Annotated in this window: 59 protein-coding genes and 1 other annotated feature (2 of these 60 running past the window's edge); of the genes, 54 read left to right on the top strand and 5 right to left on the bottom strand. The window is 37.6% G+C overall.

Annotated features, from left to right (window positions below):
* The 6 genes from coxB to JF53_RS06545 all read left to right on the top strand — a co-directional run.
* Positions 1 to 28 carry the end of a cytochrome c oxidase subunit II gene (gene coxB / locus JF53_RS06570; protein WP_047981383.1) on the top strand. It extends 1,025 nt beyond the left edge of the window, so the window shows 28 of its 1,053 coding nt (coding positions 1,026-1,053); its start codon lies off the left edge, out of view; the stop codon is at positions 26 to 28.
* A gap of 48 nt (positions 29 to 76) precedes the next feature.
* Positions 77 to 1,930, top strand: a complete 1,854-nt coding sequence (gene ctaD, locus JF53_RS06565) for a cytochrome c oxidase subunit I (protein ID WP_047981382.1) — start codon at positions 77 to 79, stop codon at positions 1,928 to 1,930.
* A gap of 1 nt (position 1,931) precedes the next feature.
* Positions 1,932 to 2,555, top strand: a complete 624-nt coding sequence (locus tag JF53_RS06560) for a cytochrome (ubi)quinol oxidase subunit III (protein ID WP_047981381.1) — start codon at positions 1,932 to 1,934, stop codon at positions 2,553 to 2,555.
* A gap of 3 nt (positions 2,556 to 2,558) precedes the next feature.
* Positions 2,559 to 2,873, top strand: a complete 315-nt coding sequence (gene ctaF / locus JF53_RS06555; RefSeq protein ID WP_047981380.1) for a cytochrome c oxidase subunit IVB — start codon at positions 2,559 to 2,561, stop codon at positions 2,871 to 2,873.
* A 185-nt stretch (positions 2,874 to 3,058) separates the two neighbouring features.
* Positions 3,059 to 3,970 carry a cytochrome c oxidase assembly factor CtaG gene (ctaG, locus tag JF53_RS06550; RefSeq protein ID WP_047981379.1) on the top strand — a complete coding sequence of 304 codons (912 nt, stop codon included), beginning with the start codon at positions 3,059 to 3,061 and terminating at the stop codon, positions 3,968 to 3,970.
* Positions 3,971 to 4,016: 46 nt separating this feature from the next.
* Positions 4,017 to 4,472: a DUF420 domain-containing protein gene (locus tag JF53_RS06545; RefSeq protein WP_047981378.1), complete on the top strand. Its 456-nt coding sequence runs from the start codon at positions 4,017 to 4,019 to the stop codon at positions 4,470 to 4,472.
* Positions 4,473 to 4,597: 125 nt separating this feature from the next.
* On the opposite strand, the gene ytvI is transcribed toward JF53_RS06545, so the two are convergent.
* Both ytvI and JF53_RS06535 read right to left on the bottom strand, forming a co-directional pair.
* Complete coding sequence (ytvI, locus tag JF53_RS06540) at positions 4,598 to 5,641, bottom strand: sporulation integral membrane protein YtvI (protein ID WP_047981377.1); 1,044 nt, start codon at positions 5,639 to 5,641, stop codon at positions 4,598 to 4,600.
* Between the two features lie 342 nt (positions 5,642 to 5,983).
* Complete coding sequence (locus tag JF53_RS06535; protein ID WP_047981376.1) at positions 5,984 to 6,349, bottom strand: YugN family protein; 366 nt, start codon at positions 6,347 to 6,349, stop codon at positions 5,984 to 5,986.
* Between the two features lie 263 nt (positions 6,350 to 6,612).
* Between JF53_RS06535 and JF53_RS06530 the strand changes: the two genes are divergently transcribed.
* The 7 genes from JF53_RS06530 to coaD all read left to right on the top strand — a co-directional run bounded on the left by JF53_RS06530 (position 6,613) and on the right by coaD (position 10,661).
* A complete protein-coding gene (locus tag JF53_RS06530) occupies positions 6,613 to 7,683 on the top strand; it encodes a CAP domain-containing protein (RefSeq protein WP_047981375.1) in 1,071 nt (356 codons plus the stop codon).
* Between the two features lie 110 nt (positions 7,684 to 7,793).
* The gene (gene ylbD / locus JF53_RS06525) at positions 7,794 to 8,174 is read left to right on the top strand and encodes a YlbD family protein (protein ID WP_047981374.1); all 381 of its coding nucleotides are present in this window, start codon (positions 7,794 to 7,796) and stop codon (positions 8,172 to 8,174) included.
* Positions 8,175 to 8,182: 8 nt separating this feature from the next.
* Positions 8,183 to 8,416 (top strand): YlbE-like family protein, encoded by a 234-nt coding sequence (locus tag JF53_RS06520; RefSeq protein ID WP_047981373.1) that lies wholly within the window; start codon positions 8,183 to 8,185, stop codon positions 8,414 to 8,416.
* 54 nt (positions 8,417 to 8,470) lie between these two features.
* Positions 8,471 to 8,911: a YlbF family regulator gene (locus tag JF53_RS06515; RefSeq protein WP_047981372.1), complete on the top strand. Its 441-nt coding sequence runs from the start codon at positions 8,471 to 8,473 to the stop codon at positions 8,909 to 8,911.
* 70 nt (positions 8,912 to 8,981) lie between these two features.
* A complete protein-coding gene (locus tag JF53_RS06510; protein WP_047981371.1) occupies positions 8,982 to 9,257 on the top strand; it encodes a YlbG family protein in 276 nt (91 codons plus the stop codon).
* A gap of 332 nt (positions 9,258 to 9,589) precedes the next feature.
* Entirely contained in the window at positions 9,590 to 10,147 is a 558-nt protein-coding gene (rsmD, locus tag JF53_RS06505) for a 16S rRNA (guanine(966)-N(2))-methyltransferase RsmD (RefSeq protein WP_047981370.1), read from the top strand.
* A 34-nt stretch (positions 10,148 to 10,181) separates the two neighbouring features.
* Positions 10,182 to 10,661 carry a pantetheine-phosphate adenylyltransferase gene (gene coaD, locus JF53_RS06500; RefSeq protein ID WP_047981369.1) on the top strand — a complete coding sequence of 160 codons (480 nt, stop codon included), beginning with the start codon at positions 10,182 to 10,184 and terminating at the stop codon, positions 10,659 to 10,661.
* A gap of 103 nt (positions 10,662 to 10,764) precedes the next feature.
* Here coaD and ylbJ read toward each other — a convergent pair whose 3' ends face one another.
* The gene (gene ylbJ, locus JF53_RS06495; RefSeq protein ID WP_047981368.1) at positions 10,765 to 11,970 is read right to left on the bottom strand and encodes a sporulation integral membrane protein YlbJ; all 1,206 of its coding nucleotides are present in this window, start codon (positions 11,968 to 11,970) and stop codon (positions 10,765 to 10,767) included.
* 270 nt (positions 11,971 to 12,240) lie between these two features.
* Between ylbJ and JF53_RS06490 the strand changes: the two genes are divergently transcribed.
* Complete coding sequence (locus JF53_RS06490) at positions 12,241 to 13,260, top strand: SepM family pheromone-processing serine protease (protein WP_047981367.1); 1,020 nt, start codon at positions 12,241 to 12,243, stop codon at positions 13,258 to 13,260.
* A gap of 128 nt (positions 13,261 to 13,388) precedes the next feature.
* On the opposite strand, the gene JF53_RS06485 is transcribed toward JF53_RS06490, so the two are convergent.
* Positions 13,389 to 14,606: a nucleotidyltransferase gene (locus JF53_RS06485; RefSeq protein WP_047981366.1), complete on the bottom strand. Its 1,218-nt coding sequence runs from the start codon at positions 14,604 to 14,606 to the stop codon at positions 13,389 to 13,391.
* A 192-nt stretch (positions 14,607 to 14,798) separates the two neighbouring features.
* Here JF53_RS06485 and JF53_RS06480 point away from each other — a divergent pair, with 192 nt between their 5' ends.
* The 4 genes from JF53_RS06480 to JF53_RS06465 all read left to right on the top strand — a co-directional run bounded on the left by JF53_RS06480 (position 14,799) and on the right by JF53_RS06465 (position 16,964).
* Positions 14,799 to 15,326 carry a YceD family protein gene (locus JF53_RS06480; protein WP_047981365.1) on the top strand — a complete coding sequence of 176 codons (528 nt, stop codon included), beginning with the start codon at positions 14,799 to 14,801 and terminating at the stop codon, positions 15,324 to 15,326.
* Positions 15,327 to 15,373: 47 nt separating this feature from the next.
* Positions 15,374 to 15,547, top strand: a complete 174-nt coding sequence (rpmF, locus tag JF53_RS06475; protein WP_047981364.1) for a 50S ribosomal protein L32 — start codon at positions 15,374 to 15,376, stop codon at positions 15,545 to 15,547.
* A gap of 78 nt (positions 15,548 to 15,625) precedes the next feature.
* Positions 15,626 to 16,390 carry an enoyl-CoA hydratase/isomerase family protein gene (locus JF53_RS06470; protein WP_047981363.1) on the top strand — a complete coding sequence of 255 codons (765 nt, stop codon included), beginning with the start codon at positions 15,626 to 15,628 and terminating at the stop codon, positions 16,388 to 16,390.
* Positions 16,391 to 16,484: 94 nt separating this feature from the next.
* On the top strand, positions 16,485 to 16,964 hold the full coding sequence (locus tag JF53_RS06465; protein ID WP_047981362.1) for an RsfA family transcription regulator: 480 nt from the start codon (positions 16,485 to 16,487) through the stop codon (positions 16,962 to 16,964).
* Between the two features lie 118 nt (positions 16,965 to 17,082).
* On the opposite strand, the gene JF53_RS06460 is transcribed toward JF53_RS06465, so the two are convergent.
* A complete protein-coding gene (locus JF53_RS06460) occupies positions 17,083 to 17,562 on the bottom strand; it encodes an N-acetyltransferase (RefSeq protein WP_047981361.1) in 480 nt (159 codons plus the stop codon).
* Positions 17,563 to 17,744: 182 nt separating this feature from the next.
* On the opposite strand from JF53_RS06460, the gene JF53_RS06455 reads away from it, so the two are divergent.
* From JF53_RS06455 to pyrF, 36 genes are all read left to right on the top strand, one after another.
* The gene (locus tag JF53_RS06455; RefSeq protein ID WP_047981360.1) at positions 17,745 to 18,128 is read left to right on the top strand and encodes a DUF3397 domain-containing protein; all 384 of its coding nucleotides are present in this window, start codon (positions 17,745 to 17,747) and stop codon (positions 18,126 to 18,128) included.
* A 205-nt stretch (positions 18,129 to 18,333) separates the two neighbouring features.
* Positions 18,334 to 19,947, top strand: coding sequence for a bacillithiol biosynthesis cysteine-adding enzyme BshC (gene bshC / locus JF53_RS06450; protein WP_047981359.1), 1,614 nt, complete (start codon positions 18,334 to 18,336; stop codon positions 19,945 to 19,947).
* A gap of 217 nt (positions 19,948 to 20,164) precedes the next feature.
* Positions 20,165 to 20,596 (top strand): division/cell wall cluster transcriptional repressor MraZ, encoded by a 432-nt coding sequence (gene mraZ, locus JF53_RS06445; protein ID WP_047981358.1) that lies wholly within the window; start codon positions 20,165 to 20,167, stop codon positions 20,594 to 20,596.
* A gap of 32 nt (positions 20,597 to 20,628) precedes the next feature.
* Positions 20,629 to 21,606, top strand: a complete 978-nt coding sequence (rsmH, locus tag JF53_RS06440) for a 16S rRNA (cytosine(1402)-N(4))-methyltransferase RsmH (protein WP_201777896.1) — start codon at positions 20,629 to 20,631, stop codon at positions 21,604 to 21,606.
* The gene (gene ftsL / locus JF53_RS06435; RefSeq protein ID WP_047981356.1) at positions 21,606 to 21,977 is read left to right on the top strand and encodes a cell division protein FtsL; all 372 of its coding nucleotides are present in this window, start codon (positions 21,606 to 21,608) and stop codon (positions 21,975 to 21,977) included. Before rsmH ends, ftsL begins: the two co-directional genes overlap by 1 nt.
* A 17-nt stretch (positions 21,978 to 21,994) precedes the next feature.
* Positions 21,995 to 24,244 carry a penicillin-binding protein gene (locus tag JF53_RS06430; protein ID WP_047981355.1) on the top strand — a complete coding sequence of 750 codons (2,250 nt, stop codon included), beginning with the start codon at positions 21,995 to 21,997 and terminating at the stop codon, positions 24,242 to 24,244.
* 83 nt (positions 24,245 to 24,327) lie between these two features.
* Positions 24,328 to 26,274, top strand: coding sequence for a stage V sporulation protein D (locus tag JF53_RS06425; protein ID WP_047981354.1), 1,947 nt, complete (start codon positions 24,328 to 24,330; stop codon positions 26,272 to 26,274).
* 180 nt (positions 26,275 to 26,454) lie between these two features.
* A complete protein-coding gene (locus JF53_RS06420; protein ID WP_047981353.1) occupies positions 26,455 to 27,936 on the top strand; it encodes a UDP-N-acetylmuramoyl-L-alanyl-D-glutamate--2,6-diaminopimelate ligase in 1,482 nt (493 codons plus the stop codon).
* 2 nt (positions 27,937 to 27,938) lie between these two features.
* Complete coding sequence (locus JF53_RS06415; protein WP_047981352.1) at positions 27,939 to 29,303, top strand: UDP-N-acetylmuramoyl-tripeptide--D-alanyl-D-alanine ligase; 1,365 nt, start codon at positions 27,939 to 27,941, stop codon at positions 29,301 to 29,303.
* 127 nt (positions 29,304 to 29,430) lie between these two features.
* Positions 29,431 to 30,396, top strand: coding sequence for a phospho-N-acetylmuramoyl-pentapeptide-transferase (gene mraY, locus JF53_RS06410; RefSeq protein ID WP_047981404.1), 966 nt, complete (start codon positions 29,431 to 29,433; stop codon positions 30,394 to 30,396).
* Positions 30,393 to 31,742 carry a UDP-N-acetylmuramoyl-L-alanine--D-glutamate ligase gene (gene murD, locus JF53_RS06405; protein WP_047981351.1) on the top strand — a complete coding sequence of 450 codons (1,350 nt, stop codon included), beginning with the start codon at positions 30,393 to 30,395 and terminating at the stop codon, positions 31,740 to 31,742. Before mraY ends, murD begins: the two co-directional genes overlap by 4 nt.
* A 123-nt stretch (positions 31,743 to 31,865) precedes the next feature.
* Positions 31,866 to 32,933, top strand: a complete 1,068-nt coding sequence (gene spoVE / locus JF53_RS06400) for a stage V sporulation protein E (protein ID WP_047981403.1) — start codon at positions 31,866 to 31,868, stop codon at positions 32,931 to 32,933.
* Between the two features lie 147 nt (positions 32,934 to 33,080).
* Positions 33,081 to 33,920 (top strand): cell division protein FtsQ/DivIB, encoded by an 840-nt coding sequence (locus tag JF53_RS06395; RefSeq protein WP_047981350.1) that lies wholly within the window; start codon positions 33,081 to 33,083, stop codon positions 33,918 to 33,920.
* Between the two features lie 209 nt (positions 33,921 to 34,129).
* Complete coding sequence (ftsA, locus tag JF53_RS06390; RefSeq protein ID WP_047981349.1) at positions 34,130 to 35,416, top strand: cell division protein FtsA; 1,287 nt, start codon at positions 34,130 to 34,132, stop codon at positions 35,414 to 35,416.
* A 66-nt stretch (positions 35,417 to 35,482) separates the two neighbouring features.
* Positions 35,483 to 36,610 (top strand): cell division protein FtsZ, encoded by a 1,128-nt coding sequence (ftsZ, locus tag JF53_RS06385; RefSeq protein ID WP_047981348.1) that lies wholly within the window; start codon positions 35,483 to 35,485, stop codon positions 36,608 to 36,610.
* A gap of 349 nt (positions 36,611 to 36,959) precedes the next feature.
* Positions 36,960 to 37,880, top strand: a complete 921-nt coding sequence (gene spoIIGA / locus JF53_RS06380; protein WP_047981347.1) for a sigma-E processing peptidase SpoIIGA — start codon at positions 36,960 to 36,962, stop codon at positions 37,878 to 37,880.
* Positions 37,881 to 37,899: 19 nt separating this feature from the next.
* Entirely contained in the window at positions 37,900 to 38,619 is a 720-nt protein-coding gene (gene sigE, locus JF53_RS06375; protein WP_047981346.1) for an RNA polymerase sporulation sigma factor SigE, read from the top strand.
* A gap of 120 nt (positions 38,620 to 38,739) precedes the next feature.
* Positions 38,740 to 39,519 (top strand): RNA polymerase sporulation sigma factor SigG, encoded by a 780-nt coding sequence (sigG, locus tag JF53_RS06370; protein WP_047981345.1) that lies wholly within the window; start codon positions 38,740 to 38,742, stop codon positions 39,517 to 39,519.
* A gap of 316 nt (positions 39,520 to 39,835) precedes the next feature.
* Positions 39,836 to 40,093, top strand: coding sequence for a YlmC/YmxH family sporulation protein (locus JF53_RS06365; RefSeq protein WP_047981344.1), 258 nt, complete (start codon positions 39,836 to 39,838; stop codon positions 40,091 to 40,093).
* A gap of 33 nt (positions 40,094 to 40,126) precedes the next feature.
* Positions 40,127 to 40,945: a peptidoglycan editing factor PgeF gene (gene pgeF / locus JF53_RS06360; RefSeq protein WP_236686918.1), complete on the top strand. Its 819-nt coding sequence runs from the start codon at positions 40,127 to 40,129 to the stop codon at positions 40,943 to 40,945.
* Between the two features lie 18 nt (positions 40,946 to 40,963).
* Positions 40,964 to 41,638 (top strand): YggS family pyridoxal phosphate-dependent enzyme, encoded by a 675-nt coding sequence (locus tag JF53_RS06355; RefSeq protein ID WP_047981343.1) that lies wholly within the window; start codon positions 40,964 to 40,966, stop codon positions 41,636 to 41,638.
* Between the two features lie 12 nt (positions 41,639 to 41,650).
* Positions 41,651 to 42,073 (top strand): cell division protein SepF, encoded by a 423-nt coding sequence (locus JF53_RS06350; protein WP_047981342.1) that lies wholly within the window; start codon positions 41,651 to 41,653, stop codon positions 42,071 to 42,073.
* An 8-nt stretch (positions 42,074 to 42,081) separates the two neighbouring features.
* Complete coding sequence (locus JF53_RS06345) at positions 42,082 to 42,360, top strand: YggT family protein (RefSeq protein ID WP_047981341.1); 279 nt, start codon at positions 42,082 to 42,084, stop codon at positions 42,358 to 42,360.
* A gap of 12 nt (positions 42,361 to 42,372) precedes the next feature.
* Positions 42,373 to 43,152, top strand: a complete 780-nt coding sequence (locus JF53_RS06340; RefSeq protein WP_047981340.1) for a YlmH family RNA-binding protein — start codon at positions 42,373 to 42,375, stop codon at positions 43,150 to 43,152.
* Positions 43,153 to 43,340: 188 nt separating this feature from the next.
* Complete coding sequence (locus JF53_RS06335) at positions 43,341 to 43,844, top strand: DivIVA domain-containing protein (protein ID WP_047981339.1); 504 nt, start codon at positions 43,341 to 43,343, stop codon at positions 43,842 to 43,844.
* Positions 43,845 to 43,905: 61 nt separating this feature from the next.
* Positions 43,906 to 44,134, top strand: a binding site (T-box leader).
* Positions 44,135 to 44,218: 84 nt separating this feature from the next.
* Complete coding sequence (gene ileS / locus JF53_RS06330; RefSeq protein ID WP_047981338.1) at positions 44,219 to 46,975, top strand: isoleucine--tRNA ligase; 2,757 nt, start codon at positions 44,219 to 44,221, stop codon at positions 46,973 to 46,975.
* Positions 46,976 to 47,211: 236 nt separating this feature from the next.
* Entirely contained in the window at positions 47,212 to 47,682 is a 471-nt protein-coding gene (gene lspA, locus JF53_RS06325) for a signal peptidase II (RefSeq protein ID WP_047981337.1), read from the top strand.
* Positions 47,683 to 48,591: an RluA family pseudouridine synthase gene (locus JF53_RS06320; protein WP_047981336.1), complete on the top strand. Its 909-nt coding sequence runs from the start codon at positions 47,683 to 47,685 to the stop codon at positions 48,589 to 48,591.
* Between the two features lie 156 nt (positions 48,592 to 48,747).
* Entirely contained in the window at positions 48,748 to 49,290 is a 543-nt protein-coding gene (gene pyrR, locus JF53_RS06315; protein WP_047981335.1) for a bifunctional pyr operon transcriptional regulator/uracil phosphoribosyltransferase PyrR, read from the top strand.
* Positions 49,291 to 49,449: 159 nt separating this feature from the next.
* On the top strand, positions 49,450 to 50,355 hold the full coding sequence (locus JF53_RS06310; RefSeq protein ID WP_047981334.1) for an aspartate carbamoyltransferase catalytic subunit: 906 nt from the start codon (positions 49,450 to 49,452) through the stop codon (positions 50,353 to 50,355).
* Complete coding sequence (locus tag JF53_RS06305; protein ID WP_047981333.1) at positions 50,330 to 51,613, top strand: dihydroorotase; 1,284 nt, start codon at positions 50,330 to 50,332, stop codon at positions 51,611 to 51,613. The genes JF53_RS06310 and JF53_RS06305 overlap by 26 nt, the downstream gene beginning before the upstream one ends.
* Positions 51,606 to 52,706 (top strand): glutamine-hydrolyzing carbamoyl-phosphate synthase small subunit, encoded by a 1,101-nt coding sequence (carA, locus tag JF53_RS06300; protein ID WP_047981332.1) that lies wholly within the window; start codon positions 51,606 to 51,608, stop codon positions 52,704 to 52,706. Before JF53_RS06305 ends, carA begins: the two co-directional genes overlap by 8 nt.
* Positions 52,699 to 55,899, top strand: a complete 3,201-nt coding sequence (carB, locus tag JF53_RS06295) for a carbamoyl-phosphate synthase large subunit (RefSeq protein WP_047981331.1) — start codon at positions 52,699 to 52,701, stop codon at positions 55,897 to 55,899. Before carA ends, carB begins: the two co-directional genes overlap by 8 nt.
* On the top strand, positions 55,899 to 56,648 hold the full coding sequence (locus JF53_RS06290; protein ID WP_330218280.1) for a dihydroorotate dehydrogenase electron transfer subunit: 750 nt from the start codon (positions 55,899 to 55,901) through the stop codon (positions 56,646 to 56,648). The genes carB and JF53_RS06290 overlap by 1 nt, the downstream gene beginning before the upstream one ends.
* A complete protein-coding gene (locus JF53_RS06285) occupies positions 56,645 to 57,559 on the top strand; it encodes a dihydroorotate dehydrogenase (RefSeq protein WP_047981329.1) in 915 nt (304 codons plus the stop codon). The genes JF53_RS06290 and JF53_RS06285 overlap by 4 nt, the downstream gene beginning before the upstream one ends.
* Positions 57,556 to 57,671, top strand: partial view of an orotidine-5'-phosphate decarboxylase gene (pyrF, locus tag JF53_RS06280; RefSeq protein ID WP_047981328.1) — the beginning only. The gene runs 592 nt beyond the window's last position; 116 of the gene's 708 nt are visible here — the first part of the coding sequence; it begins with the start codon at positions 57,556 to 57,558; the stop codon falls past the right edge of the window. Before JF53_RS06285 ends, pyrF begins: the two co-directional genes overlap by 4 nt.

Raw genomic sequence — 57,671 nt, 5'->3', positions numbered from 1 at the left:
AATAACACCGGACGATGCTGGTAACTAATAATGTGATATTGTTTGTGATGCAAGATGGAAAAGGGAGGTTTATTTTGTGAGTACAGCACTTACACAGAATAGAGGCTTCGCTGCCGTATTGTGGGATTATTTAACAACTGTTGATCATAAAAAAATAGGTAAGCTATATCTTTATGCAGGTGGTTTGTTTTTCCTACTAGGTGGTTTAGAAGCATTAATAATTCGTATTCAATTAATGAAACCAGCGAATGATTTTATTCAAGCTGGTCTATACAATGAAATGATTACTATGCATGGTACTACGATGATTTTCCTAGCAGCCATGCCGATATTACTTGGAATTATGAATGCGGTCATGCCATTACAAATCGGTGCGCGTGACGTAGCATTTCCGTTTTTGAATTCACTAGGTTTTTGGTTGTTCTTATTCGGTGGAATTATGCTGAATGTTAGCTGGCTAACAGGTGGAGCACCTGATGCTGGTTGGACTTCTTATACACCTTTATCAACACAATCTCCTGGTCATGGTGTTGATTATTATGTATTAGGTCTCCAAATATCTGGTGCAGGTACATTAATGGGTGGTATTAACTTTTTAGTTACCATCGTTAATATGCGTGCACCTGGAATGACGTACATGCGTATGCCATTATTTACGTGGACGACTTTTGTTATTAGTATTTTAATTTTATTTGCTTTCCCAGCATTAACGGTTGGATTATTTCTACTAATGTTCGATAGAATGTTCGGTGCAGCATTTTTCGATGTAACATTAGGTGGTAACGGTATTATTTGGCAGCATTTATTCTGGATTTTTGGACATCCAGAGGTTTACATTCTGATATTGCCGGCCTTTGGTATCTTTAGTGAGATTTTTGCAACATTCTCTAAAAAGCGTTTATTCGGTTATACAGCAATGGTATTTGCAACTATTCTAATCGCTTTTCTAGGGTTCATGGTTTGGGCGCACCATATGTTTACAGTAGGAATGGGTCCGGTAGCGAACTCCATCTTTGCTGTTGCAACAATGGCGATTGCAGTACCAACCGGTATTAAAATCTTTAACTGGCTTCTAACGCTTTGGGGTGGAAGTATTACGATTAACTCTGCAATGCTATGGGCACTTGCTTTCATACCTTCTTTTACTATTGGTGGGATGACAGGGGTTATGTTAGCGACATCTGTAGCTGATTATCAATATCATGATTCATACTTTGTAGTTGCACACTTCCATTATGTTATTGTTGGTGGAGTTGTATTCGGAATCTTAGCTGGCTTACATTATTGGTGGCCGTTAATTTTTAGAAGAGTTCTTAATGAAAAGTTAGGTAAACTGGCTTTCTGGACTTTCTTTACTGGTTTCCATTTAACATTCTTTATTCAACATTTCTTAGGTCTAATGGGGATGCCAAGACGTTACTGGGTATTCTTACCGGATCAAGGACTAGATACAGGTAATTTAATTAGTACAATCGGTGCGTTCTTTATGGCATTTGGAGCGATTGTTTTCCTAATTAATGCATTCTACAGTTGGTTTAAAGGAGAACCTTCTCCAAGAGATCCATGGGGAGCTCGTACGTTAGAGTGGGCAGTTGAGTCACCAACACCACATTATAATTTCAAACAATTACCGTTGATTCGTGGTCTTGATCCATTATGGATTGAAAAGACAGAAGGTAATGGTAAAATGACTCCAGCAGAGCCACTGGGTGACATTCATATGCCAAATGGTTCGATCATACCATTTATTATGTCATTAGGGTTCTTTATCGCTGGTTTCGGATTTATCTACCATAATGATAACAAATTAGCCTATATTGCTTTATTTGGTGGTATGGCAATAGCACTTGGTAGCATGTTAGTTCGTTCATTGAAAGATGATCACGGCTACCATATCCATAAAGAAGACCTTGAAAGGGAGGCTGACTAATATGAGTCACGATCATTCCTTAAACCCAGAAACGATGCCTCATAATCCCGAAAAAGCAACACTAGAGGGTAAGAATAAATTTCTTGGGCTATGGTTTTTCCTAGGTGGAGAAACAGTTTTATTTGCAAGTCTTTTTGGAACATACTTAGCATTGAAAAACTCAACTGCTGATGGTCCTGCTTCACAAGATTTATTCGGTTTAGGATTAGTTTTTCTTATGACAATGCTTTTACTAACTAGTTCATTAACTAGTGTGTATGCAATGTACCATATGAAAAATAATAACTTTAAGAAGATGATGCTTTGGCTAGGGATAACTGGACTACTTGGTCTTGTTTTCCTTGGTTGTGAGATTTATGAGTTCTATCATTACATTCATGGTGAACATTTCACATTCCGGTCATCTGCATTTGGGTCTGCGTTCTATACGCTAGTCGGCTTCCACGGAGGACACGTATTATTCGGTCTTCTATGGTTATCTGCACTTATGATCAGAAATGCTAAGCGAGGATTAAATCTTTATAATGCACCGAAATTTAATACATTTAGCCTTTACTGGCACTTTATCGATGTTGTATGGGTATTCATTTTTACAGTGGTATACCTAATGGGGAAGGTGGCATAAACAATGGAAAACAGCACCAAATCCAATGAATTTCATAAGCAACAGCATAAGGAAGAAATGAAAAAGCAAATCGTCACATTTGTATTAATGATTATTTTTACCCTAGTAGCATTCGCAATTGTTGGGTCTGGAATGATGGATAAGATGCTTGCAGTTCCATTATTACTTGTCTTAGCACTTGTTCAAGTAGGATTTCAGTTCTACTATTTCATGCACATGAAGGACAAAGGGCATGAAATGGCGGCAGTAATGATATATGGTGGCATATTTGCTGCGGTTCTTACGGTAGCTGCTTTAAGCTTAGTTATCTGGTGGTAAAGAAAAATAGATCAGAGTTTGTGTTAAAATCCCAATAAGTATGAAGTAGAATTGTTGGGAAGGGCACACTATCTCTGGTCTTTTTTTTATTATCTTTAAAAAGTTGTCACAATATGAAGGTGTGTTAGAGAAATAAATGGGTTATAATGTTAAGTAAACTAGGATTTCTATGGAGTGAAGAAGCAATGTGGATTAATATAGAGATTTTTGGATTTCGTGCTCTTTGGAGTCCGTATTTCCTTTTATTTGTTCTCGGTATTGGTATCGTTTACTACATGATTACTGGTCCACTTCGACATAAGTATACACGAGCGGACAAACCAACTATTAAGCAACAAAGTTTCTTTTATGGTGGCTTAGTACTTCTATACTTCGTAAAAGGATCACCAATTGATTTATTGTCTCATATTATGCTGACAGCACATATGATTCAAATGGCAATATACTTAATTGTATTTCCGATTTTTATGCTAAAAGGAATTCCAGCGTGGATTTGGGAAAAGGTACTGCTAAAACCAATCATTAAACCTATAATGAGTTTTTTAACACTACCATTAATTTCTATTCTGTTATTTAATGCGTTGTTTTCGATTTATCACTTGCCATTTGTATTTGATTTTACGAAATCATCGCAGCTATCGCATACGGCAATACATATGGTGTTACTTATTTTTGCTTTTCTTGTATGGTTTCCCATTATGTCACCTGTGAAGGAATTTGAACGGTTGAAGCCGCTAGGGAAGATCTTTTATATTTTCGGAAATAGTGTATTAATTACACCAGCCTGTGTGTTGATTATTTTCTCAGATGTTCCGCTTTATGCTGCCTATAGTGCGAATGGTGCATGGTTACAGGCGTTAGCCTTATGTGTGCCTGCTGATATCTTATCTGGTTTAACGTACAGCCTTTCTGGACCAGAGATGTTTTCTCCGTTGGCTACATTAGAGGATCAACAGCTTGGAGGAATCATTATGAAAATTATGCAGGAAATAACGTATGGTGTAATTTTAGCTAGAGTGTTTTATGCGTGGTTTAGTCCGGAAACATTAAAAATTGATCCATTACCGACTACTAATGCAAATGATATGACAAATTAAGAGCTTAAATTATATGCTCATATAAACAGGAGAGGAATACTTACATATGCAACTATTACCAACAATTAGTACGTTTTTTATTTTCCTAAGTGCATTGTTAATTGCAATAGGATGGAGATTAATTATTCTTGATAAAAAGAAGGCACATAAAAAAACGATGATAGCGGCTGCTATAAGTGCGTTATTATTCTTTATTATTTATATGTCGAGAACTATTTTCATAGGAAACACGGCTTTTGGTGGTCCAGAGAGTATCGAACTCTATTATACTTTGTTTCTAATATTCCATATTATCCTAGCTACTTCAGGAGCAGTATTTGGAATCGTAACACTCTACTTAGCCTTTAAACGTAAAATTAGTAAACATAGAAAATTAGGACCGATTACAGCAATTATTTGGTTCTTTACCGCGATTACAGGAATTATTGTTTATCTATTGCTTTATGTGATTTATCACGGCGGTGAGACAACGAGTTTAATAAAGGCAATCCTAGGTAACTAAATAGAGCCTGAGACAGAAGTACTTTTGACAAGATAAAATCCGAATTTGCACGTCATACCCGCCTTGGGAATTAGTGCACTGTTCGTAATTTATCTTGTCATTTTACTTATGTCCCTGGCTCTTTCTTATAGTTTAAAATTTAATTTGATAATATCTGCTTCTCTGGCGGAGATGTAAATAATTAGAAGTAGTGGTCCAATGATAAATCCTAGTAGACCAAATACTTTCAGACCAAGAAACATCGATATTAGTGTTGCAAGTGGAGATAACCCCATATGTTTCCCCATGACCTTAGGTTCAACCGTTCTTCTAATGGCTAATAATATTATCGCTAAGATGGATAGCTCAACACCCATTTGTGTATTTCCAGCCATAAACATAATCGCTGCCCATGGTCCTAAAATGACGATGGAACCGATAATTGGAATAAGATCAATAATCCAAATGATAAGGGACATGATCAATGCAACCTCTGGTGCAATGATAAATAAACCAATTAACGAAACGGCAAAGATTAATAAGCTAACTAGAAATTGTGCTTTGAAGAAGCCAAAAATTACATTTTTAATTCGACCGTTCATAAAGGAAACCTTTTCTGCCGTTTCCTTCTTAAATAAGTTGAATGTTTTCTCTTTTAGTAAAGGTAATTCCAGCATAAATAAGAATAAAGCAATCAAATAAACTAATAAACTAACAAGATATTGCGGAACCTCGGCAACAATGGCAGCTATTCTATTAATTGTTAATTTCTCTTTCAAAGTAGTACTTACACTATTAATATAGTTATCAAAACTATCAGTAACTGATTGGACAAATTCATCTGGAAGATTTTTACCATATTGGCTAAATCGTTCTTCCCATTCGCCATATATTATATTTACCTTTTGAACATAGGTAGGGACATCCTCAACAAAGTTAATAGCTTGGCCAACAGCCTTGGTGACAACAAATGTACCGGCCACTCCCATTATGATTAAAAATAATAAAAATACAGTGATGACCGCATTTTTACGGCTAAATTTAACCCTGATTTGTATAAAACGAACGAGTGGATTCAGTGCCAATGCTGTGACAAGCGCAATAATAAATGGGACTGAAATCGATAGAACGTAATATCCTACAAATAAAAGGGCAATGATTAGTAGAAATAGTAAAATTTTTCGAAACAAAATAGGGTGTCTCCTTTCCCAAATAACGAGGGATTTTCTCTGTTTGCTTATACAAAATATAGCATGTTATTGTGTATTTGGATAGTTTAAATTACGGGTTATAGGGTATGAACAAGAATGATTTATTTAGCTCCATAACACTCCAAAAAAATAGAGGCACAGGCAAAAGTTAATCAGCAAACTAAAATCCGATGCATCCGCATATTTCCTGTATTGGGAAGCGTCTACGGATCGTTTTTACATTTGCTTATTTTACTTTTGTTCCGGCCTCTATTATTTCATTGAACTAATAAATAGCAATGTCGACTAGCTGTTCCTGTTAGACATAGGGAAGGATTGTCCTTATCCCTTAAGTTGCTTTAGCTCTTCGCTAACTGCTGCTACTAATTTGGAAGCTCGTTCAATAAGATTTTCTGAGAAGTTTTCTTCTTCACCATACTCAACACCATGAGGATAGTAATGTTTTCCTAGTAATGGAGTAAGTAATTTAATAACAGCGTTTCCACTATCTACATCACCTTCCAGTGCATAGCCTTGGATGCGAATGTAGTATGTAATATTTGTTTCGTTTGAGCCAATTTTGTAATCATATGTTACACGCTCATAATCCCATTGACCAGCACGGATGAACGCATGTTTTCCCATAATGTGATCTAACGGTTTTAAATCCATTACTGTATCTTCAATACCTAAGTTTTCTAATTTCATTTTATACACCTCACAAATTTTTGCTCACTAAGTTAATAATAGTATTAATTGAGAGAAGTTGCAATGGAAATCGGAAAATTTCGGTTAGTTACAAGTAGGAATTACTTAGAATTTCTTTCAATATACTAGTATTTTCTAGTATATTTATTGTGAAAAAATGGGATAACTTGTTATAGTCAAGTAGATTATAGGGAATTTAAGCATGTTATTCTAGCATGAAACATATAGATTACTATAAGAATAATAGAGGGAGCTTGGTCAGGATGCGGTTTATTCGAGGAATTATCGTATTTATTGTAGTCGCTGCTTGTACATTTTATATAATAGAAAACGATCAACTAAAGCCTGATGATGCAATAGATAAAATTGGTCAATTTTTAACGGAAAAGAAAAATGAACTGATAGAAAAACCTGTACCAGAGAATATTATGGTTGCAGAGCGATTTTCGGGCGATCTATTTCAATGGATAGGTGAGGATTCAGAGGTGCTGCTTGAGGAATTAGGGGAACCGAAACGTAAGGATTTAAGCAGCTATGGGTATACCTGGTGGGTTTATACAAATGGAACGACACAGTATATTCAATTTGGCGTCTTAGATGGCTTAATTCAAACTATCTATGCGACTGGTGAGGACAGTAAGATTGAGCCGTTGCAAATTGGCGAATCATCAGACAAGGTAAGAGAAGAATTACAATTTGAAAACGAGGTAACGTATAGTGAAGGAATATCATCCTACATATTTCAATTGGAAGAAGAAGATATGGCTATGCGTCCATTAGCCAAAATTACAGATGAGATATTTATTCAAACCTATTTTGATACATTTACGGATCAATTATCCTCGGTGCGAATTATGACTGCGGATATTTTACTTAGACAACGTCCTTTTGGGTTAAGCTATCGCGGGAATTTGCCTGAAGCTCCAGATTTATCAAATGAGGAATGGGAGCAAGTTGAATCTGGGATGGAGCAGCAAATCTTTGATATTACCAATGTCATACGCTCCAGTTTTCAGAAGGATACATTGACATGGGAGGATTCGGTCAGTGAAGTGGCATTTCTGCATAGTAAGGATATGGCGGAGAATAATTACTTTTCACATTATAGTTTAAACGGATATGGGTTGAAGGAACGCTTAGAGGAAAAGAACGTTTCGTATTTTGCGGCTGGAGAAAATATTGCTGCTCAATATGTCGATGCTCCGGCAGCAGTTGAAGGCTGGTTGAATAGTGAGGGTCACCGTGAGGCATTATTACATGATGATTATACCCATTTAGGTGTTGGTGTATATCGCCTTTACTATACACAAAACTTTTTAACAAAACCTTTTTAAAAGCTGAATACAAGGTGTGCCATTGTATACTAGATTTCTAATTCACAAGTTCACCAGAAATTGCATACATTATTCTAGCGTAAAATTGGGATATAGTTGGGGTGAAACCGGTGAGTGAAAATAAATTGCATCCGTCTGTACAATCATTCAGAACGTTTATAAATAACCATCCTAAGCTACGAAGTGAAATTAGGAAAAACGGAAGGTCATGGCAGGAATATTATGAGAAGTGGGCATTACTTGGTGAGGAAGATTCGTACTGGGAAAAGTACCGTGGAGAATCTGAAACTGAGCAGAAATCAGAAAATAAGGCAGACATGCTAAAGCAACTCATGAAATATACGGAAAATGTTGACATTGATAAAGTGCAAAAGCAAGTTCATCAATTGAGTGGAGCGATAACGACGATTCAAGAATTGATTGATCAATACCAAGGTACTAGAAAAGGCACAAGCTCACGTAATCAGCCTTTTAACTGGTCAAGGGATTAGTGATAGCGATGAATCAAGAATTATATCACTATTTACAAGCTCGTCCGGAACTAATGAATTTCATTCGGCAAAATCCTTATTGGTATCGATATTTAACTCGGGATCCTTCACGCGTTGTGGAGATGGAAAAGGAAGCAAAGCGATTTTATGGCAAAACCTTTACACAAAAAATGGATAAAATGAACCAAAACATCCAAATGGTTGGAGTACTCTTGCAATTTGCAGAAATGATGAAAGATTAATTGTTTTTCATTTTCAGCACATAAATGATAAAATGGTGGTGGAGGTGAGGTTATATGATTGCTACCCTAGAATATGTAGACATATTGGACCGGTCCGAAATACTAGGAAAAATGATATTAGATTCAGAGATATATGAATTATTCCACGATGCGAAGACAGCATTGGCCAATGATCCTGTAGCACAACAGCTCATTAAGGATTTTAATGCTGTGAAGGATCAATATGAAGATATACAGCGATTTGGTAGATATCATCCAGATTACTCTGAAATAATGAAGCTAGTCCGTTCTAGAAAGCGTGAAATGGACTTAAACGATAAAGTAGCAGCATATAAAATTGCTGAAAGACAATTTCAATCGCTATTGGATGAAATCAGTCAATATATTGCTTTTAGTGTTAGTGATAAGATAAAGGTTCCTAAAGATGGTGGCGCATTAACCGATAGCGGCTGTGGCTGCGGAAGTGGTGGCGGATGCGGTTGTAAGGTTTCCTAATCTACCATTTGAACTTAATCGTCTATTCTGTTAAACTATTTGCAAAATAAGTGAATTGTGAGGAACTTTCATGAGAACGAAACGACAGGGCATCATGGTCTGGTTTCAGCATTCCAAAAACATAAAACAGCTAAAACGATTTGGACATTTATTATATACATCGAGAAAGCTAAAATATGCCGTCATGTATGTTGATCAAGATAATGTGGAAGAAATTGAAGCGAAACTTCTGAAATACCCATTTGTTTCGAAGGTGGATCGTTCTTATAAACCTTTCATACGGACAGAATATGAAAATGCTAAACCAGATAAAGCAAAACAATACGATTATAAAATGGGAATATAGACCTTTGCGGAATAAGCGCCGCAAAGGTTTTTATTTTTTACTATAAATAAAAAAACCTGCAGAAATAATTCTGCAGGTCCCTTTGTTTTCTTGCTAGAAAACAAAAAGGCAAAGGGAGAGGAGAAACCGGAGGAGAACTTATGGGGAAGTGTAAGTCTTCTCCGTGTTTTGAAACAACCAAGCTACGCATTAGCTGTTCCATTATGCTATTATGTACAAGGAAGAAATTAATATACGTCCGAATTCGTTTTTTCATAAAAGTCATTAATTGTTTTCGAACGATTTCCTTTGTGGTAGGATGGTAACGAGCAATGCACAAAAGAGGTGGTACTATGCGTGTCATAGCAGGAGAACATAAAGGAAGACAATTAAAAGCAGTTCCTGGTAATTCAACTAGGCCAACAACCGATAAAGTAAAAGAGGCTGTCTTCCAAATGATTGGACCTTTTTTTCATGGTGGATCGTGCTTAGATTTATTTGCAGGTAGCGGCTCACTAGGAATTGAAGCATTAAGTCGAGGAATGGCTAATTGTGTTTTTGTAGATAACAACCCAAAAGCTATTCAAACCATTCGAGAAAATATTAAGACCTTGAAATTAGATGACCAAGTGGAAGTGTTTCGTGCGGAGGCTTTTCGAGCATTAAATGCAGCTGGTAAACGAGACTTGAAATTTGATGTGATTTTTTTAGATCCTCCTTATGGAAAGATTGATTATGTCGATTTACTACAAGCAATAGAGGAACAAAATCTATTACAACCAAGTGGATTAGTATATTGTGAACATGATGCAAGTGAACAATTACCACAATCTGCTGCCGGATTTACCATTCGAAAGCAAGTAGACTACGGTGGAACGATTGGTGTGACCATCTACCATACAGAAGCATAAAAAATTTTGCTAAAACATAAAAAGGGGTGCTGGAATGTCCAAGCTAGCCATTTGTCCTGGGAGCTTTGATCCTATTACATATGGGCATTTAGATATCATTGAAAGAGGCGCAAGAATATTTGATGAAGTAATTGTGGCTGTTTTTAACAATCAATCTAAGTCACCATTATTCTCAGTTGAGGAACGATTGGAGCTTATTAAAGAATCAACAAAGCATATACCCAATGTGACCGTTGATTCGAGTGCTGGCTTGTTAATTGAATATGCAATTAAAAAGAATGCACAAGTAATTTTAAGGGGTCTTAGAGCTGTTAGTGATTTTGAATATGAAATGCAAATTACTGCAATGAATCGTAAATTAGATAATAAAATCGAAACACTGTTTATGATGACGAATAATCAATATTCATTTTTAAGCTCAAGCATTGTGAAAGAGGTTGCAAAATATAAAGCAGATGTGACGGATTTAGTTCCGAGTATTGTTGCAGAAGAGCTAAAGAAAAAATATAACTAAACCAAAGAGAGAAGTCGAACACATTATGTGCATCCGACTTCTTTTTTTTGCATTCCAATAGTATGCAAGGCAATCGTTAAAAGACCAGGAAATAAATCGTTTTCTAAGAAGCATTACGTTTTTTGTACAGTAAAAGAAATGCCACGCCGATACTCCCGATTGTGATAACTGGTCCTAATCTTTCCAAAAGCTGTAGGGTATATAACCAATCATTTTCAGTTAATAGGTTGAATACAGGTATGTCCTCCACCTCAAAAACCTGACGATCAAGATAAAGTGGTCGATACAAGAGGATGGTGAGAACACTAGCGATTATGCCATGTAGTAATCTTGCAAAAAAATATGGGTAGAAACGAATATCTGTTTTTGCGATTATGCTCGCTACCTGTGCTTGAATGGAAAAGCCATTGAAGCCTAAAATGAAGCTGATGATGATCATACTAGATAGAAAAGGATCGATAGACTCTTTTGAGATTAAGTTGGCACCAAGGGTAATTTCGAATAATCCTGAAATAAATGGTAACGTAAGCTCTACTGGTAAAGCTAATAATTGAAAAACACCATGAAACAAGAAAGCAACAATAGGCGTAAACCCAATTAAAAAAAGCATTTTGTTAACAACAGAAAATAAGATTATGAATCCACCAACCATTACTAATGTTTTCATAGAGTTAAGGACAGCATCTCCCATTATTTCACCAAATGGTCGTACATCAAGTAATCTAGTATCATGCATTTCTTGGAAGGCTTTTTTGATGGAAGGAATACGTTGTTCTTTTTTACTCGATTTGTCCTCTGCACGGCCATAAAAACGCATGATAATTCCAGTGAGTGCATTTCCTAAATAATGACAAACTGCAAGTAAGAGTCCTAGCTTTGCATCGTGGAAAAAGCCAACTGAAATAGCCCCAAATATAAAAAGTGGGCTAGAGGAATTCGTGAAAGCAACGAGTCGTTCTGCTTCAACTCTTGTCAGTTGATTTTCCTCTCTTAATCTCACAGAGATTTTTGCACCAGTTGGGTAACCACTGGACATCCCCATTATCCATGCAAAGCTTCCAACGCCAGGTACATTAAATAATGGTCGCATAATCGGTTCGAAAAGTACCCCTAAAAATTTTACAACGCCAAAACTAAGTAATAATTCAGCGATAATAAAAAAAGGAAGTAGGGACGGAAATACAATTTCCCACCACATATCAAGTCCGCGGATGCTTGCTTCAAGTGCATCGTTGGGGAACTTGATTAACGTAATTGCAAAGAAAACCGCTATTCCGGCTAATAGACATGTTTTAACTACTTGCTTCAATTGATTGCCTCCTAGTCTTGAGCTTTTCTAATCATTTATCCTGAGGGAATCATAACTGTACTTATTTTTTTGATAGTAGTAAAATGAACTTAGTTTATGATTGACGCCTATGTACATACCATCCTTAAAAAGTAAGACAAGTTAGTATCTATATCAATATACGCACATACAATGCTTGATTATGCCATACACTTTTTAAGTAAAATTGAATTGGTTAGAAAAATTGGTGTAAATTAGGTGAGGTTAAGTAGCTTGGAGGGGGCCAAACGAATGAAATTTTCTAAGGGACAGGTATTGTCTCTCGTAATAGCTATTGTCATTGCTTTTTTTCTTTCTACATATGAACTTCCCTTTTATATTCAAAAGCCAGGTGGGGCAGATGCGTTAAACCCTATCGTACAGGTTGATCATGGTGATAAAGGAGAAGGTGACTTCCATCTCGTCACTGTTCGAGGAGGACAGGCAACACCAATCCAATATGTACTTGCAAAAATATTGCCTCATCATGATATAGTGCCAATTAGCCAGGTTTTTCCAGAAGGGATATCTGATGATGAATATTTTCAAGCGCAGCTTCAAATGATGGAAACGTCACAAGAAGCATCAACTGTGGTAGCCTATACTGCCGCTGATAAAGATATTACGATTGATTATAACGGTGTTTATGTTGTGAGTGTTGTGGAGGGTATGCCGGCAGAGGGAATTCTTGCGATGGGGGATCGAATTATCGGTATTGATAGTACAGAGATTCATGAATCGGACGATTTAATTACCTATATTAATTCCAAAAAAGCAGGCGATACCGTTAATCTAACAATAGTACGTGATGATGAAGAGTTAGAGAAATCGATAACACTCGAAACATTTGCAGAAGCAGAGAATAATATCGGTATTGGAATTCAGCTTGTCACCGATCGAGAGGTAGAAGTAAGTCCTGAGATTACATTTACTAGTGGAAGTATTGGTGGTCCTAGTGCAGGGTTAATGTTTTCATTAGAAATCTATGATCAATTAACCGATGGGGATTTAACAAAAGGTCATCAAATCGCAGGTACTGGAGAAATCGATTATGATGGAAAGGTTCACCGCATTGGTGGTATTGATAAAAAAATCGTAGCAGCTGATCGTGAGGGAATAGAGGTATTCTTTGCGCCAAATGAAGATGGTAGGAAAAACTCTAATTATCAAGAGGCAATGAAAAAGGCAAAAGAGATAGGAACGGAGATGGTTATCGTGCCTGTTGATACATTTGATGATGCCCTACGGTATTTAGAAGAAGAACTTGATTAATTAACTAAAAGGCTGGAACATGAGTAAAACGAGAAGATACAAGCCGAATGATGTACTAATTCCTGAAGCAGTATTGTACATCAAAGGTTGACTTTTCTTGTCAACTATACTCAGTTTCAGCCTTGTTTTTAGTTGGAAATCCGAATAGGGCCTTTTATTTCCTGTCTTTGTAACGTATATCTGTTTTTAAACGGTAAAATACTATAATACGTGTCAGTGGCACGTTCTTCCAATTGGAGCATTGGGTGAACATCACGTGTAAGTTTACTATAGATTGGTACGTTCATTTGTTTTTTTTGAACGTTCAAGTATTCTTGTCCCCTCTTGCTAATTCCTAATAGCCGAACATATGGGACGGAATTTGCGGTGGAAAGGGATGTTATTTCTGCTTTTTTTGTATTTGTTAGAATGTGGACAAAAATCCGTTGTATTCTCGTCCAAGTATAACGCTTTGTTTTTATCCGCTCTACCCAATCATGGAAAGAGGTTGCCTCTTTAGCCGTTTTTTTAATCCGATGTTCAATTCCTTCTTCCACACCATGAATATGGAGTAATTCTTCTGTTGTCATGGTAGAAACTCGATAATGAAGAAGCGGAAAGTAATCTTCCCATTGGTGCCAGGTGTTTGCTGCTTCTTTATATTTTTGTAAGGCGGATACGGTTGCGCTTGGCATGGTATGGATTAATTCTGATACGTCATGGTTGTAATGAAATAACTGATTTCGTATACTGGTAGCACTAGCAATGGATCCTGTGATTTCAGTATCATGGTAATTATTATTGGTTCGTTTAATTGTTAAAGGCTGAATTGGTAGTTGATTGTCGAGAATCGTACGTACATAGCTAAAACCTAGAATATTATTAGGTTGAGATAAGTCCATATCGGTTGCTGTTAATCCAATTGCATCATAGGCAATTTTGCCGGCATCTGGATAAGAATGACCATCCATTAGTGCTTCCTTTAGCTTGGTTGTATAAGTTTTTTCGTTTGCTTGGAATTGGTGATAAGCATCAATAAATGCAGCTGTATTTCCAGATTCACTCCCAAAGCAAATGCTAGTTACACCTAGTTCATAAAGGGTCATAATAGCACCTTTTGCAAATAGGCTACTGCTTTGGACAGCATATGGGTATGGTAATTCAACTACAATGTTAATACCATGTAACAGAGCTGCCTTTGCTCGGTGATATTTATCCATAATGGCTGGTTCGCCTCGTTGTAAAAAGGAACCACTCATAACTGCTATCATACAAGTTGCGTTCGTAGCTGCTTTTGCTTTCTCAATATGATAGGCATGTCCATTATGGAAGGGATTATATTCAACGATTAGTCCACATGCATTCATAAAATCACTCCAATTCTTGCTAGTGTGAAGCTTGTATATGTACTTTCCTATTTATGGTTGATTATAGAAAATATGGTACGTAAAAGCTACTAATAAAGTAACTGGCAACTATTTTTTTATCCTGTAAAGAAAATATATTGACAAAAGTGCATTTTCCTTTTAAAATTACTCTTGTTGCCTTGAGGTGAAATAATGAAATTTACATTAGCACAATTAAAGAAAGAAGCGTTTAACAAAGCGTTCACCTTCTCAAAGGAAGTGGATGTTTCTGAATTAGAAACGATGAACAATGATATTCGAAAAATTGATCCAGTTCACGTGCAAGGTAGTTGTACGATGCAGGGGGACCAATTCTTCTTTAAGTTTACCATAACTGGTGAAATGATATTACCTTGTGCTCGTACACTTGTTGATGTTGTGTATCCATTTACGATACATGCTGAAGAGATTTTTTCTAGCTCACCATATTACGCAGTGGAAGAAGATTCAGAAATTCATCCAATTGACGGAGAAGTGCTTGACTTAATGCCGTATATAAAGGAAAATATTCTATTGGAGGCTCCATTTCGTGTTTATGCCCCAGATGTAGATCCGGATAAGGAAACGCTACAGCAGGGTAATGGATGGGAAGTACTTTCAGAGAAGCCTGAAGAAGTAAAAATTGATCCACGTTTTAAAAAGCTGGAGACATTGTTTAAAGATAACGAGAAAGAAAAATGAGAATAGATATTCATGTTTTGCTTTCGTATTTGAAGGAGGTGTAAGTCATGGCAGTACCTAAACAGAGAACTTCTAAAAAAGTAAAAAGACAACGTCGTACTCATAAAAAATTACACGTGCCTGGCATGGTAGAATGTTCAAATTGTGGAGAATTAACTAAGCCACACTATGTATGTAAATCTTGTGGGCATTATGATGGAAAAGAAGTTGTAAACAACTAATTCTATCGAAAAATCATAAAAACAGATCACAGTTGTGGTCTGTTTTTTTTACATATTTATAAATAGGGGGGGAAGAACATGGCGGATTTTGTTACCTATCAGAAGCATCCAACGAAGGGATATGGTCTCATCACACTAAATCGCTCTAACAAGCGAAATGCTATCTCCCTGCAGATGGCAGAATCTTTTCGGCTATGCCTGCAACAAGCGAAGGATGACAACTTAAAATGTTTAGTTGTAACAGGTGCTGGGGAGCGGATGTTTTGTGCGGGCGGTGATTTGAAGGAACTACATGGGGAACTCACGATACACGATGCAGAAGTAAATCTAAAAAAGATGATGCAGGTGCTATATGAGATCGCAGTGTTTCCTATGCCGACAATTGCATTACTAAATGGGGATGCTCTAGGTGGAGGATGTGAATTGGCGACAGCCTGTGATATACGAATTGCTAAGGAGAAGACGCGGTTTGGGTTTGTACAAACCAATCTGGGTATAATCCCTGGATGGGGTGGAGGTGTCTTGTTAACTAAAAAAGTGCACCCTAGCTTTTCCTATCAATGGATAATGGAAGGTAACCTATATGATGCGCAAGAATTAGAAACGAAAGGTTGGATTCATAGGGTTGTGCGTGAGCAAGAATGGGAATCGATAGACAAACTAATAGAGCCCTATTGGTCAAAATCTGTTAAGCAATTAGAACTATTAAAAGAGCAATATTTGGAAGCGATAGGTGTAATAGGTTTACATGACTTTATGATGAATGAAGTAGAACGATGTGCATCACTTTGGGATTCTGATGCACATAAAAACGCAGTGGCAGCATTTCTTAGTCGACACTAGTTTGACAGACAAAAATATAAAATTATCGTAAAGAGTTATTCTATCACTCCTATTTTCTGCATACATTGATAGCAAATAGATAAGGAGTGATGTTATGAATGCAACAAGGCAGGACGCCTGGACAGAAGACGAGGATAAGCTACTAGCTGAAACTGTGCTTCAGTATATTCAAGTGGGGAAGACACAGCTTGAGGCTTTTCGTGATGTCGCACAGCAATTATCCAGAACCTCTGCTGCGTGTGGGTTTAGATGGAACGCTACTATTCGCAAAAACTATCAAGAGGAGATACAACGGGCTAAAGAGGAGCGGAAACTTGGCGGACGCAAACCTATCTGGAATACAGAGGAAGCTGGTAATGAACAAGAGAAAGATACGATAGAGTCAGCAATCATGCTGCTGGAAAAAATGAAAACAAGTTTTACTGTGCATCAGGATTTGGCAAAAAAAGAGCAGGAAAAACTATTAAAAACATTAGAGGAAGAAAATGAAAAATTAAAATCGCAATTAAAACGCTATGAAAATGCTTGGGAAGAGATGGGGAATCTCTGGAAATGGATTAAGGATAAGAAGTAATTTCCAAAGAACATCCAGAAACCGCAATTATAGATAAGAAGTCATGATAAAAGACATGAAAGGAATCCAATCATGTCTTTTATCTATCGAATAGTATCAAGATGTAACAGCTTACATTTTAATTGCTAACGCGTTCATTTATTCCCTCTGGAAGCCAAAGTAAAGGGTTTTGCCCAAAATCTCTTTCCATTTCATATTTAGCCTTTTGAAACCCCATTTTCTCCCAAAATCCATGAGAATTAACTCTTGGATTCGTTTTGATTGGTAGTCGCTTATCTTTGGCGAAATCAACTAATTTTTTTCCGTAGCCCTTTCCTCGATAATGAGGTAGAACTTCCAGCTTCCAAAGCTCTAAATAATCATGTGTTGGTTCGAAATATTTATCGTATTTTTTATCCACTTTATAGAGGCTCATCCGAGCTATTAATGTTCCACCATAGTAAATGCCATAAAATGGTGACTCGCTATCATTTTCCACGATATTTGATTGTAAATCCTCAAGCATGGATAATTCTTGATTTCCATATTCTTTAAAGCGTTTGAATTCCTCTAGTGTTTTATAATTTAGTAAGAGTCTTTCAACCTTTTCATCATTCATCTAACCCATCCCCTTTGTTGTCAGAAAAATAATTCATTTTAGTATTTTATATTATTATAATACAAAATGTAGCATAATGAAACCAACATGACGTTCGGGTCGGCTTGCTGAATATAGGTAGTACAAAAGAATCATAGTTTGTTACAATGAAATGGAAGACATTAGTTAGGGGAAGAATACGGATGATAGATCTTTTTTTGTTTATTATGGCCTTTTTAATTACGATACCAATATTTGCAACGGTCGTCGTGTATTATGCGTGGAAATATGTGACGCGAAACCCACTTTTGGCTTTCCATAAAGCAATTAATTGGACGACGATTTTCTATGTTTTTGCGGTAACTACATTATTATCTTATTTATTTGGTGACGGGTTTTTTGGTTATATCCTTCTACTTATCCTTTTGCTATTAACCATTCTAATTTTCATGCATTGGAAGAGAAATACGGAAGTTGATTATCGCAGGGCATTCAAATTATTGTGGAGGCTATGTTTCCTGCTCTTTTTCTTAGGATATGTCGTTCTTGTTCTGTATGGAATAATCCGTCAATTGTTTCTAGTGTAGGACTAGAAACAGATAACATGAAAAAATGATTACTTTCTTGTACAATACTTGTGGAATGTTTTTTAGCCGATAGGAAAGTATAGCAATATTTCCGCCGGGAGTAGAAAAACGTAAATAATCGATAACGGACGACGGAATACGAGTTTTTCTAATAATAAGAATGGAAGAGCTTGATAATCATAAGCTCTAAAGGAGTACTTAATGCATGCGGATAGAACCATTACATATTAAGAATAAGAATACACTAATCCGTGATTATCGCGATCAACAACCGGCAATCATGCAGAATTTTGACTATGGTATAACGGATTATCAAGACAGGCTTGCTGAACTTACGGCAAGAACCTATAAACGACAACAATTAGTGGAAGTACTGATAACGTTAAATAAAGGCTGGAATGCGCCTAGTGCAACGTTTGAAAATATTGAAAGGTTGAAGTCTGAAAATAGTGTAGTTGTAATAGGTGGTCAACAGGCAGGCTTGTTAACGGGACCACTTTATTCAATCAATAAAGTAATATCCATTGTTCAATTGGCAAAACAACAGGAAGAACTACTTGGTGTGCCGGTCATTCCCGTTTTTTGGGTGGCAGGAGAAGACCATGATTTTGAAGAAATTAATCATACATACATGCTGAATCAGACAACGATGAAGAAATTCAAGGTGCAGCAACGTGTATTAGATAAACGGTCTGTTTCGAGTATTGAATTGGATAAGGCAACCGTATCTGAATGGGTGGATAGAATTATAAGTCAGCTCCCGGAGACTGCATATACGACTGATTTACATCAAATTATCCAACAGTGCTTGGAACAATCAATAACCTATGTTGATTTTTTTGCACAATTAATATATCAACTATTTCCTGATACTGGGTTAGTGTTAATGGATTCTGGCGCAGAACAGATTCGTAAATTAGAGCGTGATTATTTTATTGAAATGATACAAAAGCAGCGTGAAATCAGTACTGGAGTTGCTAATGCATATGAAACATTAGCTCAGGCTGGATACAACATTCCGTTAGATGTTACAAAGCAAGATGGAAATCTGTTTTATCATAAGGATTTCGAAAGGATTTTACTTAGTAAAAATGCACAAGGGCATTGGGTTGGCAAACAGAATGAGGTAATTTTAACGGAACAAGAATTACTTGATATAGCAATGCAAACTCCAGAAAAATTAAGTAATAATGTTGTTACACGACCATTGATGCAGGATTTGGTTTTTCCGACACTAGCATTTATCGGTGGTCCAGGGGAGATTAGTTATTGGTCGGTCCTAAAACCAGCATTTCATGCGTTAGGTATAAAAATGCCACCAGTAGTCCCTAGATTATCCTTTACGTATGTTGAACCACAGCTAGAGAAGACACTTAATTTATATGATATTTCAATACAGGAAGCTATCAATAATGGAGTTCAAGCCGTACGAGATCAATGGTTTAAAGAAAAGATTAATCCATCTGTGGAAGAAACAGCTTCGGAGATAAAACAATTAATCGAAAAAGCCCATGAACCATTAAGAATGATTGCAAAGGGAATACGTGCTGACATCGGTGATTTGGCTGATAAGAACTTGGAATATTTACTACGTGATGTAGCATTTTTAGAAAAACGGATAATGAAAGCTCTAGAAGAACGATATGAGAAAGAATTGACTGATTTTAATCTGTTAGAAGCGTCATTACATCCGGAAGGTCTGCAGGAGCGGATATGGAATCCACTGCCATTCATAAATAGACATGGTTTGGAGTGTTTTGTGAAAATGACAACCGAATATTGTTCAGTTGAACAGGACCATTACATTGTTTATTTCTAAATCCACCACTTCTTACCACTTTTTTAGAAATAGTAAATTTAAAAGGATAAAACCCTTATAAAATCAAGGGTTTTATCCTTTTTTTTGATGCATCAATTAGTGACTAATTCCCTTGAAAACAAGGATGCAATAGTTAGTAATAACTATTTTTGAAAATAATGTGGTGAAAAGTGGGGGGATGTGGTAATATTGTGATTAGAAAGTGGGGGCGAACTATATGTTCATGGGTGAATTCCAACATAACGTTGATATAAAGGGCAGAATTATCGTCCCTTCCAAGTTTCGTGATGAGCTTGGCGAGCGCTTTGTTATCACTCGTGGGCTAGATAAATGTCTATTCGCCTATCCAATGTCTGAATGGAGTCTTTTAGAAGAAAAGCTAAAAAAACTCCCACTAACTAAGAAAGATGCACGTGCTTTTACGCGATTTTTCTTCTCTGGAGCAGTGGAATGTGAAGTAGATAAGCAGGGAAGAATAAATATACCACAACCACTTAGAAGCTACGCAGCTTTAGATAAAGAGTGTGTGGTAATCGGTGTATCAAATCGCATTGAATTCTGGGCTCAAGAGAATTGGGAAGATTACTTTGATGAATCTGAGGATTCATTTGCTGAGATCGCTGAGAATTTAATGGATTTTGATATTTAACCGAAAAGGAAATCGCAAAAGTGGGTGTCGACATGTTTGAGCATTATACCGTATTAAAAGAAGAATCAATTGAGGGATTACATATAAAACCAGATGGTACCTATGTGGATTGTACATTAGGTGGTGGTGGACATTCAGAAAGAATCGTCCAACAGCTTAATGAAAATGGGTTATTGGTGGCGTTTGATCAAGATATCGATGCGCTAACTGCTGCGAAAGAAAGACTTGCAGCATATCAGGACCGTATTTTATTTATCCATGCTAACTTTCGCCATTTAGAAACAGAGCTTAAGAAGCATCAAATAAGTGAAGTTGATGGTGTGTTGTTCGATCTAGGTGTGTCCTCACCACAATTAGACCGTGGTGAGAGAGGTTTTAGTTATCAACATGATGCCCCGCTTGATATGCGGATGAATCAAGACCAAGCGTTAAGTGCATTTGAAATTGTAAACGAGTGGTCATACAATGAGCTAGTTTCGATATTTTTTAAATACGGTGAAGAAAAATTTTCCAAGCAAATTGCCAGAAAGATTGAAAGCTACCGAGAAACGAATGAAATTTCAACGACCCATCAGTTAGTTGAAATCATCAAGGAAGGTATCCCGGCTCCTGCAAGGAGAAAAGGTGGACATCCAGCTAAGCGTATCTTCCAAGCAATCCGAATTGCGGTGAATGATGAGCTACAGGCCTTTCATGATGCTTTACACCAAGCGGCAAGGGTAGTAACGATAGGTGGTAGAATCGTCGTGATTACGTTTCATTCACTAGAGGATAGAATTTGTAAACAAGCCTTTAAGAAATGGAGCACACCGAAGGAAACACCGAGAAATCTACCGGTAATTCCCAAAGAATACGAAGCTCCATTTAAAAATATAAATCGAAAACCAATTATAGCATCAACCATAGAGTTAGAAGAGAACCGAAGATCACGATCAGCTAAACTAAGAATCGTTGAAAAGACTACCAGCTGGTCAGAGGACTTTAATTTTGAGGAAGGGCGGAAAAAATAATGGCAGCAGTAAATCATGCGAAAAGTTGGGAACAAACTTATACTTCCTATCAACCACAAGTCGAGCAAAAGGTCGTAATTAGAAAGAAAAGCTGGATAACAAAAGGTGAAAAAGCGTTATATTCTTTTGTCGCACTTTGCTTATTAATTACAGGTGGATTTATTGTTTCGTATTCATCGTCATTAGATACATTGAATCGCGATATCCAAAACATTGAAAAGACTGTTGAAAATCAACAAGTTATTAATGAAGGATTAGTATTTGAGATAAAAGAATTAAGCAGACCTGAACGAATTACGCAATATGCGAAAGAAAATGGATTAACCATTCAAGCCGCTGAAGTAAAGCAAGCTAATGCTTTTAATCAATAATACACAGGTGATCATATATGAAGAAAAATAAAGCCACCCATGCCATGGCAGGAGTTTTAATGCTAGTTTTTATCGTTGCATTTCTACTTGTGACTGGTAGATTTCTATATATACAAGCCTCGGGGTCTGTGGAAGGTGTTGCCTTAGATGAATGGGCTGAGAATGTACGCACATCATCCTATACATTAGATTCTGAACGAGGAAAGATTTTTGATAAAAATGGAATGACTCTCGCTTATGACATGCCAACTTTTCGTATGTATGCCATTGTTGATAAAAGGTTTTCAGAGAACACAGAGGAGCCACAGCACGTAGCTGACCCAGACGGTACAGCAGAAAAGCTGGCTCCTTTATTGAATACGGAAAAATCCTATCTTTTGGAACGATTAAACTATGGAATAGATACCGGTAAATCACAGGTTGAATTTGGTTCCATCGGTAAGGGGATTTCCCTTCAGGTGAAAGATGACATTGAAGCGCTAGGACTTCCGGGGATAAAGTTTGTTAAAGAAAATGTACGATATTATCCAAATGGTATATTTGCATCGCATATTATTGGTTTCGCGCGTGAAACAGAGACTGAAACAGAAGAGGGAGATATAAAACAAGAGATCTCCGGTGTCACTGGGATTGAACGTGAAATGGATGACCTGCTAAGAGGAACAGATGGCTATATATCGTACCAACGCGATATTTACAATAAAAAACTATTGGATCCGAATGAAGTAATTAGCATGCCAGATAATGGTGACGACGTTTATTTAACGATTGACCAAAAAATCCAAACACTGCTTGAAGATGTTATGACACAAGTGGAAGACAAATATGAACCTGAACGGATAACTGCAATTGTAATGAATCCGAAAACGGGCGAGATAGTGGCTATGGGAAATCGTCCAAGTTATAACCCAAACAATCCGTTAGACGTAAAGAACTGGTATAATGATGCTATTTCGACTCCGTTTGAATTAGGATCAACGATGAAGATGTTTACCTGGTCAGCTGCCATTGATACAGGCGTATATGATGGTGGAGCTGGCTATAAATCAGGTACTTATCAAATAAGTGATAATATTAGGAAGGTAAGTGACTTTAATAACGGTAAAGGCTGGGGTGTTATCTCATACGATGAAGGATTTGCAAGATCCTCTAACGTTGCCGCGGGTAAATTGGTATGGGAAGTTATGGGACCAGATACATTTTTGGAATATCTAAAAGCCTTTGACTTTGATAAGTCCTCTGGAATTGATTTGCCTGGTGAAGTGACGGGCAAAATCTTATATAACTGGCCGTTAGAGAAAATAACTACATCTTTTGGACAAGGTAGTACCGCAACACCTATCCAATTAATGAAAGCTGCAACAGCTATCGCTAATGATGGAAAAATGGTTAAACCGTACGTACTTGATAAAATTGTCGATCCAGATACTGGGGACATTATAGAGAAACATGAACCGGAAGTGGTTGGTGAACCAATTTCAAAGGAAACAGCACAGCAGGTACGAGAATTGCTTGTGTCAGCTGTTCAATCAGAACATGCAACTGGCAGTAGATTTAATTTGAAGGATTATTCTGTTGGAGGGAAAACTGGTACAGCCCAGATTCCTGATCCTGACGGTGGGTATTTAGTTGGAAGTGAAAATTATGTATTTTCCTTCTTAGGTATGGCACCTGCAGATGATCCGGAGTTGATGATGTATGTATCTGTCAAACAGCCTAATTTAGAATTTGATTCAGGTATTGAGCCTGGATCTGCTCCTGTGTCGTTTATATTTAATAATGTTATGGAAAATGCATTGCATTACTTGGATATTAATCCTGACAAAGGAGAGGTTACGGACATTAATGTATTCAAGATGCCTGACTTAACCGGAAAGTCGGTTAATGCTGCAAAAGATGTGCTAACGAATGCAGGAATGAATACCGCAGTAATTGGCTCAGGAAGTAAAGTAGTGGCAATAAGTGTACAGGAAGGTCAAAAAGTATTGCCGAATGAACGAATCTTACTACTAACTGATAAGCCAACCATGCCATCTATAATCGGATGGTCTTTAAGGGATGTGTTACGATTAGGTGAAATGCTAAATCTTGACATCGAGCCTATTGGTAATGGGTATGTGGTTTCGCAGAGTATAGCGGAAGGTCAATCACTTAAAGCGAACGATTATCTTGGAATTGAATTAAAAACGCCAAAAGAGATAAGAGAGCTCGAAGCGAAGGATGCAGATGAGGCAGACGAAAATGCAGTTGCCGATACATTTGAATAGTTAGTGGAATGGAAAACAGTGTTCTAATCAGTTTTTTATAACATATAGTTGATACAAGCCTACCTATGTGAAGGAGATGGACTATGAAACGTGTATCAACTGTAACCGTTAGAAAACGATTAGTCACTGTTTTTCTTGTTGGAATAATTTTCTTCGGAATTATTGATCTTCGCCTGGGTTACGTACAATTTATTCTAGGTGATCAATTAATGGAGAAGGCAGATGAATCATGGAGTAGAAATATTTCCTTTCAACCGGAACGTGGCCGAATATTAGATGTAAATGGCGAGGTTTTAGCAGAAAATGTTACGGCACCTTCTGTAGTAGTCGTGCCAAGGCAAATAACCGATCCAAAAGATACTGCAGAGAAACTTGCGGAAATTTTAGATATGTCTGTTGAAAAAGCATATGCATATGTGACGAAATCAGCCATGTCGGTAAATATCCATCCCGAGGGAAGAAAACTATCAGAAGAACAGGAAAAGGCGCTTCGAACATTAAATCTTGAGGGAGTTTATCTTGCCAAGGATTCGATTCGTCATTATCCTTTTGGAGATGATTTAGCCCATGTGCTTGGGTTTGCGGGTATCGATAATCAAGGATTAATGGGGCTAGAGTTATACTATGATGATTTGCTCAATGGAAATGCGGGAAGTTTATCTTTTTATTCGGATGCGAAAGGTCGTAAGTTAACACAGCTGGCAGATGTATATACACCACCTAAGGATGGTTATGAGCTAGTTACAACCATTGATTCACGAATTCAGACAATCATTGAGCGGGAATTAGATCTAGCAGTTGCTAAATATAATCCTGATGGTGCACTTGCCATAGTAGTTGATCCAGATACAGGTGGTATCTTAGCCATGTCATCACGGCCGACTTTCAAACCGGAGAACTATCAAGAAGTAGACGCTTCCATCTATAATCGGAATTTACCGATTTGGAGCACTTATGAACCTGGTTCAACCTTTAAGATAATTACACTTGCTGCGGCGCTTGAGGAAAAAAAGGTTGATTTAGTAAATGATACTTTCTTTGATGATGGCGATATTGAAGTTGCTGGAGCACATTTGCATTGCTGGAAAGCTGGCGGGCATGGTAGCCAAACTTATTTAGAGGTTGTTCAAAATTCGTGTAACCCTGGATTTGTGCATCTTGGGCAACTGTTAGGGAAGGAAAAGTTATTTCATTACATCGAGGAGTTTGGCTTTGGTAGTAAAACAGGTATTGATTTACAGGGAGAAGGAACTGGGATTCTATTTAAACCAGAAAACGTTGGCCCAGTTGAGCTTGCAACAACGGCATTCGGTCAAGGTGTATCAGTAACCCCGATTCAACAGGTTATGGCTGTTTCTTCTGCTATTAATGGTGGATACCTATATGAACCCTACATTGCTAAGGAATGGATTAACCCACAGACAAATAAAGTCGTAAGTCAAACAGAACCTTCGTTAAAAAATAGAGTCATCTCGGAAGCGACCTCTGAAGAAATTCGAAATGCACTAGAAAGTGTTGTCGCACAGGGGACCGGAAGACCAGCATATGTTGATGGTTATCGGGTCGGTGGAAAGACTGGTACAGCACAAAAGGTAGGGCCTAATGGCGGGTATCTGGAAAATAACCATATCGTCTCGTTTATTGGGTTTGCCCCGGCTGATGATCCTGAATTAGTTGTTTATGTTGCAATTGATAATCCAAAAGGTGTGCGACAATTTGGTGGAACAGTAGCAGCTCCTATTGTAGGAACTGTAATTGGAGATAGTTTACGGGTAATGGGAGTTGAGCCGAGAACAGATGGATTAGAGAAAGAATACCAATGGCCAGAACAACCAAAGGTCGAAGTACCAGACCTAATTGGATTACCAAAAAGTGATTTAGTTCAAATCTATTCTGATTTAGCCATTGAATCCAGTGGAACTGGAAAATATATCGTTGATCAAGAGCCTAAGGCAGGTACAAAGGTTGAATCGGGATCGACGGTAAGGATTTATTTGTCGGATGAACAGAAGTCAGATCATGAACATTAGAGGGAATTCGTAGTTGATACCAACTCGAAATGCTGATAAATTTCAAAGAAAATGATTCAGATACAGGCTTAGATTTGATATAATAGATAGGATGAAAATGAAATTAAGAAGGTGAAGAACCGACTTAAATATAATACGATAAGAGAATATTATGTTGGAGATTTAGAAAGGATGTAATGAATGCGTCTAAAGCAAATTCTTTCTTTGCTTCCATTCTCTGAACAATTCTCTGAACTTAACGACATAGAAATCAACACAATTAAAATGGATTCTAGAGAAATTACAAAAGATGATTTATTCGTTTGCATTAATGGATTTACGGTAGATGGTCATGATTTTGTTGAAGAGGCTGTTGAAAATGGTGCCAGTGTAATAGTGGCTGAACGACAAGTAGACACAAAAGTAAAGGTACCTGTGGTTATCGTGCCAAATACAGTTCGGTTTTTGGCGATTGCGGCAGGGGTGTATTATCAATTTCCAACGCACCAAATTCCGCTAATAGGGGTGACCGGTACTAATGGAAAGACAACCGTCACATATTTATTAGAGACAATTTTCAATCATGCTGCTGAAAAAACGGGTGTCATTGGTACCATTCAAATGAAGATTGGTCAGGACACTTACCCAATTGAAAATACGACACCAAATGCATTGTTTTTACAAAAGACAATCCGAAAAATGGTGGATGAAGGTGTGCAGAAGGTGATTATGGAAGTATCCTCACATGCACTAGATTTAGGTAGGGTCTACGGTTGTAATTATGATATTGCGATTTTTACAAATTTGACGCAGGATCATCTCGATTATCACGAATCCATGGAAGATTATTTACGGGCAAAAAGCCTTTTATTTGCACAATTAGGTAATAGCTATCATACGGATAGTAGGAAGTTTGCAATTATTAATCAGGATGATCCGGCAAGCCCTAAATTTGAACGATCAACAGCACAACCAGTTGTTACATATGGAATCACTTCTAAAGCAGACATAATGGCAAAGGATATACGTTTGACACCTTCTGGAACGCGTTTTTTATTATGTACGCCATATGGAAATACTGTTATTAATAGTAAATTAATTGGTAAATTTAATGTGTCCAATATGTTAGCGGCATGTACTGCTGCATTAGTTGCTGGAATTTCATTACCGATTATTAAAAAAGCATATGAAAGCATTCAAGGTGTTAATGGCCGGTTTGAGCCTGTTACGCATGACCAGTTGTTTTCCGTTATTGTGGATTATGCCCATACACCAGATTCATTGGAGAATGTATTAGCGACCATTCAAGAATTTGCGACACATAACATTTACGTAGTTGTTGGCTGTGGTGGTGACCGTGACCGTACTAAGCGACCATTGATGGCGCAAATTGCGGTCCAGTATGCTGATTTTGCAATTTTTACTTCTGATAATCCAAGAACTGAGGATCCGCAAATTATTCTAAACGATATGACAGTAGGGTTACCACATACTGCTACTAATTACCAAGTAGTAATCGATCGTAGAAAAGCAATACATCAAGCAATAAAGTTGGCAAACCAAGGTGATATTGTCCTAATTGCTGGTAAAGGACACGAAACATACCAGCAAATTGGTCACACAAAGTATCATTTTGATGATAGAGAAGTAGCAATAGAAGCACTACAGGCTAAGGAGACATGAGTATGTTATTTACGACAAATTGGTTAACGACAGTTTTTACTGATTGTAGTGGAGATCAGGGAAACGAAAAAGAAATTAAATCGGTAACGATCGATAGTCGCCAAAAATCAGAGGACGCACTATTTATTCCAATTATAGGTGAGAATTTTGATGGCCATGATTTTGTTGAGCAAGCCTATCAGAACGGCGCGATTGCAATTTTGTGGGACCGGAAGAGAAAGCTACCAGAGCAACTGACTAGCAAGGTTTATGTTTACTATGTTGATGATACGACTTCTGCACTACAAGAATTAGCGAGTTGCTATCGCGATAAGGTTAATCCGATTGTAATTGGGGTAACAGGATCTAATGGAAAAACAACCACAAAGGATATTGTAGCTTCCATTGCTAAGCAAAAATATCGAACACACTATACGAATGGGAATTTTAATAATGAAATAGGTTTACCACTTACTGTATTAGCAATGGAAGCTAATACAGAGGTTCTTGTTTTGGAGATGGGAATGAGTAGCTTTGGGGAAATTGAATTGCTATCCAAGCTCGCAAAGCCAGACTATGCAATCATTACGAATATAGGGGAATCACATATTGAGTTTTTAGGGTCCCGTGAAGGTATTGCTAAAGCGAAATTAGAAATTACAAGTGGGCTAAGTAAGAATGGGAAGTTAATAGTTGATGGCGATGAGCCATTACTTGCTTCTGTTCATCATGAGGACCATGTTGTGACGGCGGGATTTGAATCGACTAATGATTTTGTTATCTCATCGATTGAAATTAACCGACGAGAAACAACCTTTGTTGGTTCTGATGGAAATACTTATTCCATTCCTCTGCTTGGAAATCATCATGCCAAAAACGCTTCATATGGTATTGTGATAGGAGCATTACTCGGAATAAGCTTCGATCAAATTCAAGCAGCATTTCATGGATTAACACTTACCGGTATGCGATTTGAATTATTAACTGGCCGTCATGGTGTTTCCATCATAAATGATGCATATAACGCTTCACCAACTTCTATGAAGGCAGCAATCCAAGTTGTCAACCAGATACCTGATTTTAAGGAAAAGGTGTTAGTGCTAGGAGATATTTATGAGCTTGGTAGTGAATCCAAAAGTATGCATGAAGCTGTAGCGGAGGTTATTGATAATTCCATAACAGCCTTGTTTACAGTTGGGGAGGATTCAAAAGTCATATCAGATGTCGTTCAATTGAAGTACCCAATGTTAGTAGTAGCTCATTTTCATCAAAAAGAAGATGTGCTAGAAGCATTACAACCATATCTAAAGCAAGATGCACTACTGTTATTTAAGGCTTCAAGAGGTATGAAGTTGGAATCATTAATTGAAGCAATCAAAGCAAATTAAATTAAATTAAATTAAATTAAATTAAATTAAATTAAATTAAATGATTATAAACAAGTGGATTTGCAGCTTGTGGTTGGACGGTTGGCAATAGAAGGAGGAAGAAATAGTGAGTGTAACTGTACTAATAATGACAATAGCGATCGCATTTTTAATTACCGTCCTCTTGTCTCCAATTTTAATACCGTTTTTAAGACGATTAAAGTTTGGACAAAGTATTCGAGAAGAAGGACCGAAATCACATATGAAAAAAACTGGTACTCCTACAATGGGGGGTATCATCATAGTTATAAGTATCGTACTTACATCGCTAATTATGGCGAATAAATACGGTGATGGAGAAATTAGCTATGAATTAGGACTTCTGTTATTTGTTCTATTGGGATATGGTTTGCTAGGATTTTTAGATGATTTTATTAAGGTAGCATTGAAACGTAACTTAGGACTAACATCAAAACAAAAAATGATTGGTCAACTAGTAATTGCTATTATTTTCTATCTTATTTTAAAGAAACAAGGTTTTCCAACGTATATAGCGATACCAGGAACAGACTTTCAATTTGAACTTGGCTTTGGATATGCCATTCTTATTGTATTTATGTTAGTAGGGGCATCCAATGCAGTTAACCTTACAGATGGTTTAGACGGCTTACTTTCAGGGACAGCTGCCATTGCATTTGGTGCTTTTGGCATTTTAGCATGGTATCTGAATCCCCACGCAGAAGTGGCGCTATTTTCAATAGCAATTGTAGGGGCGTTATTAGGGTTTTTAGTGTTTAATGCACATCCTGCCAAAGTATTTATGGGGGATACAGGTTCATTAGCACTTGGTGGTGCTATTGCAGCTGTAGCTATTTTAACAAAACTAGAGATTTTATTAGTCATCATTGGTGGGGTTTTTGTCATGGAAACTCTATCCGTTATCATTCAAGTTATATCATTTAAAACTACCGGAAAAAGAGTATTTAAAATGAGTCCATTACATCACCATTATGAACTTGTCGGCTGGTCGGAATGGCGAGTCGTTACAACGTTTTGGTCACTTGGGCTTATCTTCGCTGCTTTAGGTATATACATCGAGGTGTGGTTAGGATGAAAAAATTAGTTGATTTTCCTTATGCGCAGGTGCTTGTTTTGGGTCTTGCCAAAAGCGGCACTGCTGCAACGAAGCTTCTACTTGATAGTGGAGTGCGTGTTCGTGTCAATGATTTGAAAACGTCAGAGACAGACGCGGTCGTAACGGAGCTACGGGCTCTAGGTGCTGATGTGATTGTAGGATCCCACCCGCTAACCGTGCTGGATGGGATTGATTTAGTTGTTAAGAATCCTGGAATACCGTATGAGAATGAAGTGATTCAACGAGCACAAAACCAATCTATTCCGGTGATAACGGAAATCGAATTGGCAGGTCAGCTAGCAGACGGTGCTATTATTGGTGTCACTGGTTCTAATGGTAAGACAACTACTACAACACTTATTTATGAAATGCTTGAGCATAGTAACCAGCCTGTTAAAGTTGCGGGAAACATCGGAATAGTTGCTACTGAAACAGCACGAAGCCTGCGGAATAATGAGCAGATGGTTTTAGAGCTATCATCCTTCCAGTTAATGGGGATTGATAAGTTTCGCCCGAAAATTGCTGTACTATTAAACATTTTTGAAGCGCATTTGGATTATCATAAAACATTTGCAAACTATAAAGAGGCAAAATGCAATATTTTTGCCAATCAACTAGCAGATGATTATCTCGTCTATAATGCAGATGATCCTACTATATCGGTTGCTGTAGAAGCTGCAAAATCCATGAAAGTTCCTTTTTCTGTTAGTCAAAAAATAGAAACTGGTGCCTGGATTGATGAAGAATATGTCTATTTTAAGTCAGAACGGATTATTGCCTTAGAGGAAATTGTATTAGTTGGAGAGCATAATGTAGAGAACATTCTAGCCGCTATAAGTGCTGCTAAATTAAGTGGGGCAACGAATGAGGGAATAAGGAAGGTTCTAACAACATTTACTGGTGTGAGACATCGCCTGCAATATATTGATACGATCCATAATCGTCTGTTTTATAATGATTCAAAAGCAACCAATATACTTGCAACCCAGAAAGCACTATCTTCCTTCGAACAACCAACTATTTTATTAGCTGGTGGACTTGATCGGGGAAATGGTTTTGACGAATTAATCCCATATCTAAACCATGTGAAAGCATTGGTTGTATTTGGAGAGACAGCACCAAAACTACGATCAATGGCTGAAAAAGCGGGTATTACGCATGTGATAACTGCTGAACGAGTCCAAGATGCCGTTTTAAAAGCATATGATTTTTCTGCAGAAGGTGATGTCATCTTACTTTCACCAGCCTGTGCAAGCTGGGATCAATATAAGACGTTTGAAGAAAGAGGAGACATGTTTATACAAGCCGTGCATACAATAAAGTAGGGGCTTGTATTAGGAGAATATAATAGAATAATGACAGATAACACTGCCCCTATATCAACTTGGTAAAGGGGTGTTTTTTTGTTTAGTAATCGGATTTCCAATAAGGACAAGCCAGATTATTTTATGTTAACGATCATTTTATTATTATTATTAATCGGAATTGTGATGGTTTACAGTTCCTCCTATATATGGGCAGATTATAAATATTCGGATTCGTTTTATTTTGTAAAAAGACAGCTGTTATTTAGCGGTGTAGGTGTTGTAGGGATGTTCTTTTTTATGAACATTCCATATAATAATTGGGCAAAGTACTCACGCATTATCTTATTCGTATGCTTTGGGTTATTATTACTTGTTTTGATACCGGGTATAGGACTAACACGTGGTGGAGCACAAAGCTGGATAGGTGTTGGTGCGTTTAGTATTCAGCCATCCGAGTTTATGAAATTGGGTCTGATTATTTTTCTGTCTGTATATTTATCTACTAATCAAAAATATATTACGTCGTTTAAAAAGGGATTTTTTCCAGCGTTGGTATTAGTTTTTGCAGCATTTGGTCTAATCATGCTACAACCGGATTTAGGAACGGGCATGGTGTTGATTTTAACGTGTATGGTTATGATATTTGTATCTGGTGCAAGAATTAGCCATTTCATTGGCCTAGGGGTTCTAGGTCTAGTTGGGTTTGCTTTATTAATTATTTCAGCACCATATCGTATAAGTAGGATTACAGCATTTTTAAATCCGTGGCAAGATCCACTAGGTGATGGATTCCAAATTATCCAGTCGCTCTATGCTATTGGACCAGGGGGTTTAATGGGTGTTGGATTAGGGAATAGCCTACAAAAGTATTTCTATTTGCCAGAACCACAAACAGATTTTATCTTTGCGATTCTCGGAGAAGAGCTTGGTTTTATTGGTGGGACAATTCTATTAGTGCTTTTTGTCCTTTTATTCTGGCGAGGATTACGAGTTTCCTTAGAGGTTCCAGATCCATTTGGCAGATTATTAGCACTTGGAATTGTATCCATGTTAACCATTCAAGTAATGATTAACATTAGTGTTGTTATTGGTCTAATTCCAGTAACCGGAATTACGCTGCCTTTTTTAAGCTATGGTGGATCATCATTAACCTTAACACTTTGCTCGGTTGGGATTTTACTAAATATTAGTAGATCAGCTAAATTATAATGATTTTTTGGTAAAATTTCTTAAATAAACTAATTACTGTGTACTATATGTTTTTTTCAATAGTATGTTATAATCAGAATAACTCAGTAGAACGGCATCAGACATGCCGTTTTAATGTGTAATTTTTTCAAAAAGGAAAGAATAGGAATGAGCAAAGAAAAAATTGTTTCAATAGAGGATCGGATTCCGAAATTGAAACAAGCCCGTAAAAAGAAGGCGAATCGACGCCTTGTGTTTTACTTATCTATTTTTTTCTTCTTAATCGCTATCATTGTCTATCTTCAATCACCACTAAGTCATGTCAAAACAATTCATGTTACTGGTAATTCTCTATTCCCAGAAGAAGAGGTAATTGAACGAAGTGGGCTATCTAGCAAAACTAACATTTGGACAATCAATAAAGAGGAAATAACTAAAACATTAGAGGAAAACCCTTTAGTAGATACGGTAACTGTAAAAACACAGCTCCCATGGACGGTAACAATTGAATTAAAAGAGCATAAACGAATTGGGTACATAAAACAAGACGATGCTTATTATCCAATATTGGGAAATGGTACAGTGCTTACACAAAGTAAACAAACAGATGTTTTTGGTGATGCACCTTTACTAGCTAATTTTACAGATGAAGCAGTTCTAAAGGATATGTCTATGGAATTAAGTAAGCTTCCAACTAATATTTTAAATATTATTTCGGAAGTTCATTGGGCGCCTACTGATGCAAATAAAAATGAAATAACCTTGTATATGAGTGATGGCTTTACAGTTGAATCATCTATTCGTGATTTCTCTGAAAAGATGACGGTGTATCCTTCCATAGCTGCACAGTTAGAGCCTGGAAGTCAAGGTATTATTCATATTGGGGTAGGAGCATACTTTGAATCTTTTGAGCAAAAAGCAACAGAAGATGAGGTAGAAGCTGAAGCGACCGATTCAGAAGAAGTAGAAGTGGAACAAGATGAAGTTGAAAACGACGGACAAAATTAGCAGTTTTTAACAGAAGTACTGTAATATTATAAATGGATTTGAATAATATTTACTAGTTTTAAAGGGAAATGTCTATTATATATTTCTTTTTTGGAGAAAATCCTTTAAAATAATAGATTATAGTATAGTTTTAGTAGATAAATAGGTAATCATCGTATGAGACAATAAATAGTGTTTTTTTGATGGTTCTGAATTAGGAGGTGCCTTTGTTGAACAACAATGACATATTAGTCAGTCTTGATATAGGTACAGCAAAAATTAAAGTAATTATTGGAGAAGTATTAAATGACTCGCTAAACATTATCGGTGTTGGAACTGCGAAATCAAATGGAATGAAAAAAGGTGCTATAGTCGATATTGATCAGACCGTTCATTCAATTCGGAGTGCAGTGGAACAAGCTGAACGTATGGTAGGCATGCAAATTGATAGTGTAGTTGTTGGAATTAGTGGAAATCACGTGCAATTACAGCCGTGTCATGGTGTGGTTGCTGTTCAGAGCGAAAACCGTGAAATCACTAATGAAGATGTAAAACGTGTAATTGATGGAGCTCAAGTCATTTCCATTCCACCAGAAAGAGAAATCATTGATGTTATTCCAAAACAATTTATTGTGGATGGACTTGATGAGATAACTGATCCAAGAGGAATGATTGGTGTCCGTTTAGAAATGGAAGGAACGATTATTACTTGCTCAAAAACGGTCTTACATAATATTCTAAAATGTGTGGAACGAGCAAATTTGAAAGTTTCCGATATTGTCCTTCAGCCTCTAGCGGCTGGAACGGTTGCACTATCAAAGGATGAACGAAATCTTGGAGTAGCATTAATTGATGTAGGTGGAGGTTGCTCTACTGTCTCGATTTTTGAAAATGACCATATTGTTTCAACTAGTGTCGTTGCACTTGGTGGAGATAATATCACAAAGGATTTATCAATCGGGCTAAGAACGACGACTGAGGAAGCCGAGGATATTAAAAAAAATTATGGTCATGCATTTTATAATGATGCCCGTGAAGATGAAGTGTTTGAGGCTACCATTATTGGCAGTAATGCGAAGCAAACCTTTAACCAGCTGCAAATAGCTGACATGATTGAAGCAAGACTGGAAGAAATTTATGCTTTTGCAGAAAGAGAAATACGTAGAATGGGCTACCAAGAATTACCTGGTGGATATGTTTTAACTGGTGGCACGATGAAAATGCCAGGTGCACTTGAACTTGCTGGAGATTTATTCCAGGCGAATGTTCGAATTGCAATTCCGGATTATATCGGTGTCCGGGAAGCACAATTTACAGCTGGTGTAGGTATCCTACAATTTGCTTACCATAATGCGAAGATTCAAGGGAAGAATCTATTCCCAGCAATTACGGCATCATTGGAGGAACCAAAAGTAAAACGAGCTAAAAAACAGCCGACAAAAGCGACTACTAATACGAATGAAAATGATAAAAAAGAGTCTGGAATTGCTAATTTATTTAAGTATTTCTTCGATTAATCAGCGTTCCCAAGCTAAAATTAGCTTCTAGAAATCTTGAAATTGGCACATTAGGAGGAACGAAAAATGTTAGAGTTTGATACAAGTATTGACCAATTAGCTACAATAAAGGTTATTGGTGTCGGTGGTGGCGGTAATAACGCTGTTAACCGCATGATTGACCATGGTGTCGAAGGAGTAGAATTCATTGCCGTTAACACGGATGCACAGGCACTAAATTTATCAAAAGCTGAAACAAAGCTACAAATCGGTGGCAAATTAACGAGAGGACTTGGCGCTGGTGCCAATCCTGAAGTGGGTAAAAAAGCTGCAGAGGAAAGCAGAGAGCAATTAGAAGAAGTATTACAAGGTGCTGATATGATCTTCGTTACTGCTGGTATGGGCGGAGGAACTGGTACAGGTGCTGCCCCTGTTATCGCACAAATCTCAAAAGATTTAGGTGCATTAACTGTCGGAGTTGTAACACGTCCGTTTTCATTTGAAGGTAGAAGAAGATCAAACCAAGCATTGTCTGGTATCGAATCATTTAAGAGTAATGTTGATACACTAATTGTTATTCCGAATGATCGTTTACTTGAGATTGTTGATAAAAACACACCTATGCTGGAGGCATTTAGAGAAGCAGATAATGTGTTACGTCAGGGTGTTCAAGGTATTTCGGACTTAATTGCTAAACCAGGATTGATTAATGTTGACTTTGCCGATGTAAAAACAATTATGTTTAATAAAGGGTCTGCATTAATGGGGATTGGTGTAGCAACTGGCGAAAACCGTGCAACCGAAGCGGCGAAAAAAGCAATTTCATCACCATTACTAGAAACATCGGTTGATGGTGCACATGGTATTTTAATGAATATTACTGGTGGAACGAACTTAAGCCTATATGAAGTTCAGGAAGCTGCTGATCTTGTTACCAATGCTGCGGATGAAGAAGTGAACGTTATCTTTGGTTCCGTTATAAATGAGGATTTAAAAGACGAGATTATCGTAACCGTTATTGCAACTGGCTTTAATGAATCCAAAAAAGTAGAGCAACCAATGCGCCAACGTCCAACGGTTGGCCATAATCAAGCGACTACTTCAAGAGTAAATGACGATTTCGCAAAAGATACTACTAATCAATCTAGACAAAGACAAGAGGAAGATATATTAGATATTCCTACGTTCTTGCGCAATCGAAATCGCGATCGTTAAGGTTAAGTAAACACTTAAAACGTATAGTCATCTGACTGTACGTTTTTTTGTGTTTTCCTCTAAATTAGGTAGTCCAAAATTTTGGCTACTCTCCGACATAACTAGTTGAAATTAGCATTAATTTGCATACAAGAAGTGACAGACTTCGCTTTTTCACTAGGCTATACTTCAATTTATACTCACTCTTTTACACAGGCTCATAGGCAATTTTAGATTACTAGAAAAAACTAGGTGGGAATTACGTGTGCAACATCGATTCGCTGCGATTTACTGGAGGGAATATCGAGAACTTCACAACAGGTAATATGCAGAGGTTTACTTTTTTATTTGTAGAGAAAGGAAGCGTAACATGACTGTTTACCTTGATGCGGTATGGGCATTAAATTTTCTGTTGGATATGATGCTGTTATTACTGACACAAGCCCTTTGTCGGGATTATACCCCAAGAATGAGAATCGTAATTGGAGGATTTATTGCGTCACTAATCGTTCCAATTACGCTTTATTTTCCACAGTCTTATATGACGACGGTAATTGGAAAGTTACTCTATTCTATTCTAATTATCTTGGCTACATTCCGCTTTGTAACAGTCAAAAGAATGATAAGGCAACTTTTACTGTTTTATTTTGTATCCTTTTCTATCGGAGGTGGCTTATTCGCAGCTCACTATATGTTACAAAGACCGATAGCATTATCCTCAACTGGATTTTTGTCATTTAGTAGCGGATATGGTGATCCGATTAGCTGGTTATTTGTTGTTCTTGGATTCCCGATAGCTTATTGGTTTACTAAGAGACGGATGGACGAGCATGTAATGGAGAAGATTCGGTATGACCAATTATATGAAGTGTCCATTAGGATCAAAAAGCAAACATTCGTAACTACTGGCTATATAGATAGTGGAAATCAATTGGTGGATCCTTTAACAAAAAGACCTGTTGTCATTTGTGATGAGGCATTTTTACAGCAGTGGTTCAATGAGAACGAATGGGCGCAACTCAAACAGGCGTATGAAGAATTTGATGTAGCAAAGATTCCTGTAAACTGGCAAGAAAATATTCAAGTAGTCCCATTTCATGGGGTAGAAGGAAAAAGTAGATTTTTGTTTGCAATAAAACCCGAACAGCTAAGCGTATTGTATGAGCAGCAAAACATTGTTGCAACGAAATTATTAATCGGTATACAATTTGCTAGTTTAACAAAAGACAAACGGTATCATTGCTTGCTTAATCCACAAATAATCAAATTAGCTGCTGTACACTCAGCATGATGAAAAAGGAGCGAAACAGATGAATAAACTAAAATTAAGAATGCGTATATGGTGGTATAAGTTATTAATAAAGCTTGGTGTGAAATCGGAGGAAATTTATTATATAGGTGGTAGTGAAGCATTACCACCACCTTTATCAAAAGAAGAAGAAAGCGAACTACTTGTTTTGCTAACAAAAGGAGATTCTTCTGCAAGATCGGTCTTAATTGAGCGCAACCTTAGGCTTGTTGTTTATATTGCACGTAAATTTGAAAATACAGGTATCAACATTGAAGATTTAATCAGCATCGGGACTATTGGGCTTATTAAGGCCGTAAATACGTTTAATCCAGAAAAGAAGATTAAACTTGCTACATATGCCTCACGTTGTATTGAAAACGAAATTCTTATGTATTTGCGAAGAAACAATAAATTAAAGTCCGAGATTTCGTTTGATGAACCATTAAATATCGACTGGGATGGTAATGAATTACTGTTATCAGATGTTCTAGGTACAGATGACGATGTGATTACGAAAAATCTAGAAACAAAAGTTGATAAGCATTTGCTTCAAAATGCATTGGGACAGCTAAATGCTAGAGAGAAGCAAATCATGGAGTTGCGTTTTGGTTTAGTTGGAGAGGAAGAAAAAACACAAAAGGATGTTGCCGACATGTTAGGGATTTCGCAATCCTATATTTCACGATTAGAGAAGAAGATAATTCGTCGCTTGAAAAAAGAATTTAATAAAATGGTGTAGCCTTGATTCAACAATAATGAGCTAGCTTTTGAGGTAATAACACATCATTTGCATTGCATAAATTTTCCCTCTTGAGGAGATACTGTCCATGAACAGCATCTCCAACTGGGAGGGTACAGAATGACTAGACATAAAGTAGTGATATGTGGTGTCGATACATCTAAATTACCAGTGTTGACCAATGAAGAAATGCGGAAACTATTCATAAAAATGCAAGAGGGGGACTTATCTGCTAGAGAAGAATTAGTTAACGGAAATTTGCGGCTTGTATTGAGTGTCATACAGCGCTTCAATAATCGTGGCGAATATGTGGATGATTTGTTTCAAGTAGGTTGTATCGGACTAATGAAATCCATAGATAATTTCGATTTAAGTCATAATGTTAGATTCTCGACCTATGCGGTACCTATGATCATCGGTGAAATAAGGCGCTATTTACGTGATAATAATCCTATCCGTGTTTCTAGATCATTACGGGATATTGCTTATAAAGCTCTGCAGGTTCGGGAAAAACTTATAAATAAATCTTCTAAAGAGCCAACACCAGCAGAAATTGCTGAGGAGATGGGCGTTCCGCATTCCGATGTCGTTTTTGCAATGGATGCGATTCAAGATCCAGTGTCACTATTCGAACCTATTTACAATGATGGGGGAGATCCAATCTATGTCGTTGATCAAATAAGTGACGATAAAGATAAGGATGATACATGGGTAGACAAGCTTTCCTTAAAGGAAGGTATGTACCAATTAAATGACCGTGAAAAAATGATATTAAATAAACGCTTTTTCCAAGGGAAAACCCAAATGGAGGTCGCCGATGAAATTGGCATCTCACAGGCACAAGTTTCCCGATTAGAAAAGGCTGCTATAAGTCAGATGAATAAACAGATGTTTGAATAAGTTGAGTTAAAGAGGCTGGGACATAAGTAAAATGAGAAGATAAAAGGACGAACAATGCACGAAGTATATTCCCGGAGCGGGTATCGTGCACCAACGTTCGGATTTTATCTAACCATTAACACTTTTGTCCCAGCCCTTTTGTATGGTTACCTATTTATACTTGGTCAACTGTCAACTTTACGATGAAATTGTTCATATGCTACGTGATACAAGGACGCCTAATCTCGTTCCAATTCATATAGAATTCTTATAACTTCTTTCACTGAATGAAGTTTGTTCTACCTGCATATATATCACTATAAGGTAGGTGATAGGGATGATTAAATTATCCGAGCTACAGGTGAAAGAAGTTATAATCGTAAATGATGGAAGGAAGCTTGGCCATATTTCTGATTTGGAGATTGATCCGGATCGAGGAAAAATACTTGCGTTAGTCATCTATTTGCGAGAGAAAAAGGGAGGTTTCTTTGGTAAACCAGAGGAATTAATGATATATTGGGAGCAAATCGTCACAATTGGTTCGGATGTTATACTTGTAAAAGATGTCAATGGACCGAGACTATATATTGAATGACAAATTATAACTTTTTTATAGTAGGGGGATTTTATGTTGCAAGAGATTTTTCAATACGATGACCAATCATTACTACACCTAGCAAAATGGCAAGCAATAGATCCCACTTTACAGGTCGGATTTACTTCTAGAAACGGAGGCATCAGTAAAGGAGAATTCCAAACTAATAACTTCGGTCTACATGTATCTGATCAGTATGAAGATGTAATGGCCAACAGGATGGGCTTAGCAAAGACACTTAACATATCCCTAGAAAATTGGGTTTCAGGGGAACAGGTTCATCAGACTAATGTTCGTGTCATCACTTTAGACGATGCTGGTAGAGGGGCTACGTCAATAGAATCCTCGTTAAAAGGAATTGATGGGCTCATCACGAAAGAACGTGGTCTACTTTGCACGGCATTTTTTGCTGATTGTGTCCCATTATTCTTTTTTGACCCAGTAACTGGCTATATCGGTATAGCACATGCTGGGTGGAAGGGGACAGTGGGAAAAATCGCAACTGAAATGACCACGAAATTAACGGAGCTCGGTGTTAATTTAGGTGATTTGCTGGTTACAATTGGACCATGTATTTCAACGGAATTTTATGAAATAGATGATTATGTTAAAGAACGTATTCCAAATGAATACCATAATACGGTATTAACCCCTTTACAGAATCAGCATTATTTATTAAATTTAAAACAGCTAAATGCTGAAATCCTTGTACAATCTGGCGTATTTCGTAGTAATATTGCTATGACAAATTATTGCACCTATCGAGATGAACAGTTGTTTTTTTCACATCGACGTGATCATGGGAAAACTGGTCGTATGTTAGGATATATTGGGTATAGTCGTTCGTTGTAGGGAGGAGAATTAGCAGAAATGGATGTAGCAAGTAATTTAGCAACGATTCAAAAAACAATTCAAGCAGCAGCAAGCAAAAGCAATCGAAGTCCTGATGAAATAACCATCATAGGTGTCACGAAATATGTTACAATAGAAAGAACAGCAGAAGCAATTGAAGCTGGAATTACACATCTTGGCGAAAATCGTCAAGAAGGCTTACTACATAAATATGAGCATTTTAAAAAGCAAGCAACCTGGCACTTTATTGGAAGCCTGCAAACAAGAAAAGTAAAAGATATTATTGATAAGGTAGATTATATTCACTCGTTGGACAGACTGTCATTAGCAAAGGAAATTAATAATCGAGCTACTAGCGTAATTAAATGTTTTGTTCAGGTGAATGTAAGTGGTGAAGCTTCCAAGCATGGTATGACGCCTGAAGAGATTATTCCCTTTTTGGAAAAAATATCGGAATATAGCAATATTCACGTTGTAGGGTTGATGACCATGGCTCCACATACAGATGACGAAACAGTAATTCGCAAGGTATTTCGCGATTTGAATGCCTTACGTGAAACCGTACGAAATAAGCAGTATCAACATGCATCTTGTCCGTATTTATCAATGGGTATGAGCAATGATTATCATATTGCGATAGAGGAAGGTGCAACCCATATTCGAATCGGGTCTAAACTAGTTGGTACAGAATAATGAGGTGCAATTATGAGTATAAAGAATAAACTAAAAACGTTCTTTACGATGGATGATGAATATGAATACGAATATGTGAATGAACCCGTTGAGAGTACTAGTAATACAAAGCAAACGAATTCGAATAATGTTATCAATTTAAAAAGTGTTAAAACCTCTTCCTCTAAGGTCGTACTGTGTGAACCAAGGTCCTATGAAGAAGCACAGCAGATTGCAGATAATATTGTGAATAAGCGGGCCGTTGTTATCAATTTACAGCGGGTTGATCATACACAGGCAAAACGAATCGTTGATTTTTTAAGTGGTACGGTTTATGCACTTAATGGTGAGATTCAACGCCTAGGATCACAGACGTTTTTATGTGCTCCTGACAATATTGATGTGTCTGGAACGATCTCAGAGACGATAGAAGAAGATTTAGATAAAGGATGGTAATCTAATTTATGTGGTTACAACAAATTTATGATATTCTCTCGCTAGCATTATATGTTTATAGTATTGGGCTAATTGTTTATATTTTTATGTCATGGTTTCCTGGTGCACGGGAATCATCGTTTGGAAGTGTGTTTACTAAGCTTTATGAGCCTTATTTAGAGCCGTTTCGAAAAATAATTCCACCACTTGGAATGATAGATTTCTCACCTATCGTAGCCATCTTTGTACTGCAATTAGCTCGAACAGGATTAGGTGTCTTGTTTAATATGATTGCTCGTCTTTTATAAGGTGATGGTTGCATGGAAATTTATCAGCATTTTCGTAAGGAAGAACATGCATTTATCGATTTAGTTCTTTCTTGGAAAGAAATCGTCGAACGCTCCTATCAACTAAAATTAACGGATTTCCTAGATCCACGCGAACAGCAAATCATGGAAATGCTATTAGGAACAGGTAATGATGACCTACAGTTGAAATTTTTTGGTGGTGGAAAACATACCGAAAGACAACGAGCAATCATTGCCCCGTATTATGAAGAAATTACAGAGGATGCTTTTGAAATAGAATTAGTACAAGCCTCTTACCACGAAAAATTTATCACGCTTGCACATCGTGATGTGTTAGGGGCTTTTTTATCCTTAGGTATTGCTCGAAAAAAACTAGGGGATATTTATGTAGCGGACGGTGTGATACAAATTATCCTAGAAAAGGAAATTACACCATATGTCACGATGAATCTTACCGGAATTAAACGGGCATCTGTAACACTAGCACCACAACCACTACCTGCTTTGATTGAAATAGAGTCAACATGGAAGGAAGCAGAAAAGACCGTATCTTCGCTTAGATTGGACACCGTATTAAAGGAAATTTATTCTATTTCTCGAAAAGCTGCACAAGATGTCATTGAAAAGGGACTTGTAAAAGTCAATTATCGAGTTATCGAGGATGGTAAATTCATTTTACGTGAAGGTGATTTGATATCCTTGCGAGGAAAAGGTAGAAGTAAGTTAATTGCCATCACTGGGCAAACAAAAAAGGAAAAATATAAAATTACAACTGCTATTTTAGAGGTGTAGTAAAGAATTACTTTTTGATATATAATAAAGTATCAAATAAGTAGTTCTTTTTCATTTTTAACTAATTTTTGAGGGAATTCATAGAAAAAATCACTAATATTGCAGGAAATCCAAACTTTTTGTCGAAATTTATTGTTATACTGAAATTGCCATTATATAATTAATATAGTAAATAGGAGGTTATTAAAATGCCATTAACGCCGTTAGATATTCACAACAAAGAATTTACGAGAAGCTTTCGTGGGTATGATGAAGACGAAGTAAATGAATTTTTAGATCAAGTGATAAAAGATTATGAGATTGTTATTCGTGAGAAAAAAGAATTAAAAGAAAAACTAGAACAAATGAGTGAGAAGCTAAGTCATTTCACAAATATTGAAGAGACTTTAAACAAATCAATTCTAATTGCACAAGAAACAGCAGAAGAATTGAAAGGGAATGCATCAAAAGAGTCCAAATTAATTCTTAAAGAAGCTGAAAAGAATGCAGATCGTATAATCAATGAAGCATTGAGCAAATCACGTAAGATTTCTATCGAAGTGGAAGAGCTTAAAAAACAGGCGAAGGTGTTCCGTACACGTTTAAAAATGCTTGTAGAAGCACAATTGGATATGATTGGCTCTGATGATTGGGAAGATTTATTTGATGTAGAAATGGGTAAGGAATTAGAATTAGCTAATCAAGAATCATAAGCCTTGACCTGTGATGAAATTTTACATATAATGCATACACGATAGGGTTATCTAATATTGAAAAAATACGATGACAGAGACAGTATAAAAACAACTGCATGTTAAGCGAGCTAGGGTATGGTGTGAGCCTAGTACAGCAATGTTTTTAGAATATCACTCTCGAGTTTCCATTCGAACCATTTGGTAGTAGATATGGACGTATGATTCACGTTACGAATTTCGAGTGAATTTAGTAGGAGAATTCCTGTTAAATTTATAAGGGTGGTACCGCGAGTCTTCTCGTCCCTTTTGGGATTTGAGAGGCTTTTTTATTTTATTTTTATAATGTTTTAAAAAGTGTAGTGATTGTTTTAGATGACGAAGGAGGAAGAACAGTGGATTATAAAGAAACATTACGGATGCCAAAAACAGAATTTCCAATGCGTGGTAATTTACCGAATAAAGAACCATTGCGTCAGTCGCAATGGGAGGATATGAATTTATATGAGAAAGCACTAGAGCGTACGAAAGGGAGACCATTATTTATATTGCATGATGGACCACCGTATGCAAATGGTGATTTGCATATTGGTCATGCATTAAATAAAATCTTGAAGGATTTTATTACCCGTTATAAATCAATGACAGGCTATCATGCACCATATATTCCTGGTTGGGATACACATGGTCTGCCTATCGAGACAGCACTTACTAAGAACAAAAAGGTTGATCGTAAAAAGCTTTCGGTTGCTGAGTTCAGAAGACTGTGTGCCGAGTATGCGATGACACAGGTGGATAATCAACGGACACAATTTAAGCAACTTGGTGTACGCGGTGACTGGGATAATCCATATGTGACATTAACACCGGATTATGAAGCAGCACAGATTCGTGTATTTGGTGATATGGCTAAAAAAGGATATATTTACAAAGGGTTAAAACCTGTTTATTGGTCTCCATCATCAGAATCTGCGCTTGCAGAAGCGGAAATTGAGTATTATGATAAGCGTTCTGCTTCAATCTATGTTGCTTTTGACGTTACGGATGGAAAAGGTGTCGTGGAGTCTGGAGATAAAATTGTCATTTGGACAACAACTCCTTGGACCATTCCTGCAAACTTAGGAATTAGTCTACATCCGACAATCGATTACGTTTTAGTTAAAGTGGATGGTGATAGATTTGTCGTTGCAGAAGCTTTACTTGAATCGGTAGCGAAGGAACTGGATTGGGAAAATCCACAAATTGTGAAAACATTTAAAGGACAAGAATTGGACCGAGCAGTGGCGAAACATCCACTTTATGATCGGGAATCGCTTGTTATGCTTGGAGAACACGTAACAACGGAAGCTGGAACAGGTTGTGTACACACTGCACCTGGTCATGGTGAGGATGACTTCTATATTTCCATGCAATACGGTCTTGATGTGTTGTGCCCTGTTGATGAGAAGGGTGTGTTCACAAGTGAGGCACCAGGCTTCGAAGGGTTATTTTATGATGAAGCAAATAAAACGATTACCGAGCAGCTTGAAAGTGTAGGTGCGTTACTTAAACTTAACTTTATTACCCACTCATATCCACATGATTGGAGAACAAAGAAACCAACAATCTTCCGTGCAACAGCACAGTGGTTTGCATCAATTAAAGATTTCCGTCAAGATATTTTAGACGAAATTAAGAAAGTAAATTGGTATCCGGCATGGGGAGAAACAAGATTGTATAACATGGTTCGTGATCGTCAGGACTGGTGTATTTCACGTCAACGTGCTTGGGGAGTACCAATTCCTGTTTTCTACGGTGAAGATGGAACGCCAATTATTACAGATGAAACCATTCAACATGTTGCTAATTTATTTGCAGAGCATGGATCTAATATTTGGTTCGAAAGGGAAGCTATTGACTTATTACCAGAAGGATTTACGTCTGAACATAGTCCAAATGGCACATTCACAAAAGAAACAGATATTATGGATGTTTGGTTTGATTCTGGTTCATCCCATGCTGGCGTCTTAACACAACGTGAAGATCACAGAAGACCTGCAGACATTTATTTAGAAGGTAGTGACCAATATCGTGGATGGTTTAATTCTTCGATTTCAACTGCTGTTGCTGTTACAGGGAAGGCACCATATCAGTCGATTATTAGTCACGGATTTGTATTAGACGGTAATGGCCGTAAAATGAGTAAATCACTTGGTAATGTCGTGCTTCCGAGCAAGGTGTTAAAACAGCTAGGAGCAGATATTTTACGCTTATGGGTAGCATCTGTTGACTATCAGGCAGATGTCCGTATTTCAGATGATATTTTAAAGCAAACGTCTGAAGCCTATCGTAAAATCCGTAATACATTCCGTTTCATGCTTGCGAATCTTGCTGATTTTAATCCAGCTACAGATGCCGTTCCAGAGGCTAAAATGGAAGAGGTAGATCGTTTTATGCTTCACCGTTTACAACAGCTTGTGAAAGATGTTAGGGGAAGCTATGAGAACTATGAGTTTTCACCGATATTCCACAGAATTCACAATTTCTGTACGGATGATTTAAGCTCCTTCTATCTTGATTTTGCGAAGGATATTTTGTATATCGAGGCGGAGGATAATCATCGTCGCAGAAGTATCCAAACAGGTTACTATGAAATTCTAACAACATTGGTTAAGCTATTAACACCAATCATGCCACACACCACTGATGAAGTGTGGGAATATATTCCTGGTGTGGAGGCAGAAAGTCCACAATTAACGGATATTCCTGAGCCAAGAGAAATTGAAGGCTTTAAAGGATTAGAAGAAAAATGGAATCATTTTATGAGTATACGTGATGATGTTCTAAAAGCATTAGAAGAGGCGCGTAACGAAAAAGTAATTGGTAAGTCACTAGAAGCGAAAATCACCTTAGTTGCTAAGGATAGTGAAACGAAGGCTGTATTGGAAGGCATTGAAAATGTTCATCAGCTTCTTATTGTATCGGAAGCAGTTGTGACTCGGCAAAGTGAGCTTACATCAGCCTATCAACATGTGGATATTCATGTTGAAAAGCATTCAGGGGAAAAATGTGAACGTTGTTGGGTTGCATCGGAGAAGGTTGGGGAAAATCCTAACCATCCAACACTATGCTCACGCTGTGCGGATGTTGTAGAGAAACATTACATGGCTTAAACAAAAACATTGATAGTGTCTAGATAGAGGCAGGGTAAAAGGTATTTGGTAGGATAACATCCGAACGTTGGGAGACAAAAGCCGCTTCGGGAATATCTTCTCGATTACTTTTATCCTGTCTCTTTTTTAGATTTCTTCATTGCTATTACCATTGAATTTTTACCAAATACAGTATAAGATTAACTAAGGTTTTACCGTGTAATTGCAAGAAGTAGTTTTGAAGTGGAGGACGGAGAATGTATCGCTATTATATCGTGACAGTATTATTGATCGCACTAGATCAATTTACTAAATTTTTAGTTGTGAAAAAGATGGAATTGTATGAACAAATTACGTTGATTGATGGTTTTTTCTTTTTAACCTCACATCGAAATCGTGGTGCTGCTTGGGGAATGTTAGAAGGAAAAATGGGGTTCTTTTACGTTGTAACCATCATCGTCATTGTAGGAGTAATTTATTACCTGCATAAGTATGGAAAGGATAATAAGTTATTTGCAGTAGCGCTTGCCTTTATTCTTGGTGGTGCAATAGGAAACTTCATTGATCGCATTTGGCGACATGAAGTTGTTGATTTCTTTGATTTTATAGTCTTTGGATATGATTTCCCAATTTTTAATATTGCTGATTCTGCACTTACAGTCGGTGTCGTACTCGTGATATTTGCTACCTTATTAGATGAAAAGAAGAAGAAGAAAGGAACAGCTTAGATGAAATTACAGCATGTTGTAACGGAAATAGACGCCAAGACTCGGATTGACAAGTTAATGGCTGAAATTAATCAAGAGCAATCTCGATCTCAAGTACAATCCTGGATTACGAAAGGACATGTATTCGTAAATGGTGAGGTTGTGAAAGCGAATTATAAATGCCAGGAAGGGGATACCATTACGTGGTCTATTCCTGAAACGGAAACATTAGATATCGAACCAGAGGATATTCCTTTGGCTATAATGTACGAGGATAATGATTTATTAGTAATTAATAAACCAAAAGGAATGGTTGTTCATCCCTCTGCTGGGCATCAGACTGGTACATTAGTAAATGCACTACTTTATCACTGTAACGATCTTTCAGGAATTAATGGCGTAGAACGTCCAGGAATTGTGCACCGAATCGATAAGGATACGAGTGGACTATTAGTTGTGGCAAAGAACGATAAGTCCCATAAACATTTAGCCGAGCAACTATCCAACAAAGATGTGGAACGTAAATATGAAGCAGTTGTTCATGGCGTGATTAACCATGATACTGGTATCGTTGATGCACCAATTGGTCGGGACCCCAAGGATCGTCAAAAAATGGGCATCGTGGAAAATGGAAAGCATGCCGTTACCCATTTTCAAGTTTTGCATCGTTATCAGGAATTTACCCATGTAGAATGCCAATTAGAAACTGGCCGCACCCATCAAATCCGTGTGCACATGCGCTATATAGGATTTCCGCTTGTTGGAGATCCGAAATATGGTCCGCGGAAAACACTAGATACAAATGGTCAGGCACTACATGCCAAGGTTCTTGGATTTAACCATCCTACAACTGGAGAATGGCTACGCTTTGAAGTCGAGGCGCCTGCCTATTTCCAAGAACTATTGGAAACTCTCGAAAAAAGTTATTGACACGTATCTTGAAGTCTGAAATAATAGAACAAATGAATAAGAACCTTTAAATAAGTCCAGAGAGGCTAGAAAGGGAACGGATTGATGCGTAGAAATACGTATCCTAAAAAACCTTTTTTCCTCATGGAGAAAAGGTTTTTTAGTTGAGGTGAGATCATGAATAAAAAAACCGAAATACTTGATGAACAAGCAATGAACCGAGCCTTGACTAGGATTGCTCATGAAATCTTAGAAAAAAACAAAGGTGGAGAAAATCTTGTCATTGTTGGAATTAAAACAAGAGGTGTTCCACTTGCAAAGCGTCTACAAGAAAAAATCAAGAAGATAGAGGAATTATCCTTACCAATTGGTCAGCTGGATATAACCTTGTATCGAGATGACTTGCAAAAAGCGGTTCAAAGCAATGAACCAGAAATTAAGAATACGGACATTCCGGTCGATTTGACCGATAAGAAAGTGATTCTAATTGATGATGTGCTATATACTGGTAGAACGGTCAGAGCTGCATTAGATGCTGTTATGGATTTAGGTAGACCATCCCAAATACAACTAGCAGTTTTAGTTGACAGGGGACATAGAGAGTTGCCTATTCGTGCTGACTTTGTTGGAAAAAATATACCCACATCTGAATCAGAAATCATCGTCGTCCAGCTAAAGGAAATAGATGAGATTGATTTGGTATCGATCTATGAAAAATAAATAAGAAGGGACCTTTAATTAAATCCAGAGAGGTTTACAAGGTCGCTATTGTTCATGTGTGCTTTTGTTTTTACTACACGTGTACCTCTTTGCGACCAAAATGCAAAGAGGTTTTTTATTTGCTCAAAAATCCAAATCTAGAATAACTAGGAGGTAGCGATGAATCATTTTATTTCAATGAAGCAATTATCTAGTGAGACGATTATTCAATTACTAGATTCGGCGACTAATCTACAAGAAAGCAATTTTACAATCTCCAAACAGCTGTTTGCTGCAAATCTATTCTTTGAAACTAGTACGAGAACCAAAATGAGCTTTACAGTTGCTGAAAAGAAACTAGGAATGGAAGTATTAGATTTTCATGCAGAAGCCTCTAGTATGAACAAAGGGGAGTCATTATATGACACAGTAAAAACCTTTGAAGCAATCGGAGCAAATGTGGCAATCATCCGTCATGAAGCTGATAACTGGATGACAGAATTAGCTTCTAACATAGCCGTCCCGATCATCAATGCGGGATCTGGGCAGGCTGAGCACCCAACCCAGTGCATGTTGGATTTATTAACAATATACCAGGAATTCGGATGTATAAAGGGAATAAAGGTTGTTATTGTAGGTGACATCAAGCATAGTCGAGTAGCGAAATCCAATGCTATTGCACTAGAAAAGCTTGGGGCAATCGTGTATTTATGTGCTGCTCCTGGTTATGAGGATGAGACCCTACAATATCCTTATATCACTATAGATGAAGCAGTTGAAATATGTGATGTACTAATGCTACTTCGAATTCAGCATGAACGACATACGAATAAACACGATACAGCAGGTTATTTGGAAGCTTTTGGATTAACCAAACAGCGAGAAAAGCAGATGAAGGATCATGCGATTATTTTACATCCTGCCCCAGTTAATCGCGGGGTAGAAATTGATAAGGACATAGTAGAATATGATCGTTCTAGGATTTTTAAGCAGATGGCCAATGGAGTCTATATGCGAATGGCTATACTCATACATGTACTAACAGAATGGGGGATTATTGATGACACTATTATTACAGAACGCTAAACAATTAATGGAAAATGGTGAGCTGCAAGATTGTCATGTTTTTATTGAAGATGGCGAGGTTAAGCAAATCAGTACGACGTCGATAGAGGAAGAAGCTAATCGCATTATAGACTGCCAAAGACAGTTGTTGATACCAGGTATGATTGATGTACATATCCACTTACGAGAGCCTGGTGGTGAACATAAGGAGACTATTAAAACTGGAACAAAAGCAGCAGCTAGAGGAGGATTCACAACTGTATGCTCCATGCCAAACACAAATCCAGTGCCTGATAATGAAGAAGCAATACAGGAGCTTTTAGAAAAAATTAACCAGGATGCGGTTATTCGCGTGTTGCCGTATGCTGCTATAACAAAAGGCTTAAACGGTGAGGAACTAACCGATATCGAAACATTAGCACATGATGTGTTTGCTTTCACTGATGATGGTGTCGGAATTCAAACAGCAGATGCCATGCTACGTGCGATGAAACTAGCAGCAAAAGCTAAAAAGCCAATCGTGGCACACTGTGAAGACAATTCGATTGTCTATGGAGGCGTGGTTCATGATGGTGCAATCAGTACTAGATTGAATCTGCCAGGTATTCCATCCCTTAGTGAATCCGTGCAAATAGCCCGAGATGTATTATTAGCCGAAGCAACAGGCTGCCATTATCATGTCTGTCATGTCAGCACAAAGGAATCAGTTCGTGTCATCCGTGACGCAAAAAAAGCTGGTATCCATGTGACAGCAGAAGTATCCCCACATCATTTACTGCTAAATGAAGATGCTATTACGCAGGATGATGCAAATTTCAAAATGAATCCTCCCTTAAGAAGTAAGGAAGATCAAGCCGCACTATTCGAAGGACTACTAGATGGTACATTGGATATCATCGCGACAGACCATGCACCACATAGCGCAGATGAAAAAGCGCAAGGAATGCAGAATGCTCCTTTTGGAATCGTTGGCTTAGAAACGGCATTTCCTTTACTTTATACCTATCTTGTGAAACCGAACAAAATTACCTTAAAACAACTAGTTGATTGGTTAACGATTAAACCAGCAACGGTGTTTGATTTAGCTTCTGGAAGATTAGCAGAAAACGAGCGTGCTGATTTGACATTAATTAATCTAGAACAAGAAACCATCATTGATAAGCATACCTTCTATTCGAAGGGAAAAAATACACCATTTCACAATTGGAAGGTATCTGGAATCCCAGTTATGACCATTTGTGATGGAGAAATCGTCTACGAGGAGGAGTATCATGGCTAAGCGAAAATTAGTGTTAGAGGATGGAACAGTTTTCATCGGAGAAGGCTTTGGAAGTGAGCGTGAGATCAGTGGTGAGGTTGTATTTAATACAAGTATGACCGGTTACCAAGAAATTATATCTGACCCTTCCTACTGCGGCCAAATCGTGACATTAACGTACCCACTCATCGGTAATTATGGCATTAACCGTGATGATTTTGAAACAGTTGCACCATTCATTCATGGATTAATTGTGAAGGAATATAGCGAATTTCCTTCGAATTTTCGAAGTGATGAGCGAATGGATAGCTTTCTAAAGGCACATGACATCCCAGGGCTAGCCGGAATTGATACAAGAAAACTTACGAAACGAATTCGGGAAGCGGGAACGATGAGGGGTTATCTTACAAGTATTGAAAAAGAAGATGCTGAAATCCTGGAACTGCTTCAAGCAATCCCAGAAATGCATGATCAAGTGAAACAGACTTCTACTAGTAAACCATATATTGTCCCGGGCCGGGGTTATCGAATTGTCCTGGTAGATTTTGGAATGAAGCATGGTATTTTACGAGAATTAACAAAGCGAAATTGTCATGTAACGGTAGTGCCTTATGATTATCCAGCAGAAAGTATCAAAAGATTGAAGCCAGATGGAATTATGCTTACCAATGGCCCTGGTGATCCAACCGATGTTCCAGAAGCGATTGCCATGATCCGAGATGTATTGCCATACATTCCAATCTTTGGAATTTGTCTTGGTCACCAGCTATTAGCACTAGCTTGTGGTGCGGAAACAGAGAAGATGAAATTCGGACATCGTGGAGGAAATCATCCTGTAAAAGACATTCTAACCGGTAAAGCATTTTTAACTTCCCAGAATCATGGCTATGCCGTTACACGTGATTCCTTAGAAAAAACAGCATTGGAACTAACACAAATTGCATTAAATGATCAGTCAGTAGAAGGTATACGACATAGTGTTTACCCTGCATTCTCGGTCCAATATCATCCAGAAAGCTCACCAGGTCCAGAGGATTCCAATTATTTATTTGACGACTTTTTAGCCTTAATCAAACAAAATATCGTGAAGCGGGAGGAAGAAGTTTATGCCTAAAAATACAAACATCCAGAAAATACTCGTAATCGGTTCAGGACCAATTGTTATCGGGCAGGCAGCGGAATTTGATTATTCCGGAACACAAGCTTGTCAAGCTTTGCGTGAGGAAGGTTATACCGTTATATTAGCAAACTCAAATCCAGCAACCATTATGACCGATCAAACGGTTGCGGATAAGGTTTACATGGAACCACTAACAGTAGAGTTTTTGACGAAAATTATTCGCAAGGAACAGCCCGATGCACTCTTACCTACCTTGGGCGGGCAGACAGGATTAAATTTAGCAGTGGCATTAGATGAAACAGGAATATTAGAAAAATATCAAGTAAAGCTTCTTGGTACTTCTCTTGAAGCAATTCAGAAGGCTGAGGATCGGGAAAAATTCCGTGATTTAATGAATGAAATAGGGGAACCAGTGCCAGCTAGTCGAATTGTCACCACAGTTGATGCAGCGTTGGATTTTGCACAAGAAATTGGCTACCCATTAATCGTTCGTCCTGCTTATACATTAGGTGGAACAGGCGGAGGGATGTGCTATGACGAAGCCGATTTAAAAGAAATCACTAGGAATGGCTTAGCACTATCACCAGTTAACCAATGTTTAATCGAACGAAACATCGCAGGTTTTAAAGAAATTGAATACGAAGTAATGCGAGATAAAAACGACCAAGCAATTGTGGTTTGCAACATGGAAAATATCGATCCAGTTGGTATCCATACGGGGGATTCTATAGTTGTTGCACCCTCTCAAACATTAAGTGACAGGGAATACCAGTTATTACGCAATGCATCTTTAAAAATTATTCGAGCACTTAAGATTGAGGGAGGCTGTAACGTACAGTTAGCACTTGACCCTAGTAGCTTTAACTACTATATCATTGAAGTTAATCCACGTGTCAGTCGGTCATCTGCACTTGCTTCTAAAGCAACGGGCTATCCAATTGCTAAAATGGCAGCCAAGATTGCCGTTGGCTTAACATTAGATGAAATAAGTAATCCAATTACAGGAACCACCTATGCTTTATTTGAACCAGCTTTAGATTATGTTGTAACCAAATTACCACGTTTTCCATTCGATAAGTTCGTAACCGGCGATCGAACGCTGGGAACACAAATGAAGGCAACAGGCGAAATCATGTCGATTGGCAGAAATTTTGAAGAATCCTTATTAAAAGGAATACGTTCGATGGATATTGGAACGGAGCAGCTATGGATTGAAAGCTTAGTTCATACGCCTGTCGAAGAATTAAAACGAAGACTAAAAAAAGCGGATGATGAACGGATATTTGTCATCGCTGAAGCATTTAGAAAGGGTATAAGCTTAGCGGAGATTCATCAAATTTCCAAAATTGATCCATTCTTCTTAAGGAAAATGGAGGGAATTATTCAACTGGAACAGAGATTAGTAACGAGTAAATTCGATTCGGTGCACTTACAAATTGCCAAACAGAAAGGTTTTTCTGATCAGCAGATTGCCAGACTTTGGGAAGTAAATGAGGATGAGCTTTACCGATATCGTATTACGGAGAATATCACTCCTGTATTTAAAATGGTGGATACGTGTGCAGCAGAATTTTATTCCCAAACCCCGTATTTTTATAGCACGTATGAAGAGGAAAATGAATCAGTTCCATCGAACAGAGAAAAGGTTCTCGTACTAGGATCTGGTCCAATTCGAATAGGGCAAGGTGTAGAGTTTGATTATGCAACAGTACACTCAGTGCTAGCAATTAAAGAAATGGGCTATGAAGCAATCATCATGAACAATAATCCAGAGACGGTTTCAACCGACTTTAGTATATCGGATAAGCTTTATTTTGAACCATTAACACTAGAGGATGTCATGCATGTCATTAATCTCGAAAAACCAATTGGTGTAATTGTGCAATTCGGTGGACAGACCGCCATTAATTTAGCAGAAGGATTAACGCGGCGCGGGGTAACGATTCTTGGTACCGATTTAACTGCCATAGACACTGCTGAGGATCGCGATAAATTTGAAGTCTTATTGGATGAATTAAATCTCTTACGTCCTGAGGGGAAAGCAGTCAAACGCATGGAAGAGGCAGTTGGTATTGCGGAGGGGATTGGGTATCCAGTTCTCGTTCGTCCTTCCTATGTTATTGGTGGAAGTAGAATGGAAATCGTCTATAGTACGGATGAATTACAAGCGTATCTAACCAAAACAGGTCATATTAATGACCGCCACCCAATCTTAATCGATAAATACATTACTGGAATGGAGATCGAGGTGGATGCCATTAGTGATGGGGAAACAACAATTGTACCAGGAATCATGGAACATATTGAACGATCCGGTGTTCATTCGGGAGATTCTATTGCGGTATATCCTCCACAACGAATCTCAGCCAGTGTAAAAGAGATTTGTTTAGATGCTACGATTAAGATTGCCACCGCACTTCGTGTAAAAGGATTAATTAATATCCAATTTATCATCCGCGGGGAAAACGTATATGTGCTTGAGGTGAATCCAAGAGCAAGTAGAACCATCCCATTCTTGAGTAAAATAACTGGGGTGACCATGGCTAATCTTGCAACTAGATGTATTTTAGGAGAAAAACTAGCGGATTTAGGTTATCAATCTGGGATACTACCAGAATCTGATCAAGTATCAGTAAAAATCCCAGTATTCTCCTTTGAAAAGCTTCGGAGTGTAGATACTATACTTGGACCAGAGATGAAATCAACTGGAGAAGCAATTGGTTATGATAAAACATTGGAAAAAGCCCTTTACAAAGGATTACTGGCAGCAGGAATATCCGTTCCGAATGAGGGGGCAGTCCTAATAACAGTTGCTGACAAAGATAAGACTGAAATGTTAGAAGTAGCTTCACGATTCCATCAACTAGGATTTCTAGTGTATGCAACAGAAGGAACAGCAAACTTCTTACGAGCAGCAAGCATTCCAGTAACAGAGGTTGCTAAAATTGGAGCAGAAGAACCAAATGTCCTATCCATTATCGAGCAAGGCCAAGTGCAATTTGTCATCAATACCTTGACTTCTGGCAAGCAGCCAAGGTCGGATGGATTTATGATTAGAAGATTGTCTGTTGAGCATGGAATCGCCTGTTTAACAAATTTAGATACGGCAAGTGCTATTCTAAACGTTATTGATTCAACTTCATTCAGTGCTAATCCAATATCCGCTAACGAGGCCGTATTATCATGATTAAAAAAGAACAAATGAAAATCATTGCAAAAAATATACTGGCAGAAGATACCGTCGAAATGGTATTAGAGAATACCTATATTAGTCAGCACGCAGTACCTGGACAATTTTTGCATGTACAGGTTGCTAGTAAAACACTTAGAAGACCAATTTCTATCGCTGATTGTAATCGAGAAAAACAAACTATTACCATCATCTTTAAACGAAACGGACAAGGGACAAAAGAGCTTGCATCGTATCCAGTTGGTAATGAATTAGATGTGTTAGGACCAATTGGTAATGGATTTTCAATCGAGCAGAATGCAAAAACAGTTTTATTGGTTGGTGGTGGGATCGGTGTTCCGCCGTTGTATTATCTTGCTAAATCATTAAAGGAAAAGGGGATTACAGTTCGGTGTGTGTTAGGCTTCCAAACGAAGAAAAATGTTTTCTATGAAGCGGAGTTTACCCAGCTCGGGGAGACCACGATTGTAACGAATGATGGTAGCTATGGCGAGAAAGGATTTGTAACGGATGTGCTAGATAATGTGGGGGTATATGATTGCTATTATTCCTGCGGTCCAATTGTCATGCTTAAGGCTTTAACAACTACATTAGATGGAAAAAAAGGTTATATCTCATTAGAAGAACGGATGGGCTGTGGAGTTGGTGCATGCTTTGCTTGTGTGCTTCCGACCAAAGATGGCAATAGCTACAAGAAAATTTGTAAGGATGGTCCGGTCTTTTCCGTAGGGGAGGTAAGCCTATGACGAATCTAGCTGTTCAGTTACCAGGTTTAAATTTAAAAAACCCAATAATGCCAGCATCTGGTTGTTTTGGGTTTGGACGTGAATATAGTGCGTTTTATGATCTCGGTAAACTCGGGGCTGTTATCATGAAGGCAGCAACTGGCAGTGAACGGTTTGGTAATCCAACTCCACGAGTTGCAGAAACAGCTTCAGGTATGTTGAATGCAATTGGACTACAAAATCCAGGTGTAGCTAAAATAATCGAAACGGAAGTGCCTTTTTTAGCACAGTTCGATACATCGATTATCGCCAATATTGCAGGGAGTTCTATTGAGGAATATGAACAGGTTGCTTGTTCATTTAATCGAACCCCGCATGTACATGCTTTAGAATTAAATATTTCCTGCCCAAATGTAAAAGAAGGTGGCATCCAGTTCGGAACAGATCCACTGATGGCGGCCCGTGTTACGGAAATCGTGAAAAAAGCTAGTAATCTACCGGTTTATGTCAAGTTATCACCGAATTTTACGGATATAGTAGCAATGGCTAAAGCAGTAGAGGCTGCAGGTGCAGATGGCATATCAATGATTAATACGATAACCGGTATGCAACTTCATCTACCGAGTCGTAAACCGCTTATTGCTAATAAAACTGGTGGATTATCAGGACCAGCTATTAAGCCTGTCGCAATTCGCATGATTTATGAGGTAAGTCAGCATGTTTCCATTCCTATTATCGGCATGGGTGGTATCCAAAACGCTGATGACGTTATTGAATTTTTATTAGCTGGTGCAAGTGCAGTCGCAGTAGGAACAGCAAACTTTCAAAATCCATTTATCTGCTCAGAAATTATTGATGAACTGCCAGCGACATTAGATAAATATGGTTTTGAATCCGTTCAGGACGTAATTGGAAAGGGGATTATGGCATGACAAAATCTATCTATTTAGCTTTAGATTTTCCGAACTGGCTAGAAACGAATCATTTTTTAGAAACAAATGATTTACGAGGGATTCCTGTCAAAGTTGGAATGGAGCTTTATTA

This window comes from Ornithinibacillus contaminans (genome assembly GCF_001038425.2).
GTDB classification, from domain to species: Bacteria; Bacillota; Bacilli; order Bacillales; family Amphibacillaceae; genus Ornithinibacillus; species Ornithinibacillus contaminans.
This window is presented reverse-complemented; position numbering and strand designations above follow the sequence as displayed.

Bases quoted from the DNA above. Each gene is read 5' to 3' on its own strand.
- JF53_RS06560 (WP_047981381.1), top strand. From the start codon at position 1,932: ATGAGTCACGATCATTCCTTAAACCCAGAAACGATGCCTCATAATCCC.
- ctaF (WP_047981380.1), top strand. From the start codon at position 2,559: ATGGAAAACAGCACCAAATCCAATGAATTTCATAAGCAACAGCATAAG.
- ctaG (WP_047981379.1), top strand. From the start codon at position 3,059: ATGTGGATTAATATAGAGATTTTTGGATTTCGTGCTCTTTGGAGTCCG.
- JF53_RS06545 (WP_047981378.1), top strand. From the start codon at position 4,017: ATGCAACTATTACCAACAATTAGTACGTTTTTTATTTTCCTAAGTGCA.
- JF53_RS06535 (WP_047981376.1), bottom strand. From the start codon at position 6,349: ATGAAATTAGAAAACTTAGGTATTGAAGATACAGTAATGGATTTAAAA.
- JF53_RS06530 (WP_047981375.1), top strand. From the start codon at position 6,613: ATGCGGTTTATTCGAGGAATTATCGTATTTATTGTAGTCGCTGCTTGT.
- JF53_RS06520 (WP_047981373.1), top strand. From the start codon at position 8,183: ATGAATCAAGAATTATATCACTATTTACAAGCTCGTCCGGAACTAATG.
- JF53_RS06515 (WP_047981372.1), top strand. From the start codon at position 8,471: ATGATTGCTACCCTAGAATATGTAGACATATTGGACCGGTCCGAAATA.
- JF53_RS06510 (WP_047981371.1), top strand. From the start codon at position 8,982: ATGAGAACGAAACGACAGGGCATCATGGTCTGGTTTCAGCATTCCAAA.
- rsmD (WP_047981370.1), top strand. From the start codon at position 9,590: ATGCGTGTCATAGCAGGAGAACATAAAGGAAGACAATTAAAAGCAGTT.
- coaD (WP_047981369.1), top strand. From the start codon at position 10,182: ATGTCCAAGCTAGCCATTTGTCCTGGGAGCTTTGATCCTATTACATAT.
- JF53_RS06490 (WP_047981367.1), top strand. From the start codon at position 12,241: ATGAAATTTTCTAAGGGACAGGTATTGTCTCTCGTAATAGCTATTGTC.
- JF53_RS06485 (WP_047981366.1), bottom strand. From the start codon at position 14,606: ATGAATGCATGTGGACTAATCGTTGAATATAATCCCTTCCATAATGGA.
- JF53_RS06480 (WP_047981365.1), top strand. From the start codon at position 14,799: ATGAAATTTACATTAGCACAATTAAAGAAAGAAGCGTTTAACAAAGCG.
- rpmF (WP_047981364.1), top strand. From the start codon at position 15,374: ATGGCAGTACCTAAACAGAGAACTTCTAAAAAAGTAAAAAGACAACGT.
- JF53_RS06470 (WP_047981363.1), top strand. From the start codon at position 15,626: ATGGCGGATTTTGTTACCTATCAGAAGCATCCAACGAAGGGATATGGT.
- JF53_RS06465 (WP_047981362.1), top strand. From the start codon at position 16,485: ATGAATGCAACAAGGCAGGACGCCTGGACAGAAGACGAGGATAAGCTA.
- JF53_RS06460 (WP_047981361.1), bottom strand. From the start codon at position 17,562: ATGAATGATGAAAAGGTTGAAAGACTCTTACTAAATTATAAAACACTA.
- JF53_RS06455 (WP_047981360.1), top strand. From the start codon at position 17,745: ATGATAGATCTTTTTTTGTTTATTATGGCCTTTTTAATTACGATACCA.
- bshC (WP_047981359.1), top strand. From the start codon at position 18,334: ATGCGGATAGAACCATTACATATTAAGAATAAGAATACACTAATCCGT.
- mraZ (WP_047981358.1), top strand. From the start codon at position 20,165: ATGTTCATGGGTGAATTCCAACATAACGTTGATATAAAGGGCAGAATT.
- rsmH (WP_201777896.1), top strand. From the start codon at position 20,629: ATGTTTGAGCATTATACCGTATTAAAAGAAGAATCAATTGAGGGATTA.
- ftsL (WP_047981356.1), top strand. From the start codon at position 21,606: ATGGCAGCAGTAAATCATGCGAAAAGTTGGGAACAAACTTATACTTCC.
- JF53_RS06430 (WP_047981355.1), top strand. From the start codon at position 21,995: ATGAAGAAAAATAAAGCCACCCATGCCATGGCAGGAGTTTTAATGCTA.
- JF53_RS06425 (WP_047981354.1), top strand. From the start codon at position 24,328: ATGAAACGTGTATCAACTGTAACCGTTAGAAAACGATTAGTCACTGTT.
- JF53_RS06420 (WP_047981353.1), top strand. From the start codon at position 26,455: ATGCGTCTAAAGCAAATTCTTTCTTTGCTTCCATTCTCTGAACAATTC.
- JF53_RS06415 (WP_047981352.1), top strand. From the start codon at position 27,939: ATGTTATTTACGACAAATTGGTTAACGACAGTTTTTACTGATTGTAGT.
- mraY (WP_047981404.1), top strand. From the start codon at position 29,431: ATGACAATAGCGATCGCATTTTTAATTACCGTCCTCTTGTCTCCAATT.
- murD (WP_047981351.1), top strand. From the start codon at position 30,393: ATGAAAAAATTAGTTGATTTTCCTTATGCGCAGGTGCTTGTTTTGGGT.
- spoVE (WP_047981403.1), top strand. From the start codon at position 31,866: ATGTTAACGATCATTTTATTATTATTATTAATCGGAATTGTGATGGTT.
- JF53_RS06395 (WP_047981350.1), top strand. From the start codon at position 33,081: ATGAGCAAAGAAAAAATTGTTTCAATAGAGGATCGGATTCCGAAATTG.
- ftsZ (WP_047981348.1), top strand. From the start codon at position 35,483: ATGTTAGAGTTTGATACAAGTATTGACCAATTAGCTACAATAAAGGTT.
- spoIIGA (WP_047981347.1), top strand. From the start codon at position 36,960: ATGACTGTTTACCTTGATGCGGTATGGGCATTAAATTTTCTGTTGGAT.
- sigE (WP_047981346.1), top strand. From the start codon at position 37,900: ATGAATAAACTAAAATTAAGAATGCGTATATGGTGGTATAAGTTATTA.
- sigG (WP_047981345.1), top strand. From the start codon at position 38,740: ATGACTAGACATAAAGTAGTGATATGTGGTGTCGATACATCTAAATTA.
- JF53_RS06365 (WP_047981344.1), top strand. From the start codon at position 39,836: ATGATTAAATTATCCGAGCTACAGGTGAAAGAAGTTATAATCGTAAAT.
- pgeF (WP_236686918.1), top strand. From the start codon at position 40,127: ATGTTGCAAGAGATTTTTCAATACGATGACCAATCATTACTACACCTA.
- JF53_RS06355 (WP_047981343.1), top strand. From the start codon at position 40,964: ATGGATGTAGCAAGTAATTTAGCAACGATTCAAAAAACAATTCAAGCA.
- JF53_RS06350 (WP_047981342.1), top strand. From the start codon at position 41,651: ATGAGTATAAAGAATAAACTAAAAACGTTCTTTACGATGGATGATGAA.
- JF53_RS06345 (WP_047981341.1), top strand. From the start codon at position 42,082: ATGTGGTTACAACAAATTTATGATATTCTCTCGCTAGCATTATATGTT.
- JF53_RS06340 (WP_047981340.1), top strand. From the start codon at position 42,373: ATGGAAATTTATCAGCATTTTCGTAAGGAAGAACATGCATTTATCGAT.
- JF53_RS06335 (WP_047981339.1), top strand. From the start codon at position 43,341: ATGCCATTAACGCCGTTAGATATTCACAACAAAGAATTTACGAGAAGC.
- lspA (WP_047981337.1), top strand. From the start codon at position 47,212: ATGTATCGCTATTATATCGTGACAGTATTATTGATCGCACTAGATCAA.
- JF53_RS06320 (WP_047981336.1), top strand. From the start codon at position 47,683: ATGAAATTACAGCATGTTGTAACGGAAATAGACGCCAAGACTCGGATT.
- pyrR (WP_047981335.1), top strand. From the start codon at position 48,748: ATGAATAAAAAAACCGAAATACTTGATGAACAAGCAATGAACCGAGCC.
- JF53_RS06310 (WP_047981334.1), top strand. From the start codon at position 49,450: ATGAATCATTTTATTTCAATGAAGCAATTATCTAGTGAGACGATTATT.
- JF53_RS06305 (WP_047981333.1), top strand. From the start codon at position 50,330: ATGACACTATTATTACAGAACGCTAAACAATTAATGGAAAATGGTGAG.
- carA (WP_047981332.1), top strand. From the start codon at position 51,606: ATGGCTAAGCGAAAATTAGTGTTAGAGGATGGAACAGTTTTCATCGGA.
- carB (WP_047981331.1), top strand. From the start codon at position 52,699: ATGCCTAAAAATACAAACATCCAGAAAATACTCGTAATCGGTTCAGGA.
- JF53_RS06285 (WP_047981329.1), top strand. From the start codon at position 56,645: ATGACGAATCTAGCTGTTCAGTTACCAGGTTTAAATTTAAAAAACCCA.